Source organism: Pedobacter sp. Leaf216 (assembly GCF_001421515.1).
Lineage (GTDB): Bacteria > Bacteroidota > Bacteroidia > Sphingobacteriales > Sphingobacteriaceae > Pedobacter.
The window spans coordinates 115,344-173,014 of sequence record NZ_LMKM01000002.1 but is presented as its reverse complement, the minus strand read 5'-3'; the positions used below and the strand labels follow the sequence as shown (position 1 = coordinate 173,014).

General features: G+C 37.8%; 38 protein-coding genes (2 of these 38 cut by a window edge). 36 read left to right on the top strand and 2 right to left on the bottom strand.

Annotation, left to right across the window (positions count from 1 at the left end):
- The 6 genes from ASE74_RS01780 to ASE74_RS01755 form a co-directional block, all read left to right on the top strand.
- Positions 1-267 carry the 3' portion of an O-methyltransferase gene (locus ASE74_RS01780; RefSeq protein WP_055903291.1) on the top strand. Its footprint begins 516 nt before the window's first position, so the window shows 267 of its 783 coding nt (coding positions 517-783); its start codon lies beyond the left edge, outside the window; it ends in the stop codon at positions 265-267.
- 6 nt (positions 268-273) lie between these two features.
- Complete coding sequence (locus ASE74_RS01775; RefSeq protein WP_055903290.1) at positions 274-945, top strand: DUF1345 domain-containing protein; 672 nt, start codon at positions 274-276, stop codon at positions 943-945.
- A 434-nt stretch (positions 946-1,379) separates the two neighbouring features.
- Positions 1,380-1,748, top strand: coding sequence for a BlaI/MecI/CopY family transcriptional regulator (locus ASE74_RS01770; protein WP_055903289.1), 369 nt, complete (start codon positions 1,380-1,382; stop codon positions 1,746-1,748).
- On the top strand, positions 1,745-3,325 hold the full coding sequence (locus tag ASE74_RS01765) for an N-acetylmuramoyl-L-alanine amidase (protein WP_055903288.1): 1,581 nt from the start codon (positions 1,745-1,747) through the stop codon (positions 3,323-3,325). Before ASE74_RS01770 ends, ASE74_RS01765 begins: the two co-directional genes overlap by 4 nt.
- Before the next feature lie 13 nt (positions 3,326-3,338).
- Positions 3,339-5,600 (top strand): M56 family metallopeptidase, encoded by a 2,262-nt coding sequence (locus ASE74_RS01760; RefSeq protein WP_055903287.1) that lies wholly within the window; start codon positions 3,339-3,341, stop codon positions 5,598-5,600.
- A 7-nt stretch (positions 5,601-5,607) separates the two neighbouring features.
- Complete coding sequence (locus tag ASE74_RS01755) at positions 5,608-7,989, top strand: TonB-dependent receptor (RefSeq protein WP_162235774.1); 2,382 nt, start codon at positions 5,608-5,610, stop codon at positions 7,987-7,989.
- 119 nt (positions 7,990-8,108) lie between these two features.
- On the opposite strand, the gene ASE74_RS01750 is transcribed toward ASE74_RS01755, so the two are convergent.
- Positions 8,109-9,239, bottom strand: a complete 1,131-nt coding sequence (locus ASE74_RS01750) for a BamA/TamA family outer membrane protein (RefSeq protein ID WP_055903285.1) — start codon at positions 9,237-9,239, stop codon at positions 8,109-8,111.
- A gap of 509 nt (positions 9,240-9,748) precedes the next feature.
- Here ASE74_RS01750 and ASE74_RS01745 point away from each other — a divergent pair.
- From ASE74_RS01745 to ASE74_RS01605, 29 genes are all read left to right on the top strand, one after another.
- On the top strand, positions 9,749-10,729 hold the full coding sequence (locus ASE74_RS01745; RefSeq protein ID WP_055903284.1) for a deoxyhypusine synthase family protein: 981 nt from the start codon (positions 9,749-9,751) through the stop codon (positions 10,727-10,729).
- Positions 10,730-10,984: 255 nt separating this feature from the next.
- A complete protein-coding gene (locus ASE74_RS01740) occupies positions 10,985-12,289 on the top strand; it encodes a c-type cytochrome (protein WP_055903283.1) in 1,305 nt (434 codons plus the stop codon).
- A gap of 48 nt (positions 12,290-12,337) precedes the next feature.
- A complete protein-coding gene (locus tag ASE74_RS01735) occupies positions 12,338-15,373 on the top strand; it encodes a TAT-variant-translocated molybdopterin oxidoreductase (RefSeq protein WP_055903282.1) in 3,036 nt (1,011 codons plus the stop codon).
- Between the two features lie 26 nt (positions 15,374-15,399).
- Positions 15,400-16,872: an NrfD/PsrC family molybdoenzyme membrane anchor subunit gene (gene nrfD / locus ASE74_RS01730; protein ID WP_055903281.1), complete on the top strand. Its 1,473-nt coding sequence runs from the start codon at positions 15,400-15,402 to the stop codon at positions 16,870-16,872.
- Between the two features lie 2 nt (positions 16,873-16,874).
- On the top strand, positions 16,875-17,411 hold the full coding sequence (locus tag ASE74_RS01725) for a DUF3341 domain-containing protein (protein ID WP_055903280.1): 537 nt from the start codon (positions 16,875-16,877) through the stop codon (positions 17,409-17,411).
- Entirely contained in the window at positions 17,383-17,988 is a 606-nt protein-coding gene (locus ASE74_RS01720; RefSeq protein WP_055903279.1) for a cytochrome c, read from the top strand. The genes ASE74_RS01725 and ASE74_RS01720 overlap by 29 nt, the downstream gene beginning before the upstream one ends.
- A gap of 16 nt (positions 17,989-18,004) precedes the next feature.
- Positions 18,005-19,228: a hypothetical protein gene (locus tag ASE74_RS01715; protein WP_055903278.1), complete on the top strand. Its 1,224-nt coding sequence runs from the start codon at positions 18,005-18,007 to the stop codon at positions 19,226-19,228.
- Positions 19,229-19,297: 69 nt separating this feature from the next.
- Positions 19,298-20,530 carry a cytochrome c oxidase subunit II gene (locus tag ASE74_RS01710; RefSeq protein WP_055903277.1) on the top strand — a complete coding sequence of 411 codons (1,233 nt, stop codon included), beginning with the start codon at positions 19,298-19,300 and terminating at the stop codon, positions 20,528-20,530.
- Positions 20,531-20,646: 116 nt separating this feature from the next.
- Positions 20,647-22,434, top strand: coding sequence for a cbb3-type cytochrome c oxidase subunit I (locus tag ASE74_RS01705; RefSeq protein ID WP_055903276.1), 1,788 nt, complete (start codon positions 20,647-20,649; stop codon positions 22,432-22,434).
- A gap of 81 nt (positions 22,435-22,515) precedes the next feature.
- Positions 22,516-23,574: a heme A synthase gene (locus ASE74_RS01700; RefSeq protein WP_055903275.1), complete on the top strand. Its 1,059-nt coding sequence runs from the start codon at positions 22,516-22,518 to the stop codon at positions 23,572-23,574.
- 12 nt (positions 23,575-23,586) lie between these two features.
- Positions 23,587-24,495: a heme o synthase gene (cyoE, locus tag ASE74_RS01695; protein WP_055903274.1), complete on the top strand. Its 909-nt coding sequence runs from the start codon at positions 23,587-23,589 to the stop codon at positions 24,493-24,495.
- A 24-nt stretch (positions 24,496-24,519) separates the two neighbouring features.
- The gene (locus tag ASE74_RS01690; protein ID WP_235525984.1) at positions 24,520-25,077 is read left to right on the top strand and encodes a cytochrome c oxidase subunit 3; all 558 of its coding nucleotides are present in this window, start codon (positions 24,520-24,522) and stop codon (positions 25,075-25,077) included.
- Between the two features lie 31 nt (positions 25,078-25,108).
- Positions 25,109-25,816: a cytochrome c oxidase subunit 3 gene (locus ASE74_RS01685; RefSeq protein WP_055903272.1), complete on the top strand. Its 708-nt coding sequence runs from the start codon at positions 25,109-25,111 to the stop codon at positions 25,814-25,816.
- A 24-nt stretch (positions 25,817-25,840) separates the two neighbouring features.
- The gene (locus tag ASE74_RS01680; RefSeq protein ID WP_055903271.1) at positions 25,841-26,194 is read left to right on the top strand and encodes a cytochrome C oxidase subunit IV family protein; all 354 of its coding nucleotides are present in this window, start codon (positions 25,841-25,843) and stop codon (positions 26,192-26,194) included.
- Positions 26,194-26,889 (top strand): SCO family protein, encoded by a 696-nt coding sequence (locus ASE74_RS01675; RefSeq protein WP_055903270.1) that lies wholly within the window; start codon positions 26,194-26,196, stop codon positions 26,887-26,889. Before ASE74_RS01680 ends, ASE74_RS01675 begins: the two co-directional genes overlap by 1 nt.
- A gap of 68 nt (positions 26,890-26,957) precedes the next feature.
- On the top strand, positions 26,958-27,497 hold the full coding sequence (locus ASE74_RS01670) for a DUF420 domain-containing protein (RefSeq protein WP_055903269.1): 540 nt from the start codon (positions 26,958-26,960) through the stop codon (positions 27,495-27,497).
- Between the two features lie 222 nt (positions 27,498-27,719).
- On the top strand, positions 27,720-28,319 hold the full coding sequence (locus tag ASE74_RS01665) for an RNA polymerase sigma factor (protein WP_055903268.1): 600 nt from the start codon (positions 27,720-27,722) through the stop codon (positions 28,317-28,319).
- Between the two features lie 61 nt (positions 28,320-28,380).
- Entirely contained in the window at positions 28,381-29,541 is a 1,161-nt protein-coding gene (locus tag ASE74_RS01660) for a FecR family protein (RefSeq protein ID WP_055903267.1), read from the top strand.
- A 284-nt stretch (positions 29,542-29,825) separates the two neighbouring features.
- On the top strand, positions 29,826-33,515 hold the full coding sequence (locus tag ASE74_RS01655) for a SusC/RagA family TonB-linked outer membrane protein (protein WP_082458605.1): 3,690 nt from the start codon (positions 29,826-29,828) through the stop codon (positions 33,513-33,515).
- Between the two features lie 11 nt (positions 33,516-33,526).
- Complete coding sequence (locus ASE74_RS01650; RefSeq protein ID WP_055903265.1) at positions 33,527-34,996, top strand: RagB/SusD family nutrient uptake outer membrane protein; 1,470 nt, start codon at positions 33,527-33,529, stop codon at positions 34,994-34,996.
- A 5-nt stretch (positions 34,997-35,001) separates the two neighbouring features.
- Complete coding sequence (locus tag ASE74_RS01645; protein ID WP_055903264.1) at positions 35,002-36,420, top strand: substrate import-associated zinc metallohydrolase lipoprotein; 1,419 nt, start codon at positions 35,002-35,004, stop codon at positions 36,418-36,420.
- 10 nt (positions 36,421-36,430) lie between these two features.
- On the top strand, positions 36,431-37,780 hold the full coding sequence (locus tag ASE74_RS01640) for a DUF4302 domain-containing protein (protein ID WP_162235772.1): 1,350 nt from the start codon (positions 36,431-36,433) through the stop codon (positions 37,778-37,780).
- Positions 37,781-37,898: 118 nt separating this feature from the next.
- A complete protein-coding gene (locus ASE74_RS01635; protein WP_055903262.1) occupies positions 37,899-38,291 on the top strand; it encodes a hypothetical protein in 393 nt (130 codons plus the stop codon).
- A gap of 95 nt (positions 38,292-38,386) precedes the next feature.
- Complete coding sequence (locus tag ASE74_RS01630; protein ID WP_055903261.1) at positions 38,387-38,659, top strand: hypothetical protein; 273 nt, start codon at positions 38,387-38,389, stop codon at positions 38,657-38,659.
- Between the two features lie 24 nt (positions 38,660-38,683).
- Positions 38,684-38,887, top strand: a complete 204-nt coding sequence (locus tag ASE74_RS01625) for a DUF2683 family protein (RefSeq protein WP_055903260.1) — start codon at positions 38,684-38,686, stop codon at positions 38,885-38,887.
- Positions 38,887-39,150 carry a Txe/YoeB family addiction module toxin gene (locus tag ASE74_RS01620; protein ID WP_055903259.1) on the top strand — a complete coding sequence of 88 codons (264 nt, stop codon included), beginning with the start codon at positions 38,887-38,889 and terminating at the stop codon, positions 39,148-39,150. The genes ASE74_RS01625 and ASE74_RS01620 overlap by 1 nt, the downstream gene beginning before the upstream one ends.
- Positions 39,150-39,539: a hypothetical protein gene (locus tag ASE74_RS01615; protein ID WP_055903258.1), complete on the top strand. Its 390-nt coding sequence runs from the start codon at positions 39,150-39,152 to the stop codon at positions 39,537-39,539. Before ASE74_RS01620 ends, ASE74_RS01615 begins: the two co-directional genes overlap by 1 nt.
- Before the next feature lie 183 nt (positions 39,540-39,722).
- Positions 39,723-40,385, top strand: coding sequence for a DUF2461 domain-containing protein (locus ASE74_RS01610; RefSeq protein WP_055903257.1), 663 nt, complete (start codon positions 39,723-39,725; stop codon positions 40,383-40,385).
- A gap of 80 nt (positions 40,386-40,465) precedes the next feature.
- Positions 40,466-41,305, top strand: a complete 840-nt coding sequence (locus ASE74_RS01605) for an OmpA family protein (protein ID WP_055903256.1) — start codon at positions 40,466-40,468, stop codon at positions 41,303-41,305.
- A 1,040-nt stretch (positions 41,306-42,345) separates the two neighbouring features.
- Here the strand turns inward: ASE74_RS01605 and ASE74_RS01600 are convergent.
- Positions 42,346-44,937, bottom strand: coding sequence for a hypothetical protein (locus tag ASE74_RS01600; RefSeq protein WP_055903255.1), 2,592 nt, complete (start codon positions 44,935-44,937; stop codon positions 42,346-42,348).
- Positions 44,938-45,180: 243 nt separating this feature from the next.
- On the opposite strand from ASE74_RS01600, the gene ASE74_RS01595 reads away from it, so the two are divergent.
- Positions 45,181-57,671, top strand: the 5' portion of a protein-coding gene (locus ASE74_RS01595) for a putative Ig domain-containing protein (protein WP_082458604.1). 973 nt of this gene lie beyond the right edge of the window; only the first 12,491 of its 13,464 coding nucleotides appear in the window; it begins with the start codon at positions 45,181-45,183; its stop codon lies off the right edge, out of view.

Here is a 57,671-nt window from a genome sequence, read left to right as displayed (position 1 = left end):
GCAAAGCAGCCAAGTTTAGACTTTGTTTATATTGATGGAAATCACCGTAAAGATGCTACCTTAAATTATTTTAAATGGTGTCTGCCTAAAGTTAATGAAGATTCCTTGTTAATTTTTGACGATATTTATTGGAGCGAAGGCATGAAAGAAGCCTGGACCGAGATTAAAAACCATCCTGATGTAACCATAACGGTAGATTTATTTTGGATTGGCCTGGTTTACTTTAAAAAAGGGCAGGCGAAAGAACATTTTAAGCTTAAATTCTAAAAAATAATGACAGTTGAACCGAAATTAGAAGGAATTCAGAAAAGATCAGCCTTATTTATCCTGTTGATCAGCCTTTTTTCGGGGATCGGTTTTTATTTGATTTCGCTTTTATTCAAAATGAGCATGCTTACGCATATCATGTTTGGTTGGGATTTTTTCTGTTTGATTCTGATTACGCTGCATTGGTACATGTTTTTTCATACTTCAGCCGCCGAAACACACCTCAAAGCTAAAATGCAGGATGAAACCAGGGGCGAAATTTTTGCAATCGTAGTCGTTTCTACTTTTGCCGGTTTGCTAGCTGTAATTTTGGTGTTAATTAACAAAGAAATAAAGCCATTGGATTTGGTTATTGCCATTTCGGGCATGTTTTTATCGTGGTTTTTGGTTCATACAACTTTTAGCATGCGTTACGCACACCTTTACTACGGCGGTAAGCATAAAAAAACTGCTGATAAGAAAGGAACAGGGCTTGAATTTCCGGGTGATGATGAACCCGATTTTATCGATTTTGCCTATTTTTCCTTTGTGCTCGGAATGACTTTTCAGGTTTCCGATGTCGAAATTTCAAGTAGAAAAATCAGGAGGCTTTCCCTGCTTCATAGTTTAATCGCCTTTATTTTCAACACCGTTATTGTAGCCTTAACCATTAATGCGTTAGCTGGTTTAAGCAAATAATTTTTGATGTGGGTTGGGGTGTTAAATTCCGAATAACTACAGAACTTTTTCTCTTGGTTCACTTGTATGGATTTTTTTGGAAATGAGCATTCCAAAGCTTTTGGCGGGTTTCTCTCCCGCACTCTATTCTTTCCGGTGAAAAACCTGAACCACTTCGATCGGGTTTAGGTACAAAGGATATATGCCTTTGGCTCCATGTTAGGAGCAGATGATCCTGAATAGTTTTATAAGGATAACAATTACTAAAGATGAGAGTCGAAATTTCAAATCCCAACTAGTGAAAAAGCGAAGAATCACAGTCTGTGGTTTCAAATAAAATGATTAATATTATTTTATCTATCTATAAATCAGCATTTTATTTATATTAACTGATGTTTCAGTCATGTAACTTGTTTTTTAGTTGTAAAACTGAAAAATAAGTTATAGATTTGGTTATGGAAGAATTAACCAAAGCTGAAGAGCGCATTATGCAGGTTTTATGGAAGCTGCAAAAAGCCTTTGTTAAAGATATTATCGATGAGCTTGAAGAAGAACCAAAGCCACCGTATAATACCATTTCGTCTATTGTAAGGCTTTTGGAGAAAAAAGGTTATGTAAATTATAAGGCTTACGGCAAAACATATGAGTATTTTCCGGCCATCACGAAAGATGAATATGCCAAAACCACTTTTTCAAAATTGTTTTCAGGCTATTTTGATAATTCTCCCACTAGTCTTTTATCATTCATGGTAAAAGAAGAAAAACTCAGTGAAAAGGATATAGAAGAAATTAAAAAAATCATTAATCAAGATGGAAAGCCATGATTTTAATCTACTTGTTAAAGGTTTCGGCATGTACGCTGGTATTTTTTACTGTTTATCAATTACTGCTGGCCAAACTCACTTTTTTTAACCTGAACCGTGCTTATTTATTAGTTATGCTGGTGCTGAGCTTCAGTATTCCGGCAGTTACCATTCAAAACCTGCACGAAGTAGCCGCTACAGAGCAGCAAAGTCCTGCTAAAATAGCGTACAGCAATGATGGATTTATAGAGCAGGATGGTGAAGCACAAGAAAGCACAATTGGCAAACCTGTAAATTGGGATCGGATTTTGGTTTACACCTACAGTTTGATTTTAGCCCTTCTTGTTTTTCGGATGCTGTTTATGATGCTTCGAATCCGGATGCAATTGCAAAAACAAACGGTGGGCCAACAAGGGGTTGTTGTATTGGTTAATAAAGATTCGACAATAAAAAACTGTTCCTTTTTTAATCAGATCATTGTTGATGAATCACTCGGTGCTATAGAAAAACACCTTGTTATTAAACACGAATCTGTACATGTAAATCAGTTTCATTCTGCTGATAAACTATTAATCAATCTCATTGCAGCAGTTCTTTGGTTTAACCCTGTTGTTTATTTCTGGAGGAATGCCATCGACCATAATCATGAATTTTTGGCCGATCGCGAAACATCAAAAGTTGCCGATAAAAAGGCCTATGCTTCTTTGCTTTTAAAGCTTGCTATGCCAGCGCAAAAATTAGTCATCAACAGTTTTAGTAAACTTCCACTAAAAAATAGAATCATGATGTTATACAAAGAACCCAATGAAAAACTTAAAAAGCTGGCCTATTTAGCTATCATTCCTATTGTATTCATCTGCTGCATGGCTTTTGTAAACCGCGAAGAAGTTTTTGTAGAAAAAAAAGTAACTATAGATGGAATTAAAAACACTGAAAACAAGGCTTCGGCTGATGCACCAACAATACCTAATGTTTATGCCTTGAAATACCTGAGTAGTGATATAAAGGTTAATCCAAATGCAAACTCTGCTTTTAAAGCAATAAAACCGATATTGATTGTTGATGCTGGTCATGGTGGAAAAGACGGTGCGGTTGCTGCTTTAGATGGACAAAAAGAAAAAGATCTGAACCTTAGGGCTGTAAAGATTTTGCAGGAAGAAGCCGCAAAAAGGGGAATAAAGGTAATTTTGACAAGAACTAAGGATGAATACATGAAACTTAGCGATCGGTTGCCCAAACAGGAGGCTACAGCATTTATTTCCATCCACCATAATGCAACACCCGCCAATGAAGCCGCACCTTTTCCTGGTATTGAAGTGTATGTTTCTCAGTTGAACGGTAATATTAAAATTGCGGAAGATTTAGGTGCTGGTGTATTAAGCAAACTAAAACAATTGAATGGATTGGAAGTAAGGGATTCGTTAAAAAATGCCAATCTGTTATTGCTGCGCGAATCGAAAGTGCCGGCTATTTTAATTGAGCTTGGAAACATTTCCGACCGTAAAATATTGGATTATATTAATCAGGAAAAAAACATCAGAATGATCAGTAACCTGATTTTGGATGGATTTGTTGCTTTTTCTAAACGTGGTTGCTAAATAAATTATAACAATGGAATGGTTAACCTATCTGCTTAAAGTTACGGCCTGTACAGTATTGTTCTTCGGGTTTTATCTGCTGGTTTTAAGAAAACTGACATTCTTTAAGATCAATCGATTTTATTTATTGATTACCCTGTTGCTTAGTTTTATTATTCCGGCTTTACAGTTTGAAGTTGAACGCAATATGCCTAGGCTAGAAACTGAACTTGAAGGCATGCCAGAATTAAAACCAATTCATCCTGCTCCTATACAACTTATTCAGCCCATAGTAGTTGAATATCAACCAGAGGTAACACCTAAAATTGATTGGTTAACTTTAATGCCTTATGCCTATGGAAGCATCGCGCTGATTTTACTACTCATTTGTGTATGGCGATTGTTCATTTTGCTTAGGCATACAGGCACTTATACCAAAAATAATAACGGTTTAAAGTTGATTGATAAGGCTAAAGGTTTTACCAATTGTTCCTTTTTTAATTACGTTTTTATTGATGGGAGTACCTTAGGTGAATTAGATTTAAAGGTTTTGCTCAAACATGAAGAAGTGCATGCGAAGCAATACCATTCTATTGATAAAATACTGCTGATGATCTGTAAATCGGTTTTATGGTTTAATCCGGTTATTTATTTCTATGATAAAGCTTTAGAGCAGGTGCATGAATATGAGGCTGATGAATTTACTTCTGCCAACTTTGGTAATCAGACTTATGCCAACCTGTTGTTAAAACTCGCGATTAGTAAAAGTAATATGCCGTTGATTCACAATTTTGTGAAAAGCCCGATCAAAGACCGCATTAAAATGTTGTTCCACTCGAAATCTAAAAACATGAAAAAATTCAGGTACTTATTGGCCGTTCCTGTTGTTATGGGATTAATCTGGCTATTTGCCGTGCAAGTGATATATGCGCAGCATATAAATGATGACAGCAAACCTTCGAAAAATTTCTACCAGGGAATGCTAAAAGGCAAAGTGCTTAACACTAAGAAAGAAGCCATCGGTTTATACACGTTTGATTTATTAGCTGAGGGAAAGATTTATCCGATTGAAGCCACCATTTTTAAAGATAAAATTAAAGTTGGCGACGAGCTTATTGTCTACATCGACGCTAAGGGCTTTAATATGAAAAAAATGGATAAAAACGGTAAAGTTATTGCCGAAGCTAAAGGACCAATCTATACTGCAACAAGGGTAACAACTTTAACAGGAGTTTTACTTTACGAACGAAAGATAGAAAACCATGCCTTTTTATACGAAGCAAATAAAGCACGTTCTGCCTCATCCACAATTAAATCGATAACAAAAGGTGTGAATGGTAATATCGAAAAAATTGTTTTAAACGATGGCTTTTTTACCATCAATTTAAACCTTGCTACTCAAAATATAAAAAATAGCGATTTTAAAATTGGCGATCGGGTGCTGGCTAAGTTTATTGGCGAGAAATTGGTATCGAAGAACACTTATACTACAGATAAATTGATTGTATTATATTCTGAACCTAAAAAGTATACGATTAAAAATGAAGCACTTTATAATCGCTTTTATTTTGGTGATGGGAAACAAAAAATAGTTGCAGTAAAAAATGAACCGGCCAAAATATCAGGGCCTGTAGAGCCTAAAATTATCTCTTTTTCTAAAATAACCGGAGATGTGAAGCATAAAATCTCTTATATGGAGAATGCGGTTATCGATATTATCAACTGCAGGCTGGAAGCTAAATATGTTGAATTAGACAGGGCAAACAATAAAATGACCGCTAAAAATGCAGTTTTGAAGGCTAATGAAGGCGGATCAGCTACAGCTAAAATAATAGTATTCGATCTCAGTAATGGAACTTATGTTGCAGAAAGCGGCAATCGTAATTTAAAGGTTTCGGATGGAGATGACCCTGATTTGCAAAGGATTAGGGACTCTTTAACGAAAGTAGAAGAATCAGGCATTGATAAAATCAAAAATCTGATTTCGCCAACCAATAAAAAACAAAATGAATCAATTAATAATCATTTTTTTAAGGACAAGAAATTATCTTTTTCATCTGATTCTGTTAAGCTTAGCAAAACTAAATTGATTTATCATTATACAGGAAACGTTAAAATAGAAAACGATGGATTAACTATTCTAGCTTCTGATGCCATATACGTTAAAAATTTGAATACGCTTAATGCCAGGAAGGTAAAATTATTATCTAAAGATAAGCAGAGCATAATTTCAGCTGATTCTATTACTTTGAATGTTGAAAATTCGAAGATTAAAATATTTGGGAAAAAAGATTGAAAAGTTAATGTTCTATAAAATCTTAGCTGTCATAATTATAGTTTTCACTTTTTTATCCTCAAGTGCTCAAATCAAGCTCTCTGGTATAATAACAGATCAAGAGGATAAAACTTTACCGTATGTTACCGTTAAAATTATAAGCGCTAAAAATCAGGTTAATTACACACAAACTGATAGTGCCGGATTGTATCATTTTAATAATTTACGAGCCGGAAAATATGTAATCGCTTATTCAGTAATCAATTATAAAGCAGAAAATAGGGCACTCACTTTAAATGCTGATACAATAATTAATATTCAACTTAATGCAAGTTTAAACGCCCTTAAAGATGTTCAGATAGATGCTAAAAAGGTTTTAATTGAAAAAAAGATCGACCGTACAATTTTTAATGCGGAGCATAGTGTATCTGCAATTGGTACAGATGCTTTAGAACTGCTTGCTAAAGTGCCCGGCGTAAGGGTTTTAAACGATAAGGTTTCTTTAGTGGGTAAAGGAGAGGTAAATGTTATGATTAACGATAAACTGGTGGTATTATCAGGTGATGAGTTATCTAATTATTTAAAATCGATCCCTTCAGCCAATATATCCAAAATTGAAATCATTACCAATCCGCCTGCCAAATATGATGCACAGGGAAATAATGGTTTGATTAATATTTTGATGAAGAAAGTGGCTAATAATGGTTTTAAAGGCTCAATTAACACGGCTTTAACCAAAGCGAGTTATTTTACCGCATCAACAGGAGCAAATTTAAGTTACCGCGAAAATAAAATTACAGTTTCCGCTAATCTGAATTTCAGAAAAGGATCGCTGGTGCCATTTGAACAAAGCGATGTATTTTATCCCACCCAAACCTGGAACATTGTAAATAAGGATAGAAATTTTAGAACTGTACCCAGTGGGCAGGTTGGAATTGATTACCAAGCCTCGCCAAAAACAGTATTGGGTTTATCGTATAATGGCGGACTTACCAATTTTCATTCTGAAGAAAACATTAAAACCAAAGTTTACAACAAAACAGGAAATTTAGATTCTGTATTGAATGCTGATGCCAATGCCATCATCGAGTCTCATTATCATTCAGCAAATATTTACTTAAAACAAAATTTAGATTCTACCGGAAAACAGTTAACAGTTAATGGCGATTGGTTTACCTATGTTGACGATAAAAGCAGGTTTTTTAACAATACCAGTTATTTTCAAAGTGGATTAATAATCCCGGGTTCGTTTGCCGAATATCTCTCTACCAGTAAACAAAATATAGATTTATATACTTTAAAAGCTGATATCGATCTGCCTTATAAAACCTTTAAAGTTTCATTCGGTACAAAACTGAGTATGATTAAAAACCAAAGCGATCTTGCTTTTTATCAGTTTCGGAACACGGTTTATGAAGTTGATCCTGCACAAAGTAATGTTTTTAACTATCAGGAAAATACCCAGGCTTTATATATCAACTATAATAAAACCTCAAAGCAATGGGATTTTCAAGCCGGATTAAGAGGCGAATATACCCAGGTTGATGGTAAATCAGCTGACGATCAAAACCGGAACAAGTATTTTAGGTTATTTCCTACAGTTTATTTAGTTTACCGGGCGAATGATAAGAATACTTTTTCAATCAATTATGGCCGGCGGATAAACAGGCCCGCTTACCGCAAATTAAATCCTTTCCGCTGGTACAATAATCAGTATGCATATGCTGAAGGAAATCCTTTTTTACAGCCGTCTTACAATGATAATATAGAGATTTCACATAGTTATAAAAGTTTGTTAACTACTTCGCTATCATTTAGTTATACTGCAAATGGTTTTAATGATATTAATTTTATTAATGTGGCCACTAATATTCAGTCTGCTAAGCCTGTAAATTTTATTACAGGTTATCATTATCAATTGAGTAATATGGTAAATCTTAATCCTGTAAAGTGGTTAGAGAGCATTAATCAGCTTGATGTTTATTATGATATTTCCAATTCAAATATTCCTGAAACTCAAAACAATCTTAAAGGATTTGGTGCTTACTTTTCCAGCTTAAACCAGTTTGCCTTTAATCAATCAAAAACCATTTTAGGCGAAGCCAGCTTTTGGTATCAATTCGCCTCTGTTGATGGATTAAATAGAAATAAGAGTCAATATAATGTCGATTTGGGGATTAAAGCATTATTATTCCACAAAAAGATGCAGGTTGCTATTTCAGCTACTGATGTATTAAAAACAAACCAGTATAGGTATAGTAGTTTAATTAATGATATTAAACAAGAATACAATAATTATTACGATAGCCGCCAGTTAAGAATCACTTTCCGTTACAATTTTGGCAATGATAAGATTAAACAACAGGATCGGAAGTTGGGAAATGAAGAGGAGCGAAGGAGGAACAATTAGGTGATTTTGATGCTGTTTTAGAGTTAAAAATCCTTCATCTACGCTACCATTAGCAGGCTTTAGTAAAGCGGGTGCTTTCTGTGTTCCCGTGGCAAAAACTGATCTGTGTAGATCGGTGGCTAAAACGCCTCCGCTAAGCTAATATAAAACCCTGCCTGGCGTTTTTCATTTGGTAGTTTTTCTCCTATACCATAATCCAAACGAACACTCAAACCTTTGGCCGGATCGAAAAAGTAACGCCCGCCAACACCAAAGTTTGGTTTCAAACCATCGCCATTAAATTCACCATTTGCAAATACTTTACCCGTACCTGCAAAAGCTACAATTCCAAAACGGTTCATAAAACGATAACGTATTTCTGCTTGTGCGGCCATTAAGTTTTCGTCGCGGTATCGGCCACTGTAATAACCCCGCATCATTTGGTCGTTACCCAATTGTTGTAATAAATAAAATGGGGTGTTTTTGCTTTGTATGGTATAAAATATGCCCTGAACCCCTAAAACCACTTTAGGTAGTAAACTGAAGAAACCACGTAGATCTAGCTTAATTTGGGAACCGTTAAAACTTTCGCCACCAAAAAAATCGGGTGCATATTGATACGTTGCCCTTCCAAAAAAGCCTTTTGTTGGGTAATTATTGCTATTCCGGGTATCGTAACTTTGCGATGCACCAATCCAGGCAACTGAACCACCATCTTTATCTAAAATTTGTGGGTTTGTACTATATATACCACCAGGTTCCTTATCTGTAAAATGATAGTTCTCAAAACCAAGCGAAACACCTGTATAGGCTTGAGGTAAAGTATTCATTTCAGCATCAAAAAGTGTTTTAAATATCTTTTGGTCCAATTTATCTTCATCAGTCTTTTTTGCGTCGTTGCCAATGCCATAAAAATTAAAAGGCTGGTTTTTGAAACGGATATCGCCAATAAAATGATATTTATTTCCTTTTGTCCACATATCGCCTTTAAGCATAAAATTAGCCGTTTTTTTAGTCGAGTATGTTGTGTTTAAGGCAAAATTTGAACTGCGGTTCAGTGTATCTTTACGGTCTATGTAAAAAGAATAAATGGCTCCAACACCAAATTCAAAACCTGTTTCCTGACTATAACCAAAAGCCGGTAATGGCAAAAAGCTCGCTTTACGGGTGGTATCTTTTTCGTTTGAGAGCATTTTCCTGATCAGTTTCATTTGTGCGAATGAACTTCCTGAAATGAGCGCGAGTAAAATAATTAGATAATATTTTTTCATCACGACAAAGAAAAGGAAATTTAATTATAGTTTATTTGTTCGATAGTCATTTGTTATTTGGTCAATGGTTCAGTTAGTTAATGGTTCATTGGTGCCTGAAATTGCCAACTGTACTGTTGTTTAACTGGTTTAAAACTTGGAATTAAATATCCCGATTAAGTAATTTGTTTTACATAGATTCTAAAACAAGTTCAGGAAGATGATCGCTAGGCTTTGTTCAGTACTAGCAGTCACCTAAACCGGATTGAGAAAGGCCCCGATACAAAGGTGAGTACCGGAAACCGGATTACCTTTAATAATAGCTGCTGCAACTGCTTTTCAAAAAATATCCTTAGACTACGCTCAGGATGACAATCGCGAGGGAAATGCGCCTTTTGATTTTAATCGACTTTGTACTGAAAACTATTGACTTTGGACTAATTTAACGCTAAACGCAAAGCCCCAAGCGTAAAACGCTTTTACCTTTCGGCCGAAATGCCTATTTTTGCGGCAAAACAATACAAAACGAAATGAGCAATACTAGAGGACCAATATCTCAGTTTATGGAGCGTAATTACCTCCATTTTAATGCTGCGGCAATGATGGATGCGGCTAAAGGGTACGAAACGCATTTAGATGAAGGTGGCAAAATGATGATCACACTTGCTGGTGCAATGAGTACTGCAGAATTGGGAATTTCACTTGCAGAGATGATCCGCCAGGATAAAGTGGCTATTATTTCTTGTACCGGAGCCAACCTGGAAGAAGATATTATGAACCTGGTTGCACACTCACATTATAAACGTGTTCCAAATTACCGCGATTTAAGTCCGCAGGATGAGTGGGACTTATTAGAAAATCATTATAACCGTGTTACCGATACCTGTATTCCTGAAGAAGAGGCTTTCCGTCGTTTGCAAAAACACATTCAAAAAATATGGATGGATGCTGAAGCTGCAGGAGAGCGTTATTTTCCACACGAATTTATGTATAAAATGCTTTTAAGTGGAGATTTGGAACAATACTACGAAATTGATCCAAAAAACTCGTGGATGCTTGCTGCTGCTGAAAAGAATTTGCCTATTGTGGTTCCGGGATGGGAAGATTCTACAATGGGTAATATTTTCGCTTCATACGTGATGAAAAAAGAGCTTACTGCCACTACTGTGAAAGGTGGAATTGAATATATGGGTTGGTTAGCTGATTGGTACATTGCAAATAGCGGTGGCAAAGGGATTGGTTTCTTCCAGATTGGTGGAGGTATTGCCGGAGATTTCCCGATCTGCGTGGTGCCAATGCTTTATCAGGATATGGAAATGGAAAATATTCCTTTCTGGAGTTACTTCTGCCAGATCTCTGATTCTACAACTTCTTACGGATCATATTCTGGTGCGGTACCGAATGAAAAAATCACCTGGGGTAAACTCGATATCAATACGCCTAAATTTATTGTAGAAAGTGACGCAACAATAGTAGCGCCGCTGATGTTTGCCTGGATATTAAAACAATAAACGTAACATTTTAATAAACCAAATTGGTTTCTGGTATGCCCATTTAAGATCTCGGATCAAAAATGGGCATTTTTGTGCCCTCAATGGTTAGAAATGACATTTGTTTAGAATGATTATAAATTGTATTTCCAGTCACTATTATGTCATGGGATTTATTAATAAGTTATACTTTTGTTCAAGTTTTGATGGGGCTATCTGGGCTCAGGCATCAATTTCACAACAAAAAGTAAATTAAATAAGTATAAAGTGTTCATTATGAGAGATATCTCGATGATTTTAAAAAGCGTTTGGAAGTCGTTATTCGTGTTTTCAGCAATTTCCGTAATAGCGGTTTCTACCGTAAATGCGCAGGATGCTAAAGAGGGAAGAACGCTTTTCAAAGCAAAATGTTCTTCGTGCCATGCGTTAGATCACAAAGTTGTTGGTCCGGCATTAGAAGGAGTAAGCGATCGTCACCCTGAAGCGTTCCTGTTAAAATGGATCCCGAACAACGCCGCAATGATTGCTGCCGGAGATCCTGCCGCTGTTAAATTGTTTAACGAAAATGGAAAAGTACCAATGACTACTTTCCCTGAGTTAGACGAAACAAAAGTAAAGGATATCCTAGCCTACATTAAAGAAGGTGAGCCAAAACCAACTGGAGATGCTGCTGGTGGTGCTGCTTCTGCTGCTCCTAAAGATGATTCTACTTCAGGTTTATCTATCGTTGGTATCGTGGCTATCGTTGTATTAGCGGTTGTTATTTTGGTTATCTTAGGTCGTGCCTCTAAATTGTTAGAGCGTTTGATCTTACAGAAACAAGGTATCGAGGTTGAAGAAGAATTGCCATTAAAAGTTGGTGTGCGCAAAATGTTCAAGAACAAGAAATTTGTAATGTTCTTCATATTGTGTTTAATCATTGCTTTAGGCTCTTGGGGATGGATGGGCATGTGGAATACTGGTGTTCACACTGGTTATCAGCCAGTTCAGCCAATTAAATTCTCTCACGAGTTGCATGCTGGTATCAATCAAATCGATTGTCAGTATTGCCACAACGGAGCATTTAAATCTAAAAACGCAACTATTCCATCATTAAATGTTTGTATGAACTGTCATAAGGCTGTTCAGGCGAGAGATAAATATGATGGTGAGATTTCTCCTGAGATCAAAAAAATCTATAATGCTTTAGGTTATGATCCTGAAACGCAGAAGTATGATGAAAGTAAATCAAAACCAATGGAGTGGGTACGTGTACACAATCTACCTGATTTTGCTTACTTCAACCACTCTCAGCACGTAGTTGTTGCAGAAGATGCAATTCGCAAAGCAAAAGGATTACAACCAACAGAGCCTGTATGTTTCGCTTGTCATGGTCCGGTTAATACAATGGAAGAAATTTATCAATATTCTCCATTAACCATGAAATGGTGTATCAACTGCCATAAAGAAACAGATATTTCTGGTCAGAAAAACAATGCTTTCTACGCTAAGGTTATCGAAGCGCACGAGAAAATTAAAAAAGGCGAGAAAATCACACCAGCTTTATTGGGTGGTTTAGAGTGTGGTAAATGCCACTATTAATAGATTAGAGTTTAGTAAGAACGTTCGATAAACAGTAATATAGCTTAAATGGAAAGCAATAAAAAATACTGGAAAGGCTTAGAGGAGTATAACAATACACCCGATTTTGTTAAAAATAACAAAAACGAATTCGCCGAGCCACTTCCAATAGAAGATGTTTTAAATGAAGCAGGGTTAAGTACCGTTACCCCACGCCGCGACTTTTTAAAGGCGTTAGGTTTTGGTTTAGGTGCCGTTACATTAGCTGCCTGCCAAAGTACCCCGTTAAAAAAATCTATCCCTTATTTGGTAAAACCTGAAGAAGTTACTCCAGGTATTCCTAACTATTATACTTCTAGCTTTAATGGCCAGAGTATCTTGGTTAAAACAAGGGAAGGTCGCCCGATTAAAATTGAACCAAACCCAAATGCGGGTCAGTTTAACCGTGGTACCGATGCAAGAGCACAAGCTTCAGTTTTAGATTTATATGATGTATCTAAACTAAAAGCACCTGCTTTAGTAAAAGGCGGGCAAGTTGAAGAAACTACCTGGGCAAAAATCGACAGCTTTGTTAAAGGCGAGTTGGCAAAAGCACAGGCAGGCGGAAAGAAAATCCGTATTGTAGCTTCAACAGTAAACAGCCCATCAACCAATGCCGTTATTGCACAGTTTATTACTAAATATCCTGCTGCTAAATTGGTTCAGTATGATGCTGTTTCATATACTGGTATTATCCAGGCTAACCAAAACAGTTTTGGTAAGGCCGTTTTACCAAAATACAATTTCGATAAAGCTGATTTAATTGTAAGTTTCAGTGCCGATTTCTTAGGTACCTGGATCAACGGAGAAGAGTTTACTGCTCAGTATACTGATAACCGTAACTATAAATCGTTAGCAAATAAAAAAATGAGCCGCCACATTCAGTTCGAAAGTGGTATGAGCTTAACAGGTACCAATGCAGATACCCGTGTTCCGGTAAAATTATCTGAAGAAGGACCTGCATTAATTGCTTTGTACAATGCAATTACAGGTGTTGCTTTACCTGGTGGAACATTAGGCAACAATACCACTGCTGATAAAGTGATTAAACTTGTAGCAAAAGAATTGGTACAGGCAAAAGGTAAAGGCCTTGTTGTTTGTGGTTCTAATGATGTTTCTACACAAATTTTAGTAAATGCCATCAACGCCGCTATCGGAAGTTATGGTACCACTATCGATTTAGATAATCCTTGTTATTTATATGCAGGTAACGATGCCGAATTTAACGGTTTAGTTGCTGAAATGAGCCGTGGCGAAGTTGGTGCTGTTTTATTCTTAAACAGTAACCCAGTTTATGATGCCGCAAATGCAAAAGCATTTACTGATGCATTGGCTAAGGTTCCTGCAAAAATTTCATTCTCTGATCGTGCAGATGAAACTGCTTCAGTTTGTGATGCAATCGCTATTAACCATAACTACTTAGAATCATGGGGTGATGCAAATGCATACGAAGGATATTATTCTATCGTTCAGCCAACCATTAATCCTGTTTTCAATAGCCGCCAGGCAGAAGAAAGTTTATTAACATGGGCTGATGCACCAGTTAAAGATTACTATCAGTTTGTACGTAGCAACTGGGAAACTAAAATGTTACCAGCTGTAGGTTTAAAATGGGATGAAGTATTAGAAAAAGGTGTAATTAATGCAACGGCAAAAACTGCTGGCGCATACAGCTTTACGCTTTCTTTAGGTGCTGTTGCTACTTCGGTTGTAAATAGCAGCAAAGCACTGGCAAAAGAAGTTGAATTGCAGGTTTACGAAAACATCCCAATGCGTGATGGTAAAAATGCAAACAATGCATTTTTACAGGAGTTACCTGATCCGGTTTCGAAGGTAACCTGGGATAACTTTGTTGCCCTGGCACCAAAATTTGCTGAGAAATTAAAAGTTAAAGAATTTGATGTTGTAACTGTTAAAGGCAGCAACGGATATTCAGTAGATCTTCCGGTATTGATCCAACCAGGACAAGCGCAAGGAACAGCATCTATCGCATTAGGTTATGGCCGTACCAAAGTTGGTAAAGCTGGTAACGATGTAGGTAAAAATGCTTACCCTTTTGTTTCTTTTGTTAACGGAACATTCCAATATGCTACTTCAGTAACCATTACCCCAACAGGTGGTCATTACGAATTGGCACAAACACAAACTCACCACTCTTTCGAGGGCCGTAACGTTATCCGTGAAGCTACCTTTAAAGAATACCTTAAAGATCCAGCTGCTGGAACAGGTAAAGGTGAAGGACATAAAGATTACGATCTTTGGGATCAATATGAAAAACCAGGTAACAACTGGGTTATGGCAATCGATTTGAATGCTTGTACAGGTTGTGGTTCTTGTGTTGTTGCCTGTAACGTAGAAAATAACATTCCTGTTGTAGGTCGTGATGAGGTTCGCCGTCGTCGTGAAATGCACTGGATCCGGATCGATCGTTATTACAGCTACGAAACCAAAGAGGGTGATGTTACAAGAGAAAAAGAAATTGCTAAGTTAGAAGACTTAGATCATGTTTCTGTTGTTCACCAGCCAATGTTATGTCAGCACTGTGATCACGCACCTTGCGAAACAGTTTGTCCGGTATTGGCAACTGTTCACTCAAGTGATGGTTTAAACCACATGGCTTACAACCGTTGCGTAGGTACACGTTACTGTGCAAATAACTGTCCATACAAAGTTCGTCGTTTCAACTGGTTTAACTACTGGAACGATTCTCGTTTCGATAACTATTTAAATAACGAGTTTACCCAATTGGTATTAAACCCTGATGTTACTACACGTTCTAGAGGAGTAATGGAAAAATGCTCTATGTGTATTCAACGTATACAAGGTGGTAAATTACAAGCTAAATTGGAGAAACGTCCATTAAAAGATGGCGATATTAAAATGGCTTGTCAGGAAGCTTGTTCAGCAAATGCGATTGTATTTGGTGATGCAAACGATCCAAATTCAGAGGTTTCAAAAGCATTACGTTCTGAGCGTATCTACTACGTATTAGAAGAAATCAATGTGAAACCGGGTATCGGATACATGACAAAAATTAGAAATACAGATACAACAGTACAAGCGTAAGCTTTAGTATAAAGAAAATACAAATTATGTCAGGACATAACGAATCAATACTTAGAGAACCATTAATTACCGGAGATAACATCACGTATGCAAAAATTACGGATGATATTTTAGGCCCGGTAGAGAACAAGCCAAACAAGGCTTGGTGGATTGGTTTCACCTTTGCTTCATTAGGTGCTTTACTTTGGGTGGTAGCTGTAAGCTATACCTTTTGGAACGGTATCGGTGCATGGGGATTAAATAAAACAGTAGGTTGGGCATGGGATATCACCGGTTTCGTATGGTGGGTAGGTATCGGTCACGCTGGAACACTAATTTCAGCCGTACTATTACTTTTCCGTCAAAACTGGCGTAACTCAATTAACCGTTCTGCAGAGGCGATGACAATCTTTGCGGTTATTTGTGCAGCTACTTATGTAGTATCGCACATGGGCCGCCCTTGGTTAGCTTATTGGGTTTTACCATTACCGAATCAGTTCGGATCATTATGGGTAAACTTTAACTCACCATTGGTTTGGGATATGTTTGCAATCTCAACTTATTTCTCTGTATCATTATTATTCTGGTACACAGGTTTATTACCAGATATTGCTACCATCCGCGACCGTGCAGTAGGTACACGTAGAAAAATTTATTCTATCTTCTCTTTCGGTTGGAGTGGAAGTGTTAAAACATGGCAACGTTTCGAAGCGGTGTCGTTAATCTTAGCAGGTATTTCTACACCACTGGTACTTTCGGTACACACCATTGTATCAATGGACTTTGCAACATCGGTTATACCAGGATGGCATACTACAATCTTCCCTCCATACTTTGTGGCAGGGGCGATCTTCTCAGGCTTTGCGATGGTGTTAACCTTATTATTGGTTGCACGTAAAGTATTGGGTTTAGAAAACTACATCACCATGTTCCACATTGAGTCGATGAATAAAATCATCATCTTAACAGGATCAATCGTAGGTGTGGCTTATTTAACAGAGTTTTTCATCGCATGGTATTCAGGTTCTGAGTACGAGCAATATGCATTTATCAACAGATCAACAGGTCCGTACTGGTGGGCATACTGGATGATGATGACCTGTAACGTAATTTCACCACAGCTGTTATGGTTTAAGAAAATCCGTTTAAGCATCCGTGCTACCTGGATTTTATCAATCGTGGTAAACGTAGGGATGTGGTTTGAGCGTTTCGTAATTATCGTTACTTCATTACACCGTGATTATATTCCATCAAGTTGGGCAATGTTTTATCCAACATGGGTTGATGTAAGTGTATTCGTTGGTTCAATTGGTTTATTCTTTACTTTATTCTTATTGTTCTTAAGGGTATTGCCATCAATCGCTATTGCAGAGGTTAAATTATTATTGAAAACTGCAAGTGAGCAAGCCAAAATGAAACAGATTAAGGAAGGGCATGAGAATAAAGAATACGTTGCTGAATACGTAGAGTCTTTAGAGAAATTTGATAGTGTTAAACAAGAAGATTACGCAAAAATATAACAATGAGTGATATCAAATATATTTTAGGCAGTTTCGGTGATCCTGACGAAATGATGCATGGCATCGAAAAACTTCAGGAAAATAACATCAGTATCCATGATGTATATACTCCAATGCCTATACACGGAATAGAAGCCAAATTAGGAATTAAAAGATCTAGAATCGATATCGCAGCATTTTGCTTTGGTATTACCGGTACTTGCTGTGCATTCGCTTTGATTTATTTCTGCGCAGTAATCGATTGGAGAGTAAACATAGGTGGTAAACCATCATTTGCATTGCCGGATTTTATTCCGATAATGTTCGAGCTTACAGTATTATTCTGTGCTTTCGGTATGGTGTTAACCTATTATGCATCCACTCACTTATTTCCAGGAAGAGCACCACGTGTGATGGATTTAAGAGCTACTGATGACCGTTTTGTGATTGCAGTTGATGCAAAAGACAATTTGGAACATACTGTAATTGATGGATTATTAAAAGATGCAGGTGCTTTAGAAATAAAGTATAATGAAAGGAAGTACATTAGCTATGAATAAGAATAAATTTGTTTACACGGCGTTTTTAGCTATCGCTTTTGCAGCTACCTTTTCAGCTTGTAAAGATAAACGCAGTACTGGCTTAGAATATGCCAGAAACATGTATGATCCGATTGCTTACAATCCGGATCAGCCAAATAAGAATTTTAAAGATGGTAAAACTGCACAGTTGCCACCTGCACATACTAAACCTGTAGGTTTTAATGAGTATGATGAATTTCCTAATACCAAAGAGGGATATGAAGCAGCAGGTGTAAGCATGGTTAACCCTTTACCAGTTGATACTGTTAATTTGGCTCAAGGACAACACTTGTTCAAAGTTTTCTGTAGCCCTTGCCACGGAGAAAAAGGCGATGGACAAGGACACTTGGTTAAAATTGAGAAATTTAGTGGTGTACCTTCTTACTTCTCAGGAAGTTCGTCAAGAGGTGGAGAAATGAAAGCACTTACTGCCGGTAAAATTTACCACACCATTACATACGGTGTAAATAACATGGGTTCGCATGCTTCACAAATTACTCCGACAGATCGTTGGAAAGTAGTGATGTATGTTCAGGAATTACAAAAACAACAATAAGTAAAGCAGAATATAAATGGGAACTCACAATATTAATTTTAGTGAACAGTTTGAGTTTACAGGTAAAGTAAAAACATTGAGTATAGTTGGCATCATTTTAGGTGCTTTAGCTATCGGTTATGGCTTCTTTGCTGGTGATAAAGTGATGCACGAGCGTACTTTTGCCAACCTGTTGCTTATGGCATATTACTTTGCATGCGTATGTATGTCTGGTACATTTTTCCTGGCTGTTCAATATGTAGCTCAAGCAGGTTGGTCTGCATCAATTTTACGTGTACCTCAAGCTATGGCAAAAACATTGCCTATTGCAGCTGTAATACTTATTGTAGTAATTTCGGCAGGTTTGTACACACACAATTTATATCACCACTGGCATGCTGATGGATTAACAGATCCGAACAGTGCTAATTATGATTCTATCATTGCAGGTAAATCAGTATTCTTGAATGTACCTTTCTTTTTAGGTCGCCAGGTAGTATTTTTAGGTGTATATAGCATCTTTTCAATCATGTTTGTTAAGTTTTCTTATAATGAAGATTTAGCAGGAGGTTTAAATTCTTACAGAAAAAGCTTTAAAAATGCTTGTATTTTCTTGGTAATTTATGGTTTTACAACTCCTATTTTTGCTTTCGATACAGTAATGTCATTAGAAGCACACTGGTTCTCAACTATGTTTGGTTGGTATAACTTCGCAGCAATGTGGGTAAGCAGTTTAGCTACTATCGCAATTATCATCATCTTATTAAGAAGAGCGGGTTACATGCAATGGGTTAACAATAGCCATTTGCATAACTTAGGTCAGTTTATTTTCGGATTCTCTATCTTTTGGACATATGTATGGTTTGCTCAGTTTTTATTGATCTATTATGCGAACATGCCCGAAGAAACTATATACTTCTACAAACGTTTTGAATATTACAAATTCTGGTTTTTCTTAAACCTTGCAATGAATTTCTTAGCGCCGGTATTGTTGTTAATGGATAGGGATAACAAAAGAACAGATGTGAAATTATTATTCGTTTCTATCGTGGTATTGTTAGGTCACTGGGTAGATTACTACCAAATGATTATGCCAGGAGCGGTAGAAGATGGTCATAATGGTTTTGGTATTATTGAAATTGGTACTGCAATAGGTTTCGTAGGATTGTTTACCTTTACAGTATTAACATCACTGAGCAAAAAACCTTTAATTGCAAAGAATCACCCATTATTACAAGAAAGTTTGCATCATCAACTATAGTGGTGACAGGATAGAGCAAATATTTAATTATTATTATAATTAGCAGTACAGCGTACTACTTTTAAGAAAATGAGTTTAAGAAAGTTTATAACGAATAAAACGACCGCAGCTTTAGCAGTACTGATTACTGTTTTTGCAAACACTAGCGTATTTGCGCAAGATGCAGCAGCAGGTGCTGCCGCGGCACCGAAAGTTGATATGGGCGAGGTTTATAAATCTGTGATATTTTATATTCTGGTTTTCCTTGCCGTATGCTTATTCATTGCAATTATTGGTAAAGCAATAAGAGTTTATGAATTGAGCCGTGAGGCACAAGGTAAACCTGTAGGTATTAACTGGAACAGAATCCATGCAAGCTTATTTGCACTGTTTCTGGTAATCGGTTTATATGGTGTATATTGGGAATATACGGTGCACGGCGCAATGTTACTTCCAGCTGCAGCATCAGAGCATGGAAAGAAAATAGATGAGATGTTTAATTTAACGTTAATCATCACCACAATTGTGTTTGTGGTTACACACATCTTATTATTCGGATTTTCTTATATCTACAAATACTCAGCTAAAAGAAAAGCTTACTACTATCCACATAACAATACAATCGAAAAAATCTGGACAATTGTTCCGGCTTTGGTATTAACCGTATTGGTATTGATGGGTTTCTTAACCTGGAGATCGATTTTCTTCAAAGTTGAAGATCCAAACCACAAGCCATTACAAATTGAAGTAACCTCAGAACAGTTTAAATGGTCTATCCGCTATCCTGGAGCTGATGGTGTTGTGGGTAACAAAAATTACAAATTAACAACGCCAACCAATCCATTGGGTATCGATTTTAAAGATTTAAACTCCCGTGATGATGAGATGGCTGATGAGATGGTTCTTCCGGTTGGAAAGCCAATTAAGTTAATCTTAACCAGTAAAGATGTAATTCATAGTTTTTATATGCCTCATTTCAGGGTTCAGTTAAATACTGTACCAGGTATGAGAACAATTTTTGAGTTTACACCTACTAAAACTACTGCTGAAATGCAGCAGGAAACTAACGACCCTAACTTTAAGTACCTTTTCTTATGTGCTAAAATTTGTGGAGCCGGTCACTACAACATGCAGAAAGTTGTACGTGTAGTTTCTGAAGCCGAGTATAAAACTTGGATTGCTGAGCAGAAAACATACTTAAATGATGATTTAAGAAAACAATTTAATTTGCCAGTGGCACCTGCGCCTGTAAAATCAGTAGCAGATTCAGCAGCTAAAGATTCAGCAGCTGTAAAAACTAACCAAATGGCTTTAAATAAATAATATTAAGCAGGAGCGAACGAATTATGTCAACAATAGCATTACACGACGAACACAATCACGATCACGCTGATCATGGGCATCATAAAGAGACTTTGATTTCAAAGTACATCTTTAGTATGGATCATAAAATGATTGCTAAGCAATTTTTGATTACCGGTATTATTATGGCGGTAATAGCAATGGGCTTATCAATTTTATTCCGTATTCAATTGGCCTGGCCAGATAAAAATTTCCCTTTCTTAGAAACATTTCTAGGTAAATGGGCAGAAGGTGGCCGTATTAAACCAGATTTTTACCTTGCTTTGGTTACCATTCATGGTACCATCATGGTATTCTTTGTACTTACTGCCGGGTTAAGTGGTACTTTTAGTAACTTACTGATTCCACTTCAGATTGGCGCCAGAGATATGGCTTCGCCATTCCTAAACATGCTTTCATACTGGTTTTTCTTTATGGCTTGTGTGATCATGATGTCATCATTCTTTATTCAAACAGGGCCGGCATCCGGTGGTTGGACGGTTTATCCGCCATTATCGGTAGTAGCGAAGGCAATGCCTGGATCAGGAATGGGTATGACACTTTGGTTGGTAAGTATGGTACTTTTCGTAGCATCATCTTTAATGGGTGGTATCAACTACGTTAGTACAATCTTAAACATGCGTACTAAAGGTATGGACCTTTGGAAAATGCCTTTAACGATCTGGGCTTTCTTCTTAACCGCTATTTTAGGTATCTTATCTTTCCCTGTTCTTGTAGCTGGGGTAGTTTTAATGGTATTCGACCGTAGTTTTGGAACAAGTTTCTATTTGTCAGATATCGTAATGGGAACTGATATTTTACCGAATGAAGGTGGTTCTCCAATTTTATGGCAGCATTTATTCTGGTTCTTAGGTCACCCTGAGGTATATATTGTAATTATGCCAGCGTTGGGTATTTCATCTGAGGTTATCTCAGTAAACTCACGTAAACCAATCTTTGGTTACCATGCAATGGTTTACTCTTTAATCGGTATTACCGTACTATCGTTTATTGTATGGGGTCACCATATGTTTGTAACCGGTATGAACCCATTATTAGGTGGTGTTTTCATGATTACAACATTAATCATCGCTGTGCCGTCAGCAGTAAAAACCTTTAACTATTTAGCAACATTATGGCGTGGTAACATCCGTTTTACGCCTGCAATGTTATTCGCTATCGGTTTGGTTTCATTCTTTATCTCTGGTGGTTTAACTGGTATCTTTTTAGGAAACGCATCTTTGGATATTAACTTACACGATACTTATTTTGTTGTTGCCCACTTCCACTTGGTAATGGGATCTGCAGCAATCTTTGGTATGCTTGCAGGTGTTTATCACTGGTTCCCTAAAATGTTCGGTAGAATGATGAATGCTAAACTAGGATACTTACACTTCTGGTTAACTTTCATTGCAGCTTACCTGGTATTTTTCCCGCTTCACTTCTTAGGTTTAGATGGTGTACCTCGTCGTTACTATGCATTTACTGAGTTCGAATTTATGAAGAAATGGTTAACAGTTAACGTTTTTGTAACATGGGCAGCTATAATGGCCGCACTTGCTCAGGTAGCGTTTTTGTTTAACTTCTTCTACTCAATATTTAAAGGAAAAGTAGCTCCTCAAAATCCTTGGGAATCTAATACATTAGAATGGACTGCACCAGTAGAACACCTACATGGTAACTGGCCAGGAGAAATTCCAACTGTTTACAGATGGCCATATGATTATAGCAAACCAGGACATGATGCGGACTTTATTCCTCAAACTGTTCCTTTTTCTCAAACCATGAGCTCTAATTTACCTCACGATTTTGAAGGAAATGCTGAAGCAGAAAAAATACAGCAAGACTGGGAACTAGCTAACCCTGTTGAAGAAAACAAGGGCTAGTTTAAGCTTAAAAACAATTTTAAAAGGGGTATCTGATTAAGTTTCTGCTTATCCGGATACCCTTTTCATCTTAATAGATATATGGTCAGCAGATCAGAACAACGTTTCATTCGAATTAACCTTATCACCATCATCGTTACGCTGTTGGTTATACTTGCCGGTGGTATTGTACGCAGTACAGGTTCAGGCATGGGCTGTCCGGATTGGCCGAAATGTTTCGATCGTTATATTCCGCCAACCGATGTATCTCAGCTTCCTGCCAACTATAAAGAGAAATATGTGGCTGGTAGGTTAAAAAAGAATGAAAAGTTTGCCAAGTATCTGGAAAGCATGGGCAAAGTTGCCTTAGCTGATAGTATTAGGCACGATAAGAGTATAACCATACCTGAAGAATTTAATCCGGCTAAAACCTGGACAGAATATTTAAACCGATTGGCTGGAGTGGCTGCAGGGATATTCCTGTTTTTAACGGTTGTGTACTCATTTACCTACCGTAAAACAGCAAAACGGATCATTGTACTGAGTATCTTGAATCTTTTTGTTGTGGGGTATCAGGCTTGGTTGGGTTCAATAGTGGTATCAACCAATTTGGCACAATGGGTAGTTACGGTACACATGCTTTTGGCATTGGTTATTTTGGCAATCTCCATTTACACTTATAATTATGCGAAGCAGTTAAATAAGGCACCTTCGGTAATTATGTATCGGATAGCCTGGTTAAAAGGTTTTTTATTCTTTACTCTTGTGATCAGTCTTATTCAGATTATATTAGGTACTGATGTGAGAGAAGCGGTAGATGTGATTGCAAAATCGCTCGGTTATGGCAATAAAGCTAGCTGGATTTCAAAAGTGGGTGAAGTATTCACCTATCATCGTGATCTGGCGATATTGGTGATTGTGAGTAACGCTGTAGTTTACAAAATGGTAATCGACCGTTTTAGTGGTAAAGCAGCACCGTTGTTAACGGCCAGATTTATATTAATTACGCTTCTCATACAATTATTAAGTGGTTTAGCATTGGCTTACATTGCTTTTCCGCCAGCAGCTCAAGCACTACATATTTTGTTCTCTACGCTGTTATTTAGTTTACAGTTTTATCTGTACCTGTTGGTTTACCGAACAAGCACTTATAAACAATAATATTTAAGAAAATTGAAGCAATATCTTTCAGATTTTTCTAAACTTATCAAATTCAGACTATCGTTCACGGTAGTGTTTTCTGCATCGATTTCTTTTTTAATCGGTCAGAAAATGCAGGTTGGAAGAGGTTATATTCCTAATATTGACTGGGGAAACTGGTTAATACTTATTGCAGGAGGATTTTTGGTTACGGCAGCGGCAAACTGTTTTAACGAGATTATAGAAAAAGATCTGGATAAATTAATGGCGAGAACCAAAGATCGTCCTATGCCCGCTGGCAGAATGACTACCGGTCAAGGATTGATTCTAGGGATTTTCATGGCATTTTTAGGTACATGGCTCTTGGGTAAATTAAATCTCGAAACAGGTTTGTTATCTGTATTTTCAATTCTATTATATGCCTTTGCGTATACGCCATTGAAGAGAAAATCGCCTATTGCAGTATTTGTAGGTGCAATTCCTGGAGCTTTGCCACCACTAATCGGTTATTTGGCCGCATTTGGCAGTTTAAAAGCAGAAATGTTCCATGAAATTGATTACTATATTGCTGGAATTTTATTCCTGATCCAATTTGTCTGGCAGTTTCCACACTTTTGGGCAATTGCATGGGTTTTGGATGATGATTATAAAAAAGCAGGTTTTAGGTTATTGCCAACAAAAAAAAGAGATAAAACATCAGCATTGCTTACTTTTTTAAGCACGTTGATTTTGATTCCGGTAAGTTTATTACCAACTATTTATGGATTTGGTGGTTATTATATTGCTGGTTTATCTTTAATTGCAGGATTTATATTTAGCTGGCTTGCTTTTAAACTTTTAATGAACAGAGAAATGGTTGATGCCAGGAAAGTGATGTTCTGTTCATTTTTTTACATCCCGGCCGTACAGTTGGGTTTATTATTAAATTTTATAGCAAAATAATTTATGGTGCTAACAATGGAAAAGATGCAGGATACGTTTGACCCAAAACCAAGGAAGTTTATTGTTTGGTTATTTGTCGTATCATCTACAATTATGTTTGGTGGTTTTACCAGTTATTATCTGGTGTTTGCCGCCTCAAAAGGAAAAGGGCATGGTTTGGTTTTACCAGATGCCTTTATTTATTCAAGTTTGGTAATTATTGCCAGTAGCATTACTTTGGTACTTGCTTCAAGAGCTTTAAAGAAATTAAACTTTAGCTTGCAACGCAATTTGCTTTGGGTTACGGTAATATTAGCCGTTATTTTTGGTGTAATGCAGTTTAATGCCTGGGGCAGTATGGTGCGCACAGGTGCAACCCTGGTAGGAAACAACGCCGCAATATCATTTATATATGTGGTTTCGGGCATGCACCTTTTGCACATTTTAGGCGGTGTTGGCCTTATTATTAATGCTTTAGCAGGAAGTTACAAAAGCTTACCTGTTGCGAAAGTCCAATATAGAATGGAAATTGCTTCTATTTTTTGGCATTTTATAGATATATTATGGATATATCTGTATGTTTTTTTACTTTTGAACCGTTAAATTTGTTAACAAACTATTATACTATTTCCAAATGAATGCAGTATCACAATTAGATCAAGTTAAAACCGGACCATGGAATGGTGGTCGTTCTCCGTGGTCGGTAGAATATGGTAAAATCATGATGTGGTTTTTCCTTTTATCAGATGCTTTTACCTTTTCATCTTTATTGATCTACTACGGCGCTCAGCGTTTTTCTAAATTAACATGGCCAGCTCCAGATAAGGTTTTCCAATCCATTCCTGGTATTGCAGAACATGGCGCTCCATTAGTTTTCGTAGGTATCATGACTTTTATTTTGATCATGAGTTCGGTAACTATGGTATTGGCTGTAGAAGCAGGACATCGCCGGGCTAAAAAAGAAGTTATCGGCTGGATGATCGCAACTATTATTGGTGGTTTCATGTTCTTAGGCTGTCAGGCAATTGAGTGGACGCACTTGTTTCACGAAGGTTTTGGCTGGGGTAAAATTCCTCCGTTAAAAACATTAGAGCACTTATTTAATGGTGAAGTATCATTAGTTTCGGCACAGCAGTTTGCAAACTTATTCTTTACCATTACAGGTTTCCACGGTTTTCACGTTTTCAGTGGAGTAATCATTAACATCATCATTTTGATCATGACGATTAATGGTACTTTCGAAAAAAGAGGCCATTACCTAATGGTTGAAAAAGTTGGTTTATACTGGCACTTTGTAGATTTAGTATGGGTGTTTGTATTTACATTCTTCTATTTGGTTTAATTTATCATATATAAAAATATTATCATGTCAGAGCACACACATTCAACAGAAGAACACGGTCACGAAGAACATGCAGGTTTATCGAAAGGTAAAATCTGGAAAGTTTTCGGAATCCTTTTGTTAATCACCGTTATTGAGTTTATCATTGCGTTGGTATTAATTCCGAAAGGAGTTATGACACAGCACATCGGTAACTACATTTATATTGGTTTAACATTGTTAAAAGCATTTTATATTGTAGCCTATTTTATGCACTTAAAATATGAGAAATTAGGCTTACAGTTGGCATTAACAGTTTCATTTATTTTCATTATTTACTTTATTGTTTTAATGTTAACAGAAGGTGGATTCCTAAACATCCACATGATGAATCATTAATGAAAAGAAGCCCTATAAAAAAGGTAATAATCCTGGTAAGCATTTTAGCTATACCGGGATTTTTGTTTTTTTACTTATTGCCACATTTCGCAAAAAACAGGTATAAAAGTTTACCCATTTTTGGAAAAAAGATTGTTGCATCAACATTCCACAGTGTAAAGGGTAAGAAAATACCTGATACCATTTACCATAAGGTGCCTGATTTTAAACTTGTCAATCAGCAAAATGATACCATCAGCTGGAAATCATTGGAGAATAAAATTGTTGTGCTAAATTTATTCTATACTGCGGCTGGCAGTCAGCAAACGATTAAATACATTAAGCAATTATCCGATGGTTATGAGCAAAAGCCTTTGGTTAAGTTTTTAAGTTTATCTGTAGATCCTGAAGATCAACATAAAATAAAAGATTTCGCTGCTAAATTTAAAGCTAAAGAAGGCAAGTGGGAATTTTTGGCTGGTGATACAACGCAAACCTATCCTTTGATTAGAAAAGGTTTATTACTCGATGCTATAGCCGATCATACAAAAGACAATACCAACTTCATATTTAGCAATAAGATTGTTCTAATCGACAATTTACACCGTATACGTGGTATTTACGAAGCTGATGATGCTGGTGCCAATGCCAAACTTGAGGATGAAATAAAAGTGCTCATTGCAGAGTATTTAAGAAATGTTAAAGATGGCAGGTAATTCTTATTTCCTAAATCTTAAGTCATCAGTCGAATAGATCAAATAAAATATAAAGAGATAAAATACTCATGGAAAATAGCCCGATTGAGAAAAAATATAGCAAGTGGATCATTATCCTTTCCATCTTTATTCCAGTAGGCGTTGCCTTCTTATTTGTAGTAAAACTAAAAGATTTAGGTATTGATGCACCAACATTACCATTTTTACCACCCATATATGCCACCATTAATGGTATTACCGCAGTATTGTTGGTAGTAGCAGTTTGGGCCATAAAAAATGGAAAAATCCTGTTACATCAAAATTTAATGAAAACTGCCATTGGTTGCTCTTTGCTATTTTTGGTGATGTATATTGCTTACCATATGACTACCCCATCAACCAAATTTGGGGGAGATGGAACCATAAAATATGTTTACTTCTTTATTCTGTTAACGCATATTTTACTTTCAATAGCCATCATCCCATTGGTTTTGGTTACTTATGTACGGGCGTTGGCACAGCGTTTCGATCGGCACAGAAAAATTGCTCGGATCACCTTCCCTTTATGGTTGTATGTGGCCATAACTGGTGTTGTAGTATATCTAATGATCTCCCCTTATTACCAATAGTTATGTAATTAAAAATAAAGCCCTCAACCTAAAAAGTGAGGGCTTTATTTTTAATTTATATTTTAGCAGCTAAAAATTCATAATTAGTATATTTGGTAAACAAGAGCTCATTATTTACTAAATTGTTTTAGTTTAAATATTTCTTTTTTTTTAATTATAAATCTATTTATTATTACGCCTCAGTATAATGAAAAACATAGTAAATTATGATTAACTAAATTTATGCCGTTAAAAAATCTGGATAAAGAACGTGCGCTGATTGATAAAATTGTAGAAGGAGATGAACAGGCTTTTTCTGTCATGTTCTTTAACTATCTTCCAGTATTACAGGTTTTTGCTGCAAAATTTACCAAGTCAGAAGATGCTGCTGAAGAAATTATCCAGGATGCTTTTTTAAGGGTATGGTTAAACCGGGATAAATTGGCTGAAGTCGAAAATGTAAAAGCTTATCTTTATAAGTACGTTTCTAATGAATGTTTAAGCCATTTGCGCAAAAAGCTTAAAGAAGGCAAAGTGGTAGATGCTTTTACTGCAAAGCAGCCCAATAGCCATAACCATACCGCAGATGTGGTGAATTTAAATGAAATAAATAAAATTGTTTCCAATGCCGTTGAGAAATTACCTGAACAACGGAAAAAAATCTACCAATTAAGCCGAGGCGATGGTAAAAGTATCCCCGAAATAGCCGAAATTTTAAATATTTCTCCAAACACAGTTAAAAATGCGCTTGTAATTGCGTTGAAATCAATCCGCATACACTTGGATCAGCATGGAATTGTATTTCTTTTTCCGATTGTTCTCACTTTTTTGAAAATAAAATAAAAAAAAGTGAAATCCCGATAGTCCTAATTTTCTTTTAGTGCTTCTTAGTATCAGAATCTTTATGGAATTACGCATCAATTATCTTTTACAGCAGTTTGCATCAGGCAAAATCAACCAGGCAGAAAAGCAAGAGCTTTTGGCTTTGGCTGAGGGCAATGCTTCACTTATCAGTGATGAAATTGTTAAAATGATCATTGCGGAAGAAGAAAATGCCGATCAGGTAATTGATAAAAAATGGAATCCAATTCTAAATAAAATTCTGAAGGTTGATAAACCAGCACCTGCACCGCGAAAAATTTTATATAACAGTTTAAAATGGGCCGCCGCCGCAGTAGTTTTTATTGTGTTCTCATTAACCACTTATGTAACGTTACATAAAAAAAAGGAGCACGTTTTTGCCACTGATGTTCCTCCAGGTAATAATAAAGCGATTCTGACTTTGGCTAACGGCAAGAAAATTTCCCTTTCTGATGCCATGAATGGGAATATTGCTAAAGAAGCTGGTTTTTCCATTACTAAAACCAAGGATGGTCAGCTGGTTTACAATATTGCCGAATCAAATGATATTGAAGATGCAAGATTAAATACGATTTCTACACCTAATGGTGGCGAATGGCAGATCCGTTTGCCAGATGGTTCCATCGTTTGGCTCAACGCGGCCTCTTCTATACAATATTCGTTAAATATTGGAGCGGCTAAACAACGGATCGTAAAATTAGATGGTGAAGCTTATTTTGAAGTGGCCAAAAATGCTGCACATCCTTTTATCGTAGAAACAGATAAACAATCTGTTGAAGTATTGGGTACACACTTTAATATCAACAGCTACCATGATGAAATCGTAACCAGAACTACCTTATTGGAAGGAAGTGTGCGTGTTTCGCAAGGTAGTACAAAGCAGAGTGAAATATTGAAACCGGGAGAGCAATCCATCCTGTCGAATGCGGGTTTTGATGTTAAAGATGTTGATGTAGATGAAGCCATTGCATGGAAAAACGGCTATTTTATGTTCAATAATGAAAAACAGGAAAGTATTTTGCGCAAAGTAGCCCGTTGGTACAATGTAGATATAGAATATGCAGACCCTGCAGCCAAAGAAGTAATGTATTATGGAACGGTGAGCCGTTTCGAAAAAATATCAAAAGTACTAACCAAATTTGAGCAAACTGGTGAAGTGCGCTTTGATATTAAAGGCAGCAAAGTGATTGTATATAAAGAATAAAAGAGCAAAGATGAAGGAGTAACTAACCTTTATCTCTAAAAATAAAACAACTTAATCAACCATAACCTAACCCTAACAAACTATGAATAGACCTCGACAAAACTCCTGACGATTCAAAGATAAATGAATAAAAAAAAGGAGTGCTTGCAACACCCCCTTTATTATCTGTTTAGCTATTCCGTAAGCCGGAATCGATTAAAAATCAATTATTTCTTGGATAACCCGCGAAACGCTTTTTGGCGTCCAAACTTCATTGCGCTTCGCAAAAAAAAACAGACTATTAAATGTACAAAATTTATATTGGAATTTTATGTACGCATCGCCGCTACATCCCTAAATTGCTATTGATTATGAAGTTAGTTACGGTCATACTGCTTGCCTCCCTAATGCAGGTAAGTGCAGCTTCATTTGGCCAGTTGGTTACATTAAAGCAAAGAAATGTAACCTTTGAAAAAATGTTTAAAGAAATCAGATTGCAATCTGGTTACGATGTATTGTTGTCTACAAATAAGATTAGCACTTCAACAACCTTCAATGCCAATTTTAGCAATTCGACCATTGAAGAAGTAATGGCTAAAATTATTGCCGGTAAAGATTTGACTTATTCTATTGAAGACAAAACCATTTTAATCAAGCCTGCAGAAAAATCGATTTTTGATAAAGTACTTGGCTATTTTGTTGCAGTTAAGATAACTGGTAAAGTAAAAGACAAAAATGGTTCAGCACTACCTGGTGTTAGCATTCGTGAAAAAGGTGCTGCTAACGCAGTTTCAACCAGTTCCAATGGAGATTATAGCATTTCAGTTAAAGAAGGAGCTACGCTTGTTTTCAGTTATATCGGCTATAAAAGCATCGAGTTACCTGTAGGTTCTAAAACGGTAATCAATGTTACATTAGAAGAAGATGCAGCACAGCTTAATGAAGTAAATGTAGTTTCGACCGGATACCAAACTTTGGAGAAAAAGACTTTTACCGGAGCGTCTACATTGGTAAAAGCATCAGATGCGGAGAGAGCAGGTGTAACGGATATTAGTAGGATGCTGGAAGGGCAGGTTGCGGGTGTAACCGTGCAAAACGTTTCGGGTACTTTTGGTGCTGCACCTAAAATTCGGGTACGTGGAGCCACCTCGTTTTCAGGAGATAATAAGCCGCTTTGGGTAGTTGATGGTATTATTTTAGAAGATGTGATCAATATATCAAATGAAGCATTAACTAGTGGTGATGCCAATACTTTAATTGGCTCATCTGTAGCTGGTTTAAACCCGGATGATATTGAGAGCTTTAACATCTTAAAAGATGCTGCCGCAACAGGTATGTATGGTGCAAGGGCAATGAACGGTGTAATTGTGGTAACCACCAAAAAAGGTAAGTTAACAGAAGGCGCACCAAAAATTAGCTACAGGGGTAATTTTACTACCTATGCCAAACCGAGTTATTCGGATTTCGATATTTTAAACTCTGCAGATCAAATGGCAGTTTTAATTGAAATGCAAAATAAGGGTTATGTTCAAATTCCTTCTGAATCGAGAGGGGTTAGCGGAGGTCCTTTTTATAAAATGTATAATATGCTTTATAATTATGATGCAGCTACAAATACATATGCCTTAAAAAATACGAGCGCTGATAAAAACGCATTTTTGAATAGATATGCCAATGCCAATACCGATTGGTTTGATGTATTGTTTAAAAACTCTTTGCAACAAGAACATTCGTTAAGTATCAACTCGGGTACAGAAAAATTTAAAAGTTATGCATCAACCTCGTTTACCAAAGATAATGGCGTAACCATTGGAAACAGTGTAAGCAGGTTTACAGGTAATTACCGTGCAAACTTTAATATGTCTGATAAATTAAGTGCAGAACTTTTAAGTACAGGTTCGGTACGTAATCAACAGGCACCAGGAGCTACTGCACTGCAAGAAGATCCTGTGTATGGTAACTACTTTCGTAATTTCGATATCAATCCATATGCTTATGCAGTAAATACAAGTCGTATGCTTACCGCCTTTGATGAAAATGGTAATTATGAATATTTCCGTCAGAACAGTGCTCCTTTTAGTATTTTGAATGAGTTAAATAGCAACTATTTAAAATTGGGGGTATTAGATTTTAAAGTTCAGGGAAACTTAACTTATAAAATTATTCCAAGTTTAACCTATTCTGTTGACGGGGCTTATCGATTTGTGAAATCCGAATCACAAATATCTATTTTAGAGAGTTCCAACATGGCCACTTCATATAGAACTGTTGATGATGCAACATCTTCGCAAAGCAATGGTAATTTATATACAGACCCAGATCTTCCAGGAAGTTTACCAATTAGCGTATTGCCGAGCGGTGGTTTTTACAAAACATCTACTGATAACTTAAAAAGTTATTATTTCAGACAAAATTTAAATTTCAATAAAACTTTTAATACCAAACACAATATAATGGCTTTTGGTGCAATGGAAGTTCGTTATATCGATCGCCAGAGGGAAGCTTTTGACGGAGTAGGTTATCAGTTTGATAATGGAGGCTTGGTAACACCTTATTATAAATACTTTAAAGAAGCTGCAGAAGAAGGTAAGCCTTATTTTAGTATGGGCAATGAATATGAAAGATATAGTGCTTTTTTTGCCAATGCTTCTTATACTTATGATGAGAAGTATACCGTAAAATTTTCTGGTCGGTATGATGGTTCAAATAAATTGGGTAGAACTGCAACTGCTAGATGGTTACCAACATGGAATATTGCTGCTAGCTGGAACATAAGCGATGAAAGTTTTTGGCCAAAAAGTGATATCTTAACTGGTGCCAAATTACGCGGATCTTATGGTTTAGTAGCTAGCATTGGTAATGCAACAAACTCTGCTGCTGTATTTTATAATCAGATTTCAAGAAGACCTGCTTTAGCAGATCAGGAAGCTCAGATTTATATTTCCAATTTAGAAAACTCAGAACTTACCTGGGAAAAAGCTAAAGATTTAAACCTCGGTTTAGATTTAGCTTTATTGAAAAACAGAATTAATTTTACCGTTGATGTATACAAAAGAAGCATCTATGACTTAATCGGTGCAATACAAACTTCTGGTATTGGTGGTCAGTATACTAAAATTGCCAATTATGGAGCCATGTCTGGTAAAGGGATTGAAGTTGCCATTACCGGTAGAGCTATAGATCATCCAAACTTTAAATGGACAACCAATTTTAACTTTAGCTACAATGTAAATAAGGTAACAGATTTAGAGATTGACCCTAATATTTTTAAATCAACATCAAATAATGGTACTGCAGTACTTAACTACCCTCAGCGTAGTTTGTTTTCAGTACAATTTGCTGGTTTAAATCATGATTACGGTTACCCAACATATATCGGTACTGATGGTAGGCCAACTACTTATATTTACATACAAGATAATGATCTAACACAATTGAAATATGAGGGGCCGATTGACCCTACGTTTGCTGGAGGTTTTTATAACCAGTTCAGCTACAAAAGTTTCACATTATCAGCTTTACTGGGTTTCTCTGCAGGAAACAAAATTAGGTTGAATCCAAACATGAAACCAAATTTTAATGATATTTCGTCAATGAGTAGAGATTTATTAAATAGATGGGTATTGCCTGGAGATGAGAAGTTTACCAATGTTCCGGCCATATTGGATCCACTATCTGCATCGAAAATCGTTGATGCTAACGGATCTGCTGTTAATATCGTGAATACTTATAATTTATATAATTTCTCAACCGAACGTGTAGCGTTTGGCGATTATATTAAACTAAGACAAGTTTCGCTAAGTTATAATTTGCCAAAAAGCTTTTATTCTATGCTAGGTATGTCTAATGCCTCAGTATCTTTTGTCGGAAATAATTTATTGTTATTGTATTCTGATAAAAAACTGAATGGACAGGATCCTGAATTTTACAATACAGGTGGAGTTGCCTTACCAGTATCAAGACAGTATACCTTATCCTTAAAAGTTGGCTTTTAATTGAAAAAATCATGAAATTAAAGAAAATATCATTCAGCATACTTGCAGTCGCATTGCTATTCATAACGCCATCATGCAAGAAATATTTAGAACAAACACCTGATAACAGAGCAGAAATTAACACGGTAGACAAATTATCCCAATTGGTTTCAACAGCTTATCCAGGTACCGATTATTTAGCTTTTACAGAAGCCTCATCTGATAATTCGGAGGATAAAGGAGAAGGTATCGGAACATTGTATGATGTGATCGATCTACCTTATGCCTGGCAAGATGTAATAGGTGATGGAAGAAACACTGCAACTTCATATTGGAATGCGTGTTATGAAGCCATTGCATCAGCAAATCAAGCTTTAGAGTCTATCGAGACTAATAAACTTGGTGCAGGTGCAGCGCCCTATAAAGGAGAGGCATTGGTATGCAGGGCCTATGCACACTTTATGTTGGCTACTTTGTTTGCAACACCATATAAAATTGGAGGAGCAAATGATGCACCTGGTATACCTTATGTAGATAAGCCAGAAACTAAGGTGATTCAGCCATATAGTAGAGGTACTGTTGCCAGTACTTATGCCCGGATTCAACAAGATTTAGAAGAAGGCCTTCCTTTATTGCAAGCATCAGCCTATAAAATTCCAAAATATCATTTTACTCCAGTAGCTGCACATGCTTTCGCTGCCCGTTTTTATTTATTTGTGGGCGCGTGGCAGAAAGTGGTCGATCATGCTACACTTACTGTGCCTGGTAATGACTTTATTAATAATATGAGGCCTGTATCAACTACATTAAGGACTTATGGCAATGCCGAATATCAAATAAATTACATGGGAAGTGGGCAAAAATACAATCTATTGTTATTTAATGTCGATTCTTTCTATGCTCGCTATTCAAGTCCACGACATGGTTTTGGTAACAAACAGCGTGCAATGTTTTCAGCGATTGGAAATATAACGGGCAAAGCCTTAGCGAATGTTGTATTACAATATAGTGTTCCAAATTATACAACTTATAAATTTAAAGAAAACTTCTTCACTACTGGACCTGGTTTTGGACTTCCTTATTTGGCTTTTGCTGGTTTTACAGTAGATGAGGCTTTAATGAATAGAGCAGAAGCATATGTAGAGCTAGGGCAAAATAACCTGGCATTAAAAGATGTTAATGATTTTTATAGTCAAAGAATTGTTGGTTATAACCCAAGTAGTGATGCTGTTACCACAGCTAAAATTTCTACTTATTATCCAACCATTACAGATCCTAAACAAGGTTTGATCAGAACTATTTTAGATGCAAAAAAAGCTGAATTTTTGCAAGAAGGTATTAGATGGTTTGATATTATTCGCCGTGATCTCACTGTTGTGCACAATACGATAGATATCACCACTAAAGAAACTTTTTCTGAGCTAAAACCAGGAGATCCCCACCGCATCTTCCAATTACCATTAGAGGTTAAAACATCAGGTGTAGAACTAAATCCAAGATAATCAAGATGAAAAATATACTAAAAGTAATATCGTTTCTTCTGCTTATTGCATTGCAATTTGCTTGTCGTAAAACAGAAACGCTTAATGTAGATTACAGCACCTTTAACGCGGATGATCCCCGTACAAATACTCCGCTAGATCAATGGTTGAAGAGTAGCTTTTTGGATCCTTATAATATTGATGTAATTTACAGGTACAACAGGTATTACCACGGTAATACTGCCAATGTGGTGCCGAGTAAATTAGAAAATATACAGCCAACAATGCAAATTGTATTAGATGGGTTTATCAATCCATATCTTAAAATCGCAGGGCCAACATTTACTAAAACTTATATGCCAAAAGAGTGGGTATTATTTGGTTCGTATGCTTATGAAAATTCAAGCGACCCGGGTGTGGCAGGAACTGCAGCAGCTGGTCGTAGAATTACGTTATACGGTGTAAATGAATATCAACCGCTGCCAGGTGGTCAGTTTTATGCCTGGGATAGACACCGTATTATGCACCATGAATTCGGGCACATTTTAAACCAGATTATTCCAATACCGGTTGATTTTGAACCGATATCAAAAGGATTTTATAAACAGCCATATACCGATACGCCACAGGATACTGCGCGTAGAAATGGTTTTGTAACCAGTTATGCCAGTGGTGTATATACCGAAGATTATGCAGAAACCATCAGTTGGCTATTAATTAACGGACAGGTTTGGTATGATGACTGGGCTAACTTTGCCAATACGGCTGGAAAAGCAAGATTCGTTCAAAAGGAAAATAATGTAATCAATTATTTTACAAACCTTGGCATTAGTTTCAAAGCCCTGCAAAAGGAAGTACAACAATATATGATTGGTATTGGCCGGAATGAAACCAAATTTGCATATTGGTTAAGTAAAGCACGTACTCCGTTGGTTACCCCAGCTCCAAACCCTGCACCAGCAGCACTACCTACATTTAAAACTTTAACCATTAGTACCGGTGCAGATTATTATATAAAATATGGTGGCTCAGATACCTTTTCTGCTCTTTATACTTCAGTTAAAAATGCGATAACTGCACAGGGTTATGCGTTGAACTTTATAAGAATTAATTTTACCTCTCCAACCGCAATGTACATTGAAGCTAATTTTACAGCCGGTACAACAACGTATCAATCATTTTATGCTTTTAATATGGCAACCACGGTTGCTTCCGGGCAAGTAAAGTTTACTACAGGTACAGTAGGGGGAACAACTTCTCCTTGGGTTGGTAATGCAGCTTTTACTAAGGCGTCTATGCAGCCCTTTTTGGACTATATCACAAATAACACCTTTGTAGCAGATTGGTTACCAGTGAATGTTACGGCAGACGATTATATGAAATTGGGCGGTTTTACTGTTTTAAACTCACCAACCAATTATTTTTATGGACCATTGGCTTATTAATTTTAAAACGATGAAAAGATTTTTATACTTAATTGTATTGCTCTCTGTAATGATGAGCTGCAAAAAAACATCTTATGTAGCTGTTTTCGATAAAACGCCACAAGAGCGAGCTGCAGACCAGATTAATCTGGTGTCTACCACGTTAACCAGTGCTCCCAATGGCTGGATTGCAACATTGCCCACTCAAGCGGGGGGCGGCTATGGCTTTTATTTCACTTTCGATAACCAACAAAATGTAACCATGTATGCCGATATGACAAGCGCATCGGCTGGGACAGTGGGTAAATCAAACTATAGGATCAAACAAGATATTGGAACCGAACTGGTATTTGATACTTATAACTATATCTCGATACTTGATGATCCTAATGCTGCTATTTTAGGTGGTGCATCCAAAGTAGGTTATAGTAGTGATATTGAGTTTACTTTTGATCGGGTTAATGGTGACAGTATTATTTTTGTAGGAAAAAAATATAGACAGCCATTTAAGTTGGTAAAAGCAACCGCTGCACAACAAGCAAGCTATACATCTGGGGGATATAATACTTCTATTGATAAAATTACAGCTTTTTTCAACACAAATAAATTCCCGTACATACAGGTTGTTTCGGGTTCAACCACACTTAAAGTTGCAGTTAGTCCAAACTTCAGCAATAATTTGGCAAGTGGTAAAAGAATGGATTTGACAAGCGTTTTGGCTGATGGGAAAACAATAGGTACAGCAGCAACTAAAATAGCACACACTTTGGATGGGCTATCTCTGTTAAATGGAGGATTGGTTTTTCAAGGTATTACATTCGTAAGAATGGCATGGAAAGATGCAAATATCTTAGCCTTATATGATTCTACTGGAAAAGAGTATATCATTAATGATAATGGTGTGCCAATATTAGATATCAATCTGTTATGGGGATCTAAATATGTTGGGCTTCGATCTGAGTTTAAACAAGTAAATCCTGGTACAAGTACTGCTGGAGCTGATATTATTAATTACTATCACAATAACCTTAATAATAGTGCATTGCTTGGTTTCGGTTTTAACTATGGAAGAATGGACTTAACTTGGAGCAGACCGAACAACAGATTCATTTTTGCTGGTTTCAGTAGTCAAAATGGAGGAAGTAGTGGCTGGACAACTACGATAGTTTATAATTACACGGTTAATCCGGACGGTTCTTATAAATTTACCCAATACACAGCTGCCGCTGATGGTTATGTTGCTAAGTTAATGTTGCCAATGGATGCGTTCTTAAAGGCAAATGATGTAAAATTTGATTATTATTCAATAAATGGACTCACTTACGGAAGAATGTCTAGTGTGCAGAATCCTGCAATACAGATGACATTTATTCTACGATAAACTTATGTAGTAATTAATCATTATAATAATCTTGTTGGCAACTTAAGTTAACTGTCGCCAATAAGATTAACTTTTATAGCTGAAAACTAAATATGCAAACCCTCTAAAAAATATAACTATGAAAAAATTATTGCTATTTTTTGCTTTGAGTGTATTTTTTGTAATTGGATTATCCTCATTTCAACCGGCTTCTGAAAAAGTGGTTCAATGCACTAAAGACGATCCGATTATTATTGTGGTAAATACTGATGGATATTATGGTGAATTGTATTTTGATAATGCAACTGATCAATTTTTAAGTGGCAGTGTAAGTAAAGCCATTCCTGGTAGTGGGGGTGCTTATAGAATGTATACCATTAATTCGGTAAGCGGAAATTTATCGAGATCATTAATTAATAATCAGGTTACACATTTTGATGGTAATATTTATGGTACTGCTGGCTCGGGTTTTTCAGTTACTTTAACTTTAAATTCCAGTAATAATGCTGCATTAATTGCTCAATTGGTATAATTATTCTCTCTCTCTAACCTCACCCTAAAAAGTGAGGTTTTTTTATGACATAATTTTTAAACCCCGCCAAGCGTTTATGCTTATATTTGTAAGTCATGAAGAAAAAAGCAATTTTTATCCTGTTTGTATTGGTATTTACATTTGCGATGAGCCCTAATGTTAATTCCCAATGCTCAATGTGTACCATAAATGCTGAACAAGGTGTTAAAAATGGAAATACACAAACTGCAGGCTTAAATACCGGGGTATTATATCTATTATCTATTCCATATTTAATGGCTGTTATTGTTGGTGTGATTTGGTACAAAAAATACCGCAAAAAGAATATTCACCTTAACATGAAAAAAGAACCTTTTAATTTAAATTAGCGATTTGTTGCAATATACTTGATTATGGAAACACTAATTATGCACCCTAAAAATAAAGTACAGCTAACCGCATTAAAAGCAATGGCTAAGGCTTTAGAAATAAATTTTGAAACAAGCGAGTATAATTCGGATTTCGTTGCTAAAATACAGACAAGTAAAAAAGAAATTGAAGCGGGTAAAGTAACGAGAGTTGCAAAGGAGGATTTGAAAAACTTCCTAGGGTTATAGTGAGCTACCACTTAGATTTTTCAGATCAGGCTAATAGTGATATCAGCTACCATAAAAAAATAGGTAATAAGGCCGTTTTGCGCAAAATATTGAATTTACTGAATGAACTTTCTGAACATCCATTCGAGGGTACAGGAAAACCGGAAGCATTAAAACATAATCTTTCAGGTTTTTGGTCTAGACGAATAAATAATGAGCATCGACTGGTTTATGAAGTTTATATCGATATTGTATACATTATTTCAGTTAAAGGACATTATTAATGCCAACCTCAAAGCTTAATGCAATTATAAATTGTAAATGTCCGCATTGCCGTAGGGGAGCTATTTGTACAGGCAGCATGTACGGATGGAATATTCAGCATACCAAAGAAATTTGTGGTCATTGTGCGCAACGCATCGAAATTGAGCCTGGGTATTTTTATGCAGCCATGTATGTGAGTTACGCCATGAATGTGATCGAGATGCTTTTTGCAAGCTTTTTAACCTATCTGGCTTTCGGTCCGCTTACCGATGCCACTTTCTGGCATTACCTGATTGTTATTTTCGCAGGTTGTTTTATCCTGTATCCGTTTAATTACCGCTATTCCAGAATTATACTGCTTCATGTTTTATCGCCAAACATTAAGTATAAGCCATATTACGACAAATAGGGGTTGGTTAGCGGTTAGCGATGGGCGATAAGCTAAACCATTAACCAATATTCACTGTTAAACCAAGAGTTTAATAAACAAATGGTTAATTAACTAATGACGAAGAGCCAATTTACAGTTTACAATTGGCAGTTTGCAATTACCCAATGAACTAATGATCAGTGAACGAATGAACCTCAAGATATGCTTAAAAAAGAAACACTCAATTTTATAACAGATGTTGCGGAAAACAATAACCGCGAATGGTTTGCCGCCAATAAAGATGTTTATGAAAGTGCAAAAGCCAATGTATTGACACTCGTTACAGCACTTATTCCTGAACTGGCTAAGGTAGATCCATTGATTTCGGCCGAAACAGACCCCAAAAAAAGTTTATTGCGCATTTACCGCGATGTGCGTTTCAGCAAAAATAAAGATCCGTATAAAAATAATTTCGGCATTTGGTTTTCTGCTAAAAGCAAGGGTGGTAACGAGCCAGGTTATTATTTGCACATCCAACCCGGAAAAAGTTTTATCGCCGGTGGTTATTGGATGCCCGAAGCCGCACATTTAAAGTTAATCAGACAGGAAATTGATTACAATATCAGCGACTTTAAAGAAATTATCAACAACAAGGAATTTAAGAAAGACTTTAAACTTGGATTGGATAATGCACTTAAAAATGCCCCTAAAGGGTACGATCCGGCAGATCCAAATATCGAATTCTTAAAATTGAAAAGTTTTGAAGCCACTACAAAAATTGATGATAAAGAATTTTTGCAGGCAAACCTCGTTAATAAGTTAATAAGTTCTTTTAAAACAGTACAACCATTAGTTGCATTTTTACGCAATGCTATAGATGCTTAACGGTTTAAACTGTATAAATAGCTAAACTGCGCCATTAGTCTATAAAAACTGTATTTGCTATTAACTCTTGAAAATAAAATATGAAAAATACCTTTCTTGCTTTTGCTCTTCTTTTGTTCATTTCATCCTTAACCTCATGTGTTGTATTATCGCCTAAAAAGTATAAGGCTTTATTGGGTAGCAAAGATTCACTTTACACAGCTTTTAACGAAGGTTTAATTAAAATTGAGAACTTGGAAAAAGAAGTAAATAAGCTAAAGAAGGATACTACTTTAATGGCCGAAGAACTTCGCGATTTGCAAAGCAATTACAATGAAATAGATGCAAATTATAAAAAACTTAAAAATAACTCTTCTTCAGAAATTACTAAACTATCCGGAGATTTGGCTGCCCGCGAAAAGCGTTTAAAAGAAGTAGAAGAAGTTTTGCGTAAACGTGATGAAGCCACCAATGCACTAAAAGAAAAGCTTCAACAGGCACTGCTTGGCTTTACTAAAAGCGGCCTCACTGTAGAAATTAAAAATGGCAAAGTTTATGTTTCGCTTACCGATAAACTTTTGTTCCCTTCCGGAAGTATCATTATTGATGAGAAAGGTAAACAAGCTTTAACACAGTTGGCCAATGTACTTAAACAACAACCAGAGATTAATATTGCGGTTGAGGGCCATACCGATAACCAGAAAATAAACAATTTAGGTCAGATTAAAGATAACTGGGATTTAAGTGTACTTAGGGCTACATCTGTGGTACGTTATTTAACAGAAAACGAAAAAGTAGAAAGCGTAAGAATGACGGCTACCGGTAAAGGGGAATTTCAACCCCTGGGAACCAACGCAAATGCAGATGGACGAAGCAAAAACAGACGCATAGAGATTGTACTTTCACCTAAATTAGATGAACTTTATAACCTGATTAAATAAATAATCAATTTATTTTGTGGTTAAAGTGTTTCTGTTTAATCAAAATCCATGGTTTTTATTATGATACGCAGTTTCTATGTTTGATATTAAAAATATATTTATTATGATCAGGAAATGAACAGTTCTGTGTACATGGCAGCTTTAGTCCCGCTTTATGCTTTATACCGATGAAGAATCGGTATGTTCGCTGCAATCGGGTTTAAAAACGTCGGCTTCTGCACTTTGCAACCTTTCAAATGAAATACAAAGTGGCCACTTAGCCCCGGTTGAAGCGTTTACCCTGCAGCAACGAGGTACGAGAAACGAAGCGTAAAAGCGTAAAACGGGAAGAAATTATGTGTTTTTCATAGGCTTTGCGCTCCCAAAAATGAACAGTATATTTATTGTGATCAGGAAATTAACAGTTATGTGTACTTGAAAAAATCGGGTTTAAAAACGTCGGCTTCTGCACTTTGCAACCCTTAATATGAAATACAAAGTGGCCACTTAGCCCCGGTTGAAGCGTTTACCCTGCAGCAACGAGGAACGAGGAAGTGAAGCGTAAAAGCGTAAAACGGGAAGAAATTTCGTGTTTTCACAGGTTTTGCGCTCCCAACAATGAACAATATATTTATTTTGATCAGGAAATGAACAGTTCTGTGTACATGGCAGCTTTAGCCCCGCTTTATGCTTTATACCAATGAAGGATTGGTATGTTCACTGCAATCGGGTTTAAAAACATCGGCTTCTGCACTTTGCAACCCTTAATATGAAATACTAAGTGACTACTTAGCCCCGGTTGAAGCGTTTTACCCTGCAGCAACGAGGCACGAGGAAGCGAAGCGTAAAAGCGTAAAACGGGAAGAAATTTCGTGTTTTTCACAGGCTTTGCGCTCCCAACAATGAACAATATATTTATTGTGGTCAGGAAATGAACAGTTCTATGTACTTGAAAAAAGCGGGTTAAAAGTCAACGGCTTCTGCCTAAACCAACTCATTTCTGCGTTTCAAATGGTATTTACCGCGACAAAATGAATGATTTCTGACGATTACAGTAATTTTTATAAGTTCTGATGCCGGCGGTAAGATTTTAAAATCTTAAAAGTATGCTCAAACTCGGTTCCACTTAGATTTGAATAATCGGGCATGGAAAGTTTGTGTATGGTTAGAAAATTAAGCAGTTCTTTAATTACGTTCGATACCTCTTCTGATTCTTCCGTATGTTTCAGTGTATCAATTTTGCTTAACAAAAAAGCAATTTCGAACATTTTAAAATCATTCTTCCCTGTAATTTCCAGTCCGCGGTTGGTTTCTATAAGTGCCTGTTCATAATTGTGCGTAGCATTATAAAAGTTTGCTTTAAAAATGCTGAAACTGGCCAGGATAAAATTGGTATAGTACGTATAATCGCTACTGATTATTTTATCTACGAACTGGATAATGCGCTGTGCTTTTTTAAAGTAATTGAGCTTAATGTAGGTTTGCCCTAAATGAAGGAGTAAAAACGGGGAGAAAACTGAATGCCTTACATAAAAAATATTTGGATATTTACTTAATATGGCCATAATAAAACGATGGCATTCTGCATAACTCTTTTGCGAAAACAGCGTAATCAATACCATCCGGTAAGAGAGTATTTCGGCAGAAGAAATTTCCTCATTTCTTTTTGGTGTACTCCGGTCTATTTCCTGGCAAAGTTTTATGATTTTATCTTCAAGGCTTTTGCTTTCGTTAGGCTTGTTAATCAGGTTGTTGTAAAAGTATAAAATTAGATCGTATGGGTTAATTGGAAAAAGCTCATTTAATCTTTTATAATTTCTTTTTAACAACTGCATGGTATTGCCCAGCGATACCTTATCTACATCAATAAGGTGTACGTTGCATTCGATTACATGGAGCATAATCTGGATATCTTCATTCAGTACATTCTCAGAAATTGTTTTAATGGTTTCTTTATAAAGTGTACTCATGGTTCTGCCAGAAGCCATGATGTCGATGAAATCGATATCTATAGTTAACTTATTAAAGTTGGAGTTGGGTTTACCCAATTCGAATTTAGACACATGGCAGATAAAATCGAAAGCATTGTTTTTTTCGATATTGGTAAACGAAAGTTTAAATATGTTTTTTAAGGCTGCAATTTCATTCCTGTTTACGCAAAAGCGGATAGACCAGTTTAAAATATGGTCTCTACGTGCATTTTGTGCAGGGAAGCTCGCTAAAATATGCTCGAAAAATAATTTACCAGGCTTGTAGTCGAATTTATCGGTGATTTGAATAAAAAGGAAATAAGTATAAATATCGTCGCTTAAAAAACGTACAATTTCCGTTGGGATGGTTGTGCTTAATCTTTTTTCTTCGATAATAATCCCTGCGTGCAAAAGTTCTTCATAAGCATCAGGATAGCAGTTGATATAGCTTAAAATCTTTTCTTTTGATACCCTTAATTTTTTATTGCCTTCAGAAATGCAATCGCTTATTTTTTTGAGTAAAAATATTTTTTCGGTACTCTTTTTTGCCAGAAAAACCCGTCTTTCTAAAAAATAGCTGATCAACTCGTAACACAATAAAGGGTTATTCAGCTCCAGATGGTGATTTTCATCTTTAAGTTTAAAATAAACCTGAAGCCAGAAAGGAGTTTTAAATTGTGCTAGTAGGGGTGGACTAACATCGGCCCTATTGATGATTTTGTTTTCGATGTGGCTTAGCGTGTACAGCACCTCATCAATATTTAATGGGGGTACATTGCTCAACGTATCTTCATCGTAAAACAAGCCTGTATACCAGGCTTTGGTTAAAGATGCAGAACCGTTTATAGCAGGCTGAAGGTTAATCCAGCTATTTGTTCGTAAACCGAAAACCAGTTTAACAAAGTTGTTTTCTTCAATACTGTATAAAAAATCTATAAAGGTTTTAAAGTAATTACTTCTGGCCAGGTGCTCGTCTACACCATCAACAATTATAATAAAGCGGCCTTCGCGTTTTTCGGGGTTCTTTTTGAAAAAACTGATTAGTTCGGTAAGACTGCCAAACTTAAATTCTTTTAAAAACCAATCTTTTAACGTACCGCCATTTTGTATTATCGTATTAATACTGGTAGAGTTAACCAGTAAAACAATGTCATTTTTATAAAGTGCGTTTTCTGAGAAGAAGAAATATTCTACCATATGCGCAAGCAAAATCGATTTGCCCTGACCTGGTTGCGCGCTTATTGTAGTAAACTGATAATTGTTTTTTAAAAAATAATCGAAATCGGGATAAAAGAAACTTCTGTTTGCGGTTGCATTAAATGGAACGCCCGAATTATTTTTCTTTGCGATAAGCGATACCTCTGTAATGGCATGTGCTTTTAATTTTAAATCCTGCCAAATACTCTGAACAGAGGTGGTTTGGTTTTCCTTGTCTTTGCAGAACGAATCCCAGTCGTTATAACCAATATATTGAGATAAACTGTTCAAGGTAAACAACGAAAACTTGTGCAAAGTGTTCGCGAAGCCAAAAAAGCGCTTTATCGTGGTTTCACTTACATAGTTTTTGGTTTCTTGAAATACGTATTCAGAAATAATCTTACAATGAGCCGGGTCGATATTTCTCAAACCAGATTTTATAAGGACAAATTTCCTGAGTTCGATAAGGAGATCGTTAGCATTCATGAATTAACAGATGGGATGACTACCGCTAATGTCATCATAATTTCACAATTGAGGAAATCTATTCACTAAGATCGGCCTGTATGAATAAAATGAATAGAATGAAATGCATAAAAATGAATAGCAATGGATAAGATAGGATGCTATTCTAGATTTAGATTTGTCATAATTATATAATGCACTTGAAAAAAACATTTACCAAACAGTAGCATTCCCACATAGTAAGTCTTCTAAATAACGCCTGACATGATGAAAACTCATACTTTCTCGTCCCGAATAGGGATTATCCGCAATACTTTCGTTGCAATCATCATTCTTTTAACGCTCTTTTACTCGAAATCGTATGCGCAAAATAAAGTTTTTGCAAATAACGTATCTGCACAAAGCAGAGTCGATAATGCAAGCAATGCCACACTGAACGATAACACTTTTGCTACTGTAAATTCTTACGGCGGAATTGCTGTTGGTATTGGCGGGTATAGTGGAGAGCTTGAATTGAAATATCCAACTCCACTTTTGGCAGGAGTTACTTCTTATATCAGAATAGATTTTGACGGAGATATACTGAACAGGTTACTGGGAGGTAGCTTAGGAGGATTACTTGCTAACGTAGGCGGTACAGTAGTATTGGGCAACCACTCGTTTGAGGTAGGTGCCAGAAATGGTGCTTCTACAGTATTAACAGGTAGCAGTACAGCAGCTTTTTCTACTGATAACATTAAAATTGTTAAAGATGCCAACGGTTTCTTTTATGTAGCAATAAGGCCGGCACAGGCTTATGACCGTGTGTATATTAAAGACGTTACGAATGCTGTTTTACTTGGTGTTAGTAATAGTACCAGAGTGTATAATGCATTTTATGTATCTGGCACCGATCCTTGTGCACAGGCATTTGCAACAGGCTTTGAGGGAACAGGAATAACACTGGATGCTTTACAACTTGGAAGTTCGGGCGTAACCAATAGTGAACGGGCAATTGATACAGATCCAAACAATTTTTCTACATTAAGTTTAGGTGTACTTGGCGTGACTTCATCCATCAGCCAAAATTTTTATTTTACAACTCCTTCAAATGCTGGTGATGATATTAACCTAAGATTCAGTTCTACGCCTGCATTGCTAACCGCAGGAGTTTTGCAAAACATTTCGGTAACGGCATATAGCGGCGATACCCAGGTGTATACCACTACAGCTGCTTCTTTATTAAATTTAGATTTACTTGGTTTACTTAACAGCGGGCAGCCGGTAACTGTTCCTTTCTCACCGGGGGCAGCCGTGGTATACGATCGGGTTAAAGTTACACTAGGTTCGGTTTTAACTTTAAATGCTACACAAACCATTAATGTTTATGGCGTAACACGTTCGGCACCACGACCAACTTTTACTGCGCCTGCAAGTAATGCAATAGCAGCATGTTACAATACAACAGTGCCTTTAACAGCTACCACAGCTAGTGCCAATGAATTAATCTGGTATGATGTAATAGAAGGTGGAACGGCATTACAAACAGTAGCCTACAATGGAACTTTTACTACGCCGGCATTAACCGCCAACAAAACTTATTATGTTGCAGCCCGAAAGTCAGGCTGTACAACAGAATCAACTAGGGTACCTGTGGTGATTACCGTAAACCCGCAAATTATTTTTAATGGTGCTACCTTAATCAATGCTACACCTGGCTTTGCTTATGCTAAACAATTGGATGCTGCAACTGGGGGTACTGCAGGTTATACTTATGCTTTAGCTGCGGGAAGTACTTTACCAGCAGGCTTAACTTTATCTGCTACAGGTGCAATTACCGGCACACCAACTGTAGCTAATGCTTATACTTTTTCGGTTGTAGCAACTGATGCCAAAGGCTGTAAAGCTACCGCAACCTATAGTTTAACGGTTACTGCTGCATTGGTGCTTACACCAGGTGCATTACCTAACGGTATTACAGGAACGGTTTACCCAACACAAACCATTCCTGCTGCAACCGGTGGAACCGGACCGTATGTTTATACTGCAACAGGCGTTCCTCCGGGTTTAACTTTTAATCCAACAACAAGAGAAATTACCGGAACGCCAACTCAACCTGGTAACTATACCATTCCGGTTACTGTTGTTGATGCAAATGGCAATACCATTACTTCAAATTATACTGTAAAAATTACTGATCCTTTATTGTTACCTCCAGCAACATTGGCTGATGGTACTACCGGAACAGTTTATACTACACAGATTATTCCAAGTGCAACTGGTGGCACCACGCCTTATACTTATTCGGCAACTGGTTTGCCTCCGGGCTTAACCTTTAATCCATCTACCAAAGCCATTACGGGTACGCCAACTACAGCGGGTACTTATACCGTGCCGGTTACCGTAACAGATGCTGATGGAAAAACAGTTACCACCAATTATACCATTAATGTAAACAACCCATTGTTGTTGCCTGCAGCAACTTTGCCTGATGGAACTGAAGGAACGGTTTATGCTACGCAAACTTTACCAAGTGCAACTGGTGGCGTTGGTCCTTATACTTATGCTGCTACAGGTTTGCCCGCGGGATTATCATTTAACCCAACTACAAGAGAGGTTACCGGTACGCCAACCCAGGCAGGTAATTATACCATTGGTGTTACGGTTACCGATAGCCAGGGTAAAACTGCTAATAACACTTATCCAATTAAAGTAAATGGTACCTTAACCTTACCAACCAGAACTTTACCTAACGGAATTGTTGGTACTTCTTATTTGCCACAAACTTTACCTGCGGTAACAGGTGGCACGGCTCCATATACTTATGCCGCTACAAACCTTCCTCCGGGCTTATCATTTAACCCAACCACAAGAGAAATTACAGGGACGCCAACTCAGGGTGGTACTTATAATGTTGCTGTAACTGCTACAGATGCCAATAACAATAAAGCAACTACAACTTATGCAATAACGGTAACGGTTAATGCTCCGGTTGTGGCTTCTGCAACAGTTTGTACCGGCAGCACTGCTACTTTAACGGTAAGCAACCTGCAAGCTGGTGTAACCTATAACTGGTATGCCTCTACAGGAAGTACACCACTGGTAACAGGCAATAACGGTACTTTTGTAACACCTGCAATAAGTTCGGCAACGGTATTTTATGTTGAGGCTGTTTCTGGAACAGCAATCAGCACAAGAACATCTGTTACAGTTTCTGTTAATCCGCCTGCAACTTTAGCAACGGTTACTACAAATAACCAGGTAATCAACTCTGGCCAAACTACAACATTAACAGCGACTGCTGACGCAGGAAATACCATTGCCTGGTTTGATGCGCCAACTGGCGGAACACAAGTAGGATCTGGAACTTCGTTCACTACACCAGCATTAACTGCAACCAAAATATATTATATTGAAACTACAAACGCCAATGGATGTATAAGCGCAAGTCGCGTTCCGGTAACTGTAACCGTAATTAACGGTGGTGGTGCAACGGCTTGTAATGCTGCAAATGGACAGAGTACCGGTATTAATGGTATTTGTTTATTATGCGCAGTAAACGGTGCGGGTAACTCAACCGATGCGAATGCAAACAACTTTACAAGAATTTCTCTTGCTGTAGGTGCTACGGCAACTGGTTACCAACAATTAATTTTCCCATCTACAGGGGTTGCTACTGATAGCATCCGCTTAGATTTGGCCTTACCAACCGGTTTAGCTGATGTTGGTTTATTAAACAATGTAACTGTTACCGTATTAAACGGTACAACAGTTGTTAAAACCGTACAATTAAACGGTGGCTTATTAAGTCTTCAACTTTTATCCGGAAACCGCTTTGCAGCAACTGTTTTAGCAGGTGGTGCTTACGATAGGGTACAAGTGAGTTTTGGTGCATTGGTTTCTGCCTTAACCAGCTTAGATATTTATGGTGCTACTGTGGTTTATCCAAACCCAACATTTATCGCAGGTGCACAATGTATTTGTTCAGGCAGCACTGCAACATTAAGCGCAACTGCAAACGGAGGTACAACTTTGGCCTGGTTTGATGCGCCAACAGGTGGAAATCAGGTAGGAACAGGTGCTAACTTCACTACTCCGGCATTAACAGTAACCACAACTTATTATGTGCAGGTAAGCAAAGGTACCTGTTCAAATACAACAAGAGTTCCGGTGGTTATTAGCGTTAACCCTGCAATTGTATTTGCGGGTACAACTTTAACCAATGCAACAATTGCTTCTCCATACAGTAAACAACTTCCGGTAGCAACTGGTGGTACACCTGGTTATACCTACACACTGGCTTCGGGCAGTACTTTACCCGCAGGTTTAACTTTATCAACAGCAGGTTTGGTGAGCGGAACACCAACTGCAACAGGTAATCCAACATTTGATGTTGTTGCAACTGATACAAAAGGATGCAGTACAACTTCAACATTTACTTTAACTGTAACACCAGCATTGGCTCTGGCTCCGGGAGCATTGCCTAACGGTGTAACAGGTACAGCTTACACTACAAACGGAATTCCAGCTGCAACTGGCGGAACTGGTCCGTATACTTATACAGCTACTTCCCTTCCTCCGGGATTAACTTTTAACCCTGCAACAAGAGAAATTACAGGAACCCCAACTCAAATTGGAACATATACTATTCCGGTTACCGTAACAGATGCCAATGGCAATACCATTACGGCTAACTACACAATAAAAGTAACCGATCCTTTGGTTTTACCAGCAGCAACTTTAGCCAACGGAACCACAGGAACAGTTTATCCTACACAAACTATTCCATCTGCAACCGGTGGATCTACCCCTTATACTTATGCTGCAACTGGTCTTCCTCCGGGATTAACTTTTGATCCTGCAACAAGAGCAATTTCAGGCACGCCAACACAAGCTGGTACTTTCACTGTACCGGTAACGGTTACCGATGCTGATGGAAAAACTGCAACCAACAACTATACAATTGTAGTGGTTGATCCTTTATTGTTACCTGCGGCAACCTTGCCTGATGGTACAGAAGGTACTGTTTATGCTACCCAAACCTTACCATCTGCAACTGGTGGTGTTGGTCCTTATACTTATGCGGCCACTAACCTTCCGGCAGGTTTAACTTTTAACCCGGCAACAAGAGAAGTTTCGGGAACACCTACACAGGCGGGTAATTATGCTATAGGCGTAATTGCTACAGATAGTGAAGGCAGAACCGCAAGTAACACCTATGCGTTAAAAGTAATCGGCGTATTATCGTTACCTGGTGCAAGTTTGCCAAATGGTATTGTGGGTACACCTTACCCAACTCAAACTTTACCAGCGGTAACAGGTGGCACAGCACCATATACTTATTTAGCAACAAACCTTCCTCCAGGATTAAGTTTTAATACTGCAACAAGAGAAATTACAGGAACTCCAACTTTAGGCGGAACCTTTACCATCTCTTTAACTGCAACTGATGCAAATGGAAACAAAGCAACAACAGCTTATAGCATAACGGTAACCGTTAATGCTCCGGTAGTTGCTGCGGCAACCGTTTGTGCAGGTAGTTCTGCTACGTTAAGCGTTAGCAATTTACAGGCTGGCGTAACTTATAACTGGTATGCTGCTACAGGCAGTACGCCATTGGTTACCAATAATACTGGCGTTTTTGTAACACCAGTAGTAACTGCTCCTACTGTGTTTTATGTAGAGGCAGTATCTGGCACTGCAGTAAGTTCTAGAACAGCGGTTAACGTTTCTGTTAACCCTTCGGCAACTTTGGCAACGGTAACTACCAATAGCCAGGTAATTAATGCTGGCCAATCTACCACCTTGTTGGCTACGGCTGATGCAGGCAACACCATTCAATGGTACGATGCTGCTACCGGCGGAACGCAGGTTGGCACAGGTACTTCATTTACTACGCCAACATTAGCTGCCACCACAACTTATTATGTAGAAACAACAACTGCAAGCGGATGTAAAAGCGCAAGCCGTGTTCCGGTAACTGTAACTGTTTTAAACAACGGTGGCGGTACAGCTTGTAACGCAGCTAATGCTCAAAACTCTGGTATAACCGGAATCTGTCTATTATGTGGCATTACCGGTGCAGGAAATTCTACAGATGCAGATCCTGCCAACTTTACCAGAATATCACTTTCTGTAGGTGTTGGTTCTTCAGGATACCAACAACTAATTTTCCCTGCTGCTGGTACAGCTACAGATAGTTTACGTTTAGATTTGGCATTGCCAACCGGATTGGCCGATGTTGGTTTGTTGAACAATGTAACCGTTACCGTATTAAACGGCACTACAGTGGTTAAAACCGTACAGTTAAACGGTGGCTTATTAAATCTTCAACTTTTATCGGGCAACCGTTTCGCTGCAACAATATTGGCAGGTGGTGCCTATGATAGGGTACAGGTTAGCTTTGGGGCATTGGTAACTGCTTTAACCAGTTTAGATGTTTATGGTGCTACCGTAATTTATCCAAACCCAACAGTAACAGCAGGCGCACAAACCATTTGCGCTGGCAGTACTGCAACTTTAACTGCGACAGCAAACGGCGGTACAACTTTGGCTTGGTACGATGCTGCAACTGGTGGTACACAATTGGCCACAGGCGAAACATTTACTACACCAGCTTTAACAGCTACTACCACTTATTATATACAGGTTAGCAAAGGCGGTTGCCCGAACGTAACAAGAGTTCCGGTTACGGTAACCGTTACACCGGCATTACCAACACCGGTATTGGCAACAATTGCCAATGTTTGCGAGGGATCATCTGCAACTTTATCGGTTGCTAATCCAGATGCTGCGGTAACGTATAAATGGTACGATGCTGCAACAGGTGGAAACTTGATATTCACCGGTGCGATTTTCCCAACACCGGCATTAACGGCTGCTACTACTTATTATGTAGAGGCATCACAAGGAAACTGTACAAGTGCTGCACGTGCTGCTGCCGCAGTATCAGTAAATCCTCGTCCGGTTTTACCAGTGGTAACTGCAAGTTCATCGACGGTAAGTCCAGGTCAAACTGCCATTTTAACGGCGAGTTCAGCAGATCCAACAAATACTTTCAATTGGTATACTTCTAATACTTCTACCACTCCGGTTTATGTAGGTGCAACTTATGTTACTCCTCCACTATTGGCTACTACCACTTATTATGTAGAATCAGTTTCTACCAATGGTTGTACTTCAGCAAGCCGTGTTCAGGTAACCATTACGGTTGATGGTAACGGATCTCCAAACCCGGTACCATGTGAGGCTGCAACCACACAAGTTGGTGGTGTTACAGGAGTAGCTTTATTATCGGGTGTGTTTAACCCGGCTTTAGCGATTGATAACGATACGCAAACAGCTTCTTCACTGGTAATGCCTGTTGGCGCACTTGGCGCATCTGTTTACCAGAGAGTGGGTTTTGGTTCACTATCTAAAGTTGGCGATACGGTACGTGTTTTAGTATCATCACCAGGAAAACTATTGTCACTTTCTCTATTGGGAAATGCTGCGATAACCACTTATGTTGGCACCAACAGCAACGGTGATTCGCGTTTATTAAACGATAACTTATTAAATATTCAGCTGTTAAGCGGTAATACTCAGGCTTTAATCACTTTTGTACCAACCAGTGTTTTTGATGGGGTAGAAGTAAGGTTAAATTCAGGGGTATTGGGTGCTTTAACATCAATCAATTTAAATTACGCACAACGTATTTTGGTTGCACCAACGGTAACTTCTGCAAATGTTACTGCTTGTGTTGGCCAAACTGCACAGCTTGAAGTGAGTAACCCATCGGCAAGTTTAACTTACAGATGGTACGATGCTACAGGCACATACTTAAGCGGTAAAGACGGTATTATATTTACTACCCCGGTTTTAACTGGCGACACTAAATTCTACGTTGCAGCAGTTTCTGCTACTGGTTGTGTGAGTTATAAAACTGTTGTAAACGTAACTACTAACCCAGCTCCGGTAACCCCAGATCTGCTTTCGGCATCGGTTAATACCTGCCCTAATACATCGGTTACTTTCCAGGTTAAAAATCCAATTGCAGGTACTACTTACAACTGGTACGATAGTGCAACCTCTACAACAGTATTGTTTACCGGCGATAACTTTACAACGCCTTTAATTACGGCAAATACAAGTTATTTTGTAGCAGCGGTAAATGGCTGTGGTACATCATCAACAAGAACAGAAGGTAAAATTATATTGGGTACTATTGATGTTCCGGTAATTACACCACCATCAATTACCATTAGTGAAGGTGCTGTTGCAGTATTAAAAGCAACTTCGAGTACTGCAGGTGCTACTATTAACTGGTACACCACAGCAAACGGAACGGTGCCTGTATTTACAGGTGAAACTTATGTAACGCCACAGTTAACCACTACCACCACCTATTATGTAGAAGCCACTGTGCCTGGCGGTTGTACTGCAACAAGCAGGGCAACTGTAACCGTTACAGTAATACCTAACGGCAACCCGGTAGTTACACCTTGTGGTGCGGCTACAACTACTGTTGCAAGTGGTGTAACTGGTTTAGGCGTATTGGCAGGTGTATTTAACCCAACATTTGCGGTTGATAACGATATCAATACAGGATCTAGCCTGGTTATCCCGGTAGGCTTATTAGGTTCGTCGGTTTACCACCAGGTTGGTTTTACTGGTTTATCAAATGTGGGTGATACTTTAAGGGTGAAAATTACCACTCCGGGTACATTACTTTCGGTAGCTGTATTGCCAAACTTAACGGTAACCACTTTCCAGGGTACAACCAGCAATAACGATGCGGTTGCTGTATCGAACCCATTAATCAATTTAAAATTATTATCAGGCGGAACATCAGCCATATTAACTTTCGTACCAACCAATAGATTCGACGGGGTAGAACTTAGATTAAGTTCAGGCTTGCTTGGTGCTTTAACCTCTGTTAATTTAGATTATGCTCAAAGGGTAATCACTACGCCAACCGTTACAGCCGCTACGGCGAGTGCTTGTCAAGGATCATCTGCAACCTTAAGTGTTCAGAATCCGCAGGCAGGAGTAACATACAAATGGTACTTAGGTACAACTTACCAGGCAGGAAAAGACGGTGTAACTTTTACAACCGATCCAGCTTTAACTGCCGGAACGTATACCTATTCGGTAACTGCAACAGCCAATGGTTGCGAAACTTTAGGTACTAAAGTGTTGGTAACTGTTTTACCTCCGGCGGTAACACCTATTCCATCAACTACCAATCCGGCTACAACCTGTATTGGTACTTCAGCTACTTTAAGTGTGCAGGCAGTTGCAGGTATTACTTACAACTGGTACGATGCAGCTGTGGGTGGCAATATGCTGGTAACCAATAACAGCAATTTTACCACACCGGCAAACCTTGCGGCGGGCACATACAACTATTATATAGAAGCAGTGAGTGGCGCAGGTTGTACCAACCCAACTCGTGCGGTGGTTTCAATCACGGTTAATCCTTCAGCATTAGCTACCGATTTAACTGTAACCGGAACAACATCTTTATGTGCTTCTGGTACAGCAGTTCTTACTGCAACAAGCACAACAGTAACAAGCCCGGTATTTACCTGGTATACTGATGCGGCCTTAACACAGGTTGCCTTTGTTGGTGCAGTATTTAATACGCCAGCAATTAATGTAACCACCAAATATTATGTTACCGTTAGCGGAACCAATAAATGTGCAAATACGCCAGGCAATGCCAAAGAAGTTACCATTATGGTAAATCCTGTTGCAGGCCCAACTGATATCAACGTAGCCGGAACAAGCACCACTTGCGGTGGTTCTTCAGTTACTTTAAATGCCACAAGCACAACGGTAACCAACCCAATATTTACCTGGTATAGTGATGCTGCCTTAACAACAGTAGCATTTACAGGCGCAAACTTTATTACCCCGGCACTTAGTGCCACCACTACTTATTATGTAACGGTTAAAGGCGATAACAAATGTGAAAATACTGCGGCAACTGCCAAACCGATAACCATAACGGTTAATCCGGCAGCAACAGATGCAGATATTGCCATTACCGGAATTACCTCAATCTGTAAAGGTTCTACAGCTGCACTGTCTGCTTCAACAACAACAGTAATTAACCCTGTATTTACCTGGTATAGCAATGCTGCTTTAACTACCGTAGCATATGTTGGGGCTAGTTTTACAACACCTGCACTTAACGCAACCACCACTTATTATGTAACAGTTAGAGGTGATAATAAATGTGAAAACTTAGCCGCAAACGCTGAGGTTGTAACTGTAACGGTTAAAGATTTTGCCACTGCTGCGGATATTGCAGTAAGCGATGCTAAAATCTGTGCAGGCTCTACCACAATGTTAATGGCTTCGAGCACAACGGTAACACAACCGGTATTTACCTGGTACAGCGATGCATCGTTAACCAGCGTGGTATTTACAGGTCCAACGTTTACCGTAACCGGATTAACAGCCACAACTACATATTATGTAACGGTTAAAGGTGCCAACAAATGTGAAAACAGTGCGGCAGATGCTAAAGTGGTAACGGTAACTGTTAATCCACTGGCTACTACTACTGATATTATCTTGAGCGGAAGCACATCGGCTTGCGCGGGATCATCGGCAGTATTAAGTGCAACATCGCCAACTGTAACCAACCCGGTATTTACCTGGTACAGTGATGCAGCCTTAACCAATGTAAGTTTTATCGGTGCAACTTATACTACACCTGCATTAAACAGCACAACCACTTACTACGTAACTGTAAAAGGTGATAATAAATGTGAAAATGCACCGGGTACTGCAAGGGTAATTACCATCACGGTAAATCCTGTTGCAACTGCTTCGGATATTACAGCTACTGATGCAACAATTTGCGCAGGATCTGGAACTACTTTGGTAGCCAGTACTACAACTGTAACCAACCCTACCTTTACCTGGTATAATGATGCTGCTTTAACTTCGGTAGCTTATGTGGGTACATCATTTGTTACCCCGGTATTAACTGCAACAACCAAATACTATGTTACAGTTAAAGGTGATAACAAATGTGAAAATTCTGGTACTACTGCAAAAGTGGTAACTGTAAATGTAAACCAGGGAGCAACCCTTGCAGACATTACTTTATCTGCACCAACTTTAGTGTGCGGATCGGGTACGGCTGTAATTAATGCAAGCTCTACAACAGTAACAAACCCAGTATTTACCTGGTATAATGATGCTTCATTAACAAGTGTAGCCTTTACCGGCCCAATATTTACCACGCCGGTATTAACCACTACAACCACTTACTATGTAACCGTAAAAGGAACCAACAGATGTGAAAACACCGCAGCAAATGCAGCAGCAGTTACCATTAAAGTTAATCCTATAGCAGTTGCAAGTGATGTTGTGGTAAGTGGATCAACAAACATATGCGGAGGTTCTGCCGCGGTATTAACGGCAAGTAGCACAACAGTTACCAACCCGGTATTTACCTGGTATACCAATGCAACTTTAACTGATGTGGCTTTTGTAGGCGCAGTATTTACAACACCAACATTAACAGCTAATACTACTTATTATGTTACAGTTAAAGGTGATAACAAATGCGAAAACAGTGCAGCAACAGCTAAATCTGTTAACGTTGTGGTTAACCCGGTAGCTTCAGCAACTGATGTTACTGCGGCAGATGCAACCATCTGTGCAGGATCGTCGGCCAGCTTAGTAGCCAGCACTACAACAGTAACCAACCCAATATTTACCTGGTACAGTGATGCTGCTTTAACTACACCAGTGTTTACAGGTGCAACCTTTAATACGCCAGCACTAACTGCAACTACTAAATATTACCTCACAATAAAAGGTGATAACAGATGTGAAAGTTCTGCTGCAAATGCAAAAGTGGTTACCGTAAATGTTAATGCAGGTGCAACAGCGGCAGATATTACTTTATCTACGCCAGCAAGGGTATGTGGTTCAGGAACAGCAGTAATCAATGCCAGTTCTACAACAGTAACCAATCCTGTATTTACATGGTACAACGATGCTTCATTAACAAGTGTAGCCTTTACCGGCCCAATATTTACCACACCGGTATTAACCACTACAACAACTTATTATGTAACGGTTAAAGGAAGCAACAAATGTGAAAACACCGCAGCTAACGCTAAAACAGTAACCATTACTGTTAATCCAATTGCTGTGGCAACAGATATAGCCGTAAACGGATCAACTTCAGTATGTGCAAGCTCAGCAGCAACATTGGCAGCAACAAGCACAACGGTAACCAATCCGATATTTACCTGGTATAGCGATGCAGCATTAAATACAGTGGTGTTTACCGGTCCGGTATTTACTACGCCAGTATTAACTGCAAGCACAACATATTATGTAACTGTTAAGGGCGATAACAAATGTGAAAACACTGCAGCTACAGCAAGGGTAGTAGCCATAACGGTAAATGCGATACCAAATAACCCTGTGGTTACCGTACCAAACGGCGGTATATGTGCCGGCGACGGAGCTACATTAACCGTAAGCAACGCACAGCCTGGTGTTACTTACGAATGGTACAATGCAGCAGTTGGTGGTAATTTATTATTCACCGGTACAACCTATAATGTTACTGCATTGGCTGCAACAACCGATTATTACATTTTAGCAATCGGAACAGGTGGTTGCAACAACAACGGAGGCCGTGTTAAAGTAACGGTAACAGTTAATGCTAAACCAACTGTACCAACAGTAGCTTCAACATCGGTGAGTGTATGTTCAGGAAGCCCTGCTATATTAACGGTTACAAATCCTCAGGCAGGTGT

What these genes read in the sequence shown, in the direction of transcription:
- ASE74_RS01775 (WP_055903290.1), top strand. Translation starts at nt 274, where the DNA reads ATGACAGTTGAACCGAAATTAGAAGGAATTCAGAAAAGATCAGCCTTA.
- ASE74_RS01770 (WP_055903289.1), top strand. Translation starts at nt 1,380, where the DNA reads ATGGAAGAATTAACCAAAGCTGAAGAGCGCATTATGCAGGTTTTATGG.
- ASE74_RS01765 (WP_055903288.1), top strand. Translation starts at nt 1,745, where the DNA reads ATGATTTTAATCTACTTGTTAAAGGTTTCGGCATGTACGCTGGTATTT.
- ASE74_RS01760 (WP_055903287.1), top strand. Translation starts at nt 3,339, where the DNA reads ATGGAATGGTTAACCTATCTGCTTAAAGTTACGGCCTGTACAGTATTG.
- ASE74_RS01755 (WP_162235774.1), top strand. Translation starts at nt 5,608, where the DNA reads ATGTTCTATAAAATCTTAGCTGTCATAATTATAGTTTTCACTTTTTTA.
- ASE74_RS01750 (WP_055903285.1), bottom strand. Translation starts at nt 9,239, where the DNA reads ATGAAAAAATATTATCTAATTATTTTACTCGCGCTCATTTCAGGAAGT.
- ASE74_RS01745 (WP_055903284.1), top strand. Translation starts at nt 9,749, where the DNA reads ATGAGCAATACTAGAGGACCAATATCTCAGTTTATGGAGCGTAATTAC.
- ASE74_RS01740 (WP_055903283.1), top strand. Translation starts at nt 10,985, where the DNA reads ATGAGAGATATCTCGATGATTTTAAAAAGCGTTTGGAAGTCGTTATTC.
- ASE74_RS01735 (WP_055903282.1), top strand. Translation starts at nt 12,338, where the DNA reads ATGGAAAGCAATAAAAAATACTGGAAAGGCTTAGAGGAGTATAACAAT.
- nrfD (WP_055903281.1), top strand. Translation starts at nt 15,400, where the DNA reads ATGTCAGGACATAACGAATCAATACTTAGAGAACCATTAATTACCGGA.
- ASE74_RS01725 (WP_055903280.1), top strand. Translation starts at nt 16,875, where the DNA reads ATGAGTGATATCAAATATATTTTAGGCAGTTTCGGTGATCCTGACGAA.
- ASE74_RS01720 (WP_055903279.1), top strand. Translation starts at nt 17,383, where the DNA reads ATGAAAGGAAGTACATTAGCTATGAATAAGAATAAATTTGTTTACACG.
- ASE74_RS01715 (WP_055903278.1), top strand. Translation starts at nt 18,005, where the DNA reads ATGGGAACTCACAATATTAATTTTAGTGAACAGTTTGAGTTTACAGGT.
- ASE74_RS01710 (WP_055903277.1), top strand. Translation starts at nt 19,298, where the DNA reads ATGAGTTTAAGAAAGTTTATAACGAATAAAACGACCGCAGCTTTAGCA.
- ASE74_RS01705 (WP_055903276.1), top strand. Translation starts at nt 20,647, where the DNA reads ATGGATCATAAAATGATTGCTAAGCAATTTTTGATTACCGGTATTATT.
- ASE74_RS01700 (WP_055903275.1), top strand. Translation starts at nt 22,516, where the DNA reads ATGGTCAGCAGATCAGAACAACGTTTCATTCGAATTAACCTTATCACC.
- ASE74_RS01690 (WP_235525984.1), top strand. Translation starts at nt 24,520, where the DNA reads ATGCAGGATACGTTTGACCCAAAACCAAGGAAGTTTATTGTTTGGTTA.
- ASE74_RS01685 (WP_055903272.1), top strand. Translation starts at nt 25,109, where the DNA reads ATGAATGCAGTATCACAATTAGATCAAGTTAAAACCGGACCATGGAAT.
- ASE74_RS01680 (WP_055903271.1), top strand. Translation starts at nt 25,841, where the DNA reads ATGTCAGAGCACACACATTCAACAGAAGAACACGGTCACGAAGAACAT.
- ASE74_RS01675 (WP_055903270.1), top strand. Translation starts at nt 26,194, where the DNA reads ATGAAAAGAAGCCCTATAAAAAAGGTAATAATCCTGGTAAGCATTTTA.
- ASE74_RS01670 (WP_055903269.1), top strand. Translation starts at nt 26,958, where the DNA reads ATGGAAAATAGCCCGATTGAGAAAAAATATAGCAAGTGGATCATTATC.
- ASE74_RS01665 (WP_055903268.1), top strand. Translation starts at nt 27,720, where the DNA reads ATGCCGTTAAAAAATCTGGATAAAGAACGTGCGCTGATTGATAAAATT.
- ASE74_RS01660 (WP_055903267.1), top strand. Translation starts at nt 28,381, where the DNA reads ATGGAATTACGCATCAATTATCTTTTACAGCAGTTTGCATCAGGCAAA.
- ASE74_RS01655 (WP_082458605.1), top strand. Translation starts at nt 29,826, where the DNA reads ATGTACAAAATTTATATTGGAATTTTATGTACGCATCGCCGCTACATC.
- ASE74_RS01650 (WP_055903265.1), top strand. Translation starts at nt 33,527, where the DNA reads ATGAAATTAAAGAAAATATCATTCAGCATACTTGCAGTCGCATTGCTA.
- ASE74_RS01645 (WP_055903264.1), top strand. Translation starts at nt 35,002, where the DNA reads ATGAAAAATATACTAAAAGTAATATCGTTTCTTCTGCTTATTGCATTG.
- ASE74_RS01640 (WP_162235772.1), top strand. Translation starts at nt 36,431, where the DNA reads ATGAAAAGATTTTTATACTTAATTGTATTGCTCTCTGTAATGATGAGC.
- ASE74_RS01635 (WP_055903262.1), top strand. Translation starts at nt 37,899, where the DNA reads ATGAAAAAATTATTGCTATTTTTTGCTTTGAGTGTATTTTTTGTAATT.
- ASE74_RS01630 (WP_055903261.1), top strand. Translation starts at nt 38,387, where the DNA reads ATGAAGAAAAAAGCAATTTTTATCCTGTTTGTATTGGTATTTACATTT.
- ASE74_RS01625 (WP_055903260.1), top strand. Translation starts at nt 38,684, where the DNA reads ATGGAAACACTAATTATGCACCCTAAAAATAAAGTACAGCTAACCGCA.
- ASE74_RS01615 (WP_055903258.1), top strand. Translation starts at nt 39,150, where the DNA reads ATGCCAACCTCAAAGCTTAATGCAATTATAAATTGTAAATGTCCGCAT.
- ASE74_RS01610 (WP_055903257.1), top strand. Translation starts at nt 39,723, where the DNA reads ATGCTTAAAAAAGAAACACTCAATTTTATAACAGATGTTGCGGAAAAC.
- ASE74_RS01605 (WP_055903256.1), top strand. Translation starts at nt 40,466, where the DNA reads ATGAAAAATACCTTTCTTGCTTTTGCTCTTCTTTTGTTCATTTCATCC.
- ASE74_RS01600 (WP_055903255.1), bottom strand. Translation starts at nt 44,937, where the DNA reads ATGAATGCTAACGATCTCCTTATCGAACTCAGGAAATTTGTCCTTATA.